The sequence below is a fragment of the Streptomyces sp. NPDC059009 genome (assembly GCF_042740175.1).
GTDB lineage: Bacteria > Actinomycetota > Actinomycetes > Streptomycetales > Streptomycetaceae > Streptomyces.
The window spans coordinates 5,310-46,064 of the sequence record NZ_JBHYJB010000065.1; the positions used below are offsets into that span (position 1 = coordinate 5,310).

Below are 40,755 nucleotides of genomic sequence, written 5' to 3' on the forward strand. Positions count from 1 at the left end.
CAACCTGTAATGCCTTATTTTAGTGGTTTGGTGGGGTGTGTTTTTGTTTATAATTGCCGGCGTCGGGGTGGGCGGTCTCGTTGCGGGTGTTCGCGGCCCTCCCTGGTCGGCGGCGCCGCCTCGGTCGCAGAGGCCGACCCTGACGATCCCGTACACCCGGGTGATGACCTCCACCCCCGCGCGTAGCACTCCAGTCGTACGGCAAAGCCCATACGCGGACGGATTCGGCGCACCCCCGGCCCCTCGTAACTTCTTGATCGGAACCACAAAGTTGATCGAGAGGGCCATGGGTTGATGTACGGCAAGGCATTCGCGCCCGAGTACCAAGGCGAGCTGAGTGCGGAGCTCGGTGTGAACTCCTCCTACGAGGACGTCCTGGCGACGGCGGGCCGGGCCCGCGCCGAGGCGGCCACGCCCTTGGACAGAGCCCGTGCCGCCCTGGCGGTGGCCGAGGCCAACCGGCGCCTCGGCCGGGCTGCGGAGGCTCGGGCCGCCTGGCGCGAGAGCTACCGCAGCGCGCGCACCGCGGGGGACTCGGGCGCGATGGCCTGGGCGCTGTGGAGCGGCGGCACCCTGGCCCGGCAGTGCGGCGCGCTGCCGCTGGCCCGCCGGCTGCTGACGTGGGCGGTCGCGCTGGCCTCGGGCAGCGGTGACCGGCTCGCGCACGGCTACTCGCTGGCGGGGCTCGCCGAGACCGGCCGCATCCAGGGCGACTATGCGGCGGTCGCCGAACTGCACGAGCAACTCCTGGAGCAGGGGCGGGCGCACGGGGAGGCGCGCCACATGGTGTGGGCGATGTCCGGCATCGCCCAGATGCACCGCAACACCGGTGACTACGCGCGGGCCCTCGACCTCTTCGAGGAGTCGGCGCGCATCGCCACCGAGGCGGACGACGCCCGGGGCCGCGCCTGGTCGCTGCGCGGTGTCGCGGACATCCTGTCGCTGCGCGGCGAGCCGGACCGGGCCCTGGCCCTGCTCACGGAGGCCGAAGTGGTGTGCCGCGCCATGGATCTGGCCGGTGCGCTCGCCTACAACCACAAGATGCGCGGCAACATCCTCTACCGGGCCGGGTGGTACGAGGCCGCCCGCGTCACGTACGGGATCGCCCTGGAGGAGTTCGGCGCGATGGGCGAGCCGCGGGGTGCGGCGCTCTCCCGGCTCGGTCTCGCCAAGTCCCGGGCCCGCCTCGGCCGCGACCGGCAGGAGACGCTCGCCGAACTCGCCGACCTGGACGAGACGTTCGCCCGCATCGGCCTGAAGGGGGCACGGGAGACGGTCGCCGCGTTCCGGGCCGAGGTGATGGCCGAGGCGATGCCGGAGCAGCCCGCGTCCGCTGCCAGGGCGGCCGCCTGACCGCGGGCCCGCCTGACCGCCGGTCCGTACGGCTGCCGGTCCGTACGCCTGTCGGTCGGCCCGGCCGTGGACCCGGGATTGTCAGTGGTGGGTGCGACCATCGCTCGCATGATGGAAACGGCTGGCGCGAGCCACGACTGGCGGGGATTCCTCACGCGGTGGAGTGAGGAGTGGGCGGACGGATGCGCTCCGGACGACGTGCGGGGCGAGGGCGACGAGGAGGCGCGACGCGCGCGATGGCTGGGCTTCGCGCCCGCCCCGGACGCGCGCATCGCGGCCCTCGAAGCGCGCGTCGGGCACCGACTGCCGCCGTCCTTCCGGTCGTTCCTGGAGGTCACCGACGGCTGGCGGCACGCGGGCTGGTTCGTGTGGCTGCTCGCGGGCGCGGAGACGACGGACTGGCACGACGACGCCGCGGGCCTCGCCGAGATCTTCCAGGAGGACCTGGAGGAGGACGCGACACAGGAGGAGATCCTGGAGGCCACCGTCTGGACCCGCGCGCTCGAACTGGCGGTGGAGTCCGACGCCGTGAGCGTCATGCTGGACCCGGGGGACGTGGACCAGCACGGCGAGTGGGCGGTGTACACATGGGCGCCCTGGCGGGCCAGTCCGCCCGAACGGCACGCGTCCTTCTGGGAGTTCATGCAGGACGCCTACCGGGAGTTCCACCGCATGCGGGCGGACCGCGACGACCAGCCGGAGTTCGTGAACGCCACGACCGAGGAGCTGGACGAACGGCTGGTGGTAGCGCGGCGGGACGCGCTGCGAGGCGACTTCGAGCGGGCCGAGGCGGTGCTCGCGGAGGTGCAGGAGTTCGGCAGGCCGCATGCGGAGGCCCTGCGGGACCAGATCAGGTGGCTGCTCGGCGACCGCTACATGTGCCGCTTCGACGGACTCGCCGCCGACCCCGTGTACGCGCGCGAGCTGCTGCCCGCGTTGCTCGCCGAGCACACGGGTCGCGGGAGCTGGTCCTGGGACGACGGCGACGGCGACGGCGACGGCGACGGTCCGAGCGTGTCCCAAGTCCCGGGCGGTTCGGACGAAGTGCGCGCTGTGGAGCGTGAGGTGGCGCGGCAGCTGCGCGGGGGCCGTTACGCGTACACCCCGCCGGGGCCGTTCGGGGATGCTGTGGCGACGGCCCGGGAGCAGGCGCGCTGGGGTGAGACGGACGCGGCCTGGCGGACCCTGCTCGCCGCGGTACCCACGTGGCAGCCGGCGGGCCCCGACCACATCGCGCCGGTCGGCCTCGCCGCCGACCCGCTGCTCGGCCCCCTGCTCACGCCGGAGCGGGCGCGGGCGCTGCTCGCCACGCCGCGCGGCGAGGAGGCGACCGGTGCCGTCGCGACAGCCGTCGACATGGACCCCGGGGGTCTCGCGTGGCTCGCGGAGGATCGGGACGAGAGCGGGCGCCGCGCGTACCGCTTCGTCCTCGCCGAGGGGGTGGAACCCGCCGCGCTGCCCGACCTCGTGGGCGGTGAGGAGGGCGAGGAGGCGGCGGTGCTGCACCCGCCCATGCCGTGGTGGGACGCGCGCCGGGCCGGCGGGTGGTCCTCCTCGTACGACGACAAGGCGCCGGCGGCGCTCGGCCGGGCCGGGCGCGACTGGAGCTTCGCGTTCGACGGGGACCCGCAGCCGTTCAACGACCAGCGGTTCGTCTCCCCCGCCGTCGCCGCCTCCCGGCACGGCCGCGCCGTGGTGGTCTGGGCGGCGCCCGACAGCTTCGACTTCGGCGCCCTCTTCCACCTCTCCGTGGCCGAGCACGGCACGGAGACGTACGCGTTCACGGTCCGTGGCGAGCGGTGCGAGCGCTCCGGTGAGATACCGGCCGAGCTGGCGCCGGAGCGGCTCTTCCCCGAGATACGCGAAGGCGGCGCGTACCAGGAGGGGCGGGGCGAGGCGGACGCGCTGGCGGCGATCGCCGCGGCCTTCGGTGTCACGCTGCCCCGCCTCGCCCTCGACCGGGGACGGCTGCACTCGTTCGTCACCCGCTCCTGGACCCGCCCGCCGGGGCCGGGCGAGTCCTACCTGGTCATCACCATGGGCTCGACGACGCCGGAGGGTCCGGGCGCATGACCGTGCCGGGCCGCCCGAGGAGCGGGTCGCAGTCGACGCCGAGGGCTCGTTCCCAGCCGGGCACGATGCCGTGGGCGGCGAAGGCGCGGGCCAGCTTCTTCTGCGCGGCGGCAGGGACGCCGAGGTCCTTCGCCGCGGCCAGCACGGCGGCCCTGCCCTCGGTGAAGCCGTCGAGCGGGGTGAGGTACCGGGTCAGCGCCTGGTAGACGATCGTGTCGGTGAGGTCGGCGCCGAGCTCCTTGCGGGCGTCCCACAACGCCCCGCTGAAGACAGTCGAGTTGAGGTGCATTCCCTCGGCGACGGCGTCGGCACCCGCACCCGCACCCGCAGCGAGCGTGGCCGTGGTCCGCCCGTCGTTCAGGTCGCGGACGGCGCACGCGCGCGGGGTCTTCGTCCGGCACAGCCGCTCACCGACGAGGCCCGCGTCCGGGTCGCTGTCGGGGACCTTGTGCACGCCGTTCTCGATGGAGTTGCCGAAGTAGTCGGCGAACGCCTCGTCCATGGCGCCGGGCTGGCCCGCGTGGACGAGGCGTGCGGAGTGCTCGACCACGGCGTGCGTCATCTCGTGGCCGACGACGTCCAGGCCCGCGGCGGCCGGACGGTGCTCGGCGTCCCCGGTGCCGTACACCACCTTGTCGCCGTCCCAGAAGGCGTTGACCCCTGGCTGCCCGTCGGCCCCCGGCTGCCCGCCCCCGGCCACGCCCACCACGGAGTTGATGGTCATGCCGTGGCCGTCGAGGCTGCTGCGGCCGTGCTTCTTCTTGTAGTAGTCGTGGACCTGAGCCGCCGCCCAGTGCGCGTCCACGGCACCGGCCTCGGTCGCCGCCCTGCCGAACTCGGGGGTGGGCGAGGCGAATTCCTGGATGTCCGCGGGCCACTGCCCGGCCACGTCACCGGGCCGCTTTCCGCGCGCGTCCCAGACGGACAAGGTGTGCTCCAGGCCGTCCTCGCTGGTGGGGATGCGGGTACGGTCGCGCAGCACGTGGACGCCACGGGCCGCGTCACGGTCGACCTCCAGCTTCACGTGCGTGCCGTCGAGCCTCGTGTCCGTGCCGTCTCCCCGGGCGTCCGCACTGTCTCTCCGGACGTCCGTGCCGTCTCTCCGGTCGTCCGCGCCGCCGAGCCGGGCGTGCGTGCCCGTACCGGCGGGGGCGAACGTCCTGATCCCGCTGTACTGCAGGAGGGGGCGGCCCGTATGGACGTCGACGTAGACCTCGCGCAGCACCGGGGTGCCGGTCGCCGCGTCGCTGCCGGTCACAGTGATGTGCCGGGTGAGGACTCCGGACCCGGTGGGCAGCACGACGAGACCGTGCGCGACCCCCTTGAGCGCGGGGTGCAGCGCGCCGAGGTCGCGGCGCACGGCGTCGACCGCACGATCGACGGCGCCCTTCTCGCCGCCCTCACCGACCTCGCCGCTCCCACCAACCTCACCGCCCTCCCCCACCTCGGCCGTCGCGCCCGTGCGCAGTCCCGTGAAGTACCTCCCGGAGACGCCGGTGACGACGCGCGCGCCGTCGTTCTTCTCCATCCGGACGACGTACTCGCCGCCCAGGACCGGGACGCCCCGATGCCGCTGCCGGAGTCGCACGGTCTCCTCGTCCCCCGAGGTGACCGTCCCCGCGGGGATCAAGTCCCGTCGCGCGTCCGCGATCCGATAGCGGCTGCCCCTGCCCTCCAGGTAGGCGCGGGCCGCGTCCACCGCGCTGTCCGCCCCGCGCGTCTCTGTCTCCTGGCCCGGGGCGGGGCGCGCAGGAGCCGCGGAGGCGACGAGAGCGGCGACGCTCAACAGCACCGCCGCACCGGGTAATCCGCTCCCCTGTCGCCGTCTTCCGCCGCGACGGCCTCTCGGTCTGCCGGGGCGACCCGTGGTCTGCATGATCCTCATGGGGTCATAGAAGCGGTGTTGCACCTGTGCAGCAACGGGGCGTCGTCACCGACAGGCGAAATCTGGACGTGCAAAGAACAAGTAAACGGAAGAGCCGTTCGAACTCCACGCCTTCTCCACATCGACTTCATTGAGTCGTTAAATCTTTGGCCAACTCCCCAGTTCAGGGGCGCGAATTACTCATTCTTTGGCAGAAATTGACTCTGCCCCCGATCGGTAATGCGATGGCAAAGTGAGAGAGGCGCACGGCACTGTCGCACTGCGCTGTCACCATCGACCCGACCACACCGCGTCCCCCGGCTTCCGCCGTTCGACGCAGGAGGCAGGCCACCTTGAAATCACTGATCGACAACGCCCGTTCCTTCGCCTCGACCCATGTCGCGGACCCGAGGAACGCACCGGCCTTCGAGGCCCTCATGGCCGGGCAGTCGCCCGAAGCCCTCTTCATCACCTGTTCCGACTCGCGCGTCGTCCCGACCCTCATCACCGGGGCGCGGCCCGGCGAGCTCTTCGAACTGCGCACGGCGGGCAACGTCGTGCCGCCCTACCCCACCGGAGGCCAACTCCGCCCCGAGGAACGGCCGTTCAGCGAGGCGGCCACCATCGAGTACGCGGTGTGCGTGCTCGGCGTCCGCGACATCGTCGTCTGCGGACACTCGCACTGCGGGGCCGTGGGCGCCCTGGTCCGGCGCGAGGACCTCTCCGCCGTGCCCGCCGTACGCGACTGGCTCGAGCACTCCGTCGCCCCCGACGCACCCCTGCGCTCGGCCGCCCCCGCCTCGGTGGACGTGGCCGAGGCCGTGCAGACCCATGTGCTCGCCCAGCTCGACACGCTCCACGCCTACCCCTGCGTGAGAGAGCGGACCGCCACCGGCGAACTCACCCTTCACGCCTGGTACTACGAGGTCCACACGGGGGCCGTCCTCGCCCACCGCCCGTCGCGTGACGGCCGGCCGGCGTTCGATCCGCTGTGACGGCCGGCGCGCCCCACCGCCCGGCCCCCAGCACACACGACAGGATCCCCCACCACCATGCGCACTCTCCCGCCCCACCTCCGCGCGCCCTTCAGCGCGTTGCGTGAACCAGGCGTCGCCCGTCAGGACGTCCTCGCCTCACTCGTCGTCTTCCTGGTCGCCCTGCCGCTGTGCGTCGGCGTGGCCGTCGCCTCCGGCGTACCGGCCGAACTCGGCCTGGTCACCGGCATCGTCGGCGGCATCGTCGTCGGCTTCCTGCCCGGCAGCTCCCTCCAGGTCAGCGGGCCCGCGGCCGGACTGACCGTCCTCGTCTTCGAGGCGGTACGCGAGTACGGGCTCGGCATGCTCGGCGCGATCGTGCTGCTCACCGGCGTGCTCCAGGTCGTGCTCGGACTGCTGCGCTGCGGCCGCTGGTTCCGGGCGATCTCCGTCTCCGTCGTCCAGGGCATGCTCGCCGGCATCGGACTCGTCCTGATCCTCGGCCAGCTCTACACCATGGCCGGGGCGGCCCAGCCGCGCTCGGGGACCGACAAGATAGCCGGGCTGCCGGGGCTGCTCGCCGACACGCTGGGCGACTCCGCCGCGCTCACCGCGGCCGCCGTCGGCCTCGGCACCATCGCCGTGCTCGTGCTGTGGCCGAAGCTGCCCGCCGCCGTGCGCCTGGTGCCCGCGCCGCTCGCGGCCGTCGCCCTCGCCACCGCCGTCTGCGCCGGGCTCGGCCTGGACGTGGCCAATGTGACGGTGCGCGGCCTGTTCGACGCCATCCAGCCGCCGGGCCTCGGCGACCTGGCGGACCTGGGCGGCGTGGCCGTGCTCGGCACCGTCCTGGCGTTCACGCTGATCGCCTCCGCCGAGTCGCTGTTCAGCGCGGCGGCCGTGGACCGCATGCACGACGGTCCGCGCACCCAGTACGACAAGGAGCTCGTCGCCCAGGGCGTCGGCAACACCGTGTGCGGTGTGCTCGGCGCGCTGCCCATGACGGCGGTCATCGTCCGCAGCTCCGCCAACGTGCAGGCGGGCGCCCGCACCCGGCTCTCCCGCATCCTGCACGGCGCCTGGCTGCTGCTGTTCGCCGTGCTGCTCCCGGCGGCGCTCGGCATCATCCCCCTCGCCGCGCTCGCGGGTGTCCTGGTGCACGCGGGCTGCAAGCTGATCCCCGTCAAGGAGATCGTGCCGCTCGCCCGCGCCCACCGCGGCGAGGCGTTCGTCCTCGCCACCACCGCGATCGCCATCGTGGTGACCAACATGTTCGAGGGCGTGGTCCTCGGCCTGGTCCTCGCCGTCGTCAAGTCCGCCTGGGACACCTCCCATGTGCAGGTCGACGTACGGGAGTTGACCGACGGACGGTTCGTGGTGACGCTCACCGGCAACGCCACGTTCCTGCGGCTGCCGCGCATCCTCGAGACGCTCGAGGCCATGCCGAAGGACCGGCCCATCGAGCTGGACCTCACCGCCGTGCGCCATCTGGACCACGCCTGCCGCACGACGCTGGAGAACTGGGCGCTGCGGCACAACGACTCCGGCACGGAAGCGGTGCGTCTCAAGACGCTTCCCGTGGCCGGTACCGGTGCCGAGGAGCCCGCAACGGCGCGGGCCGCGCGGCACTGAGCACATCACCAACCATCAACAACCCATGGAGGGTTCACCGTGGAGAAGCTCATCCAGCGCATGACCGAGGAGTCCGTGTGGCAGAAGTGGGTCGCCGCGAACTCCGCGCAGGGCGCGAAGGACGGGTGCATCAGCTCGACGCCCAAGAGCGGCTGCATCAGCGCCACCGGTAAGACCGGCTGCATCTCCTGACCCTTGTGCGGGGCGGCCACTGTGCGGTGGCCGCCCCGCCCCCAGGACCGCATGGCCGAGCGCCCCCGTCCCTCACCGGAGCCCCCTTGAATCCCCTGCCGAACGCCGACGTCCTGGACCACATACGGGACATCCCCCTGTACCGCGACGCCGTCGAGCGCGGCGACTTCCCCATCCTCGAGAAGCCGGAGATCGCCCGGGGCTTCCCCGACAACTGGATGACCCCCGCGCTGGAGAGCGCCCTGGAGGCGGGCGAGGCCGAGTTCGTCCTGTCGACCGGGACCAACCACGCCCGCATGCAGCTCATCCGGCCCCCGTACTTCCTGCTCCGCTCCTACTACCGGCTGTGGAGCGAGCACCCCGACCTCGGGGCGAGCTGGCACGACGGTGCGCGGCGGGTCTCGCTCACCACCGTCCTCGCCACCGAGCACGTGGCCCGCGTCAACGCCCGCAAGCCGGGCGCGACCCCGGGCGAGCGCTGGCTCGACGACCGCACCCTGTACCTCAACCGCCGTCTGGACCCGGCCGACTGGGACCGCGCCGAGGTCGAGCGGATGCTGGCCGAGATCCGCGAGGTCAGCGCCGCCCACCCCACGGGCGCCTACCTCCTGGACTGTTCCGCCCACCACCTCGCGCACCTGGTCGGCAGGGTCGACGCATGGGGCCTGTGGGACCGCTTCCCGCGCCCCTCGGGCATCATCCACGCCTACGAGTACGCCCCGCTGAACGTCCGCGCGTATCTGCGCGCCCACTTCGACTGCCCCGTGGTCGACCTCTTCGGCAGCACGGAGCTGGGCTACCTCTTCTACAGCGACAGCAAGAGCGACAGCGCGGCGGACGGCGGCTACCGGCCCTATCTGCACGACATGAGCGTGGAGTTGATCCCCGTGGAGCCGGGCAGCGGCATCCACAGCCTCATCGTCACCAGCGTCCGCAACCCGTACATGCCGCTCGTGCGCTACCGCTCGGGCGACTGCGTCCGCACCCGCGACGGCAGCGCCGACCCGGAGCGCATCGTCTCCTTCTGCGGCCGCGAGAAGGAGCTGCTGCCGACGCCCGGCGGGCCCGTCGCGCAGGCCGACCTGGACGCCCGCATCACCGCGGTCTCGTCCCGCGTCTTCCTGCACCAGCTGCAGCTGACCGGCGAGGGCCGCTGCCTGCTGGCGTACACGACCTTCGACGACGAACCGCTCGCCGCCGACGAGGAGCACCAACTGGCCGCGTCGGTAGGTGCGTTGACGGGCCGTGACTGCCACGCAGAGCACCGCGCCCACGTACCGATCGGGCGCTCGGGCAAGTACGCCTGGCTGGCGCCGGGCACGCCCGGCTGACCACGCCCGGCCGACCCCGCCCCACCACCTGCCACCTGCCACCTGCCACCTGCCACCTGCTGCTTCCTCGCGCCACCGCCTCGGAACAGGACCCCCGTATGCCCACCGCACCCACCCCCGCGCCCGTATCCGCCCCCGCCCCCACCGCCGAAGAGCTGCTCGGCCCCGCCCTGCACGACGAGGTGGTGGAGCACTTCGCTGCCCTGCCCGGCGCACCGGCCGGGCCGGTGGTCGCCGCCCAGGTCCGCGAGTGTCTGCGCTATCTGTACCTGGTCTCGCGCCACCCCGAGCGGCTCGGCGGCCTGTTCCTCCCCGTGGAGCAGGACATCGACGAGATCTGGCACTACCTCATCCTGCAGACCCGCGAGTACCGGGAGCTGTGCGAACAGCGGCTCCCCGGCGGGCACTTCATCCACCACCGGAGCATCTCCTACGACGCGTACCAGCGCTCTCCCGGCAGGGCGACGGCCGCCGAGGAGGCGCTGCGCTGGATCCCCCTCTACACCGAGGCGTTCGGGCCCTTCGACGAGGACGCCGTGGCGCACTGGACGGTCGTGCGGTTCCTCCACGACGAACTGGGCCTGTCCCTGGCCGAGATAGCGGACCTGTGACCGAGACGGTCCGGCGCAGCACCGGGGACGAGGCACCGCCCCCGGTGCTGCGCCGGATCCTGACCGTCCTCGTCGTCTCACAGGCGCTCGGCGGCGCGGGGATGGCGGCCGGGATCACGGTCGGCGCGCTGCTCGCCGAGGACCTGCTCGGCTCGACGGGGCTCGCCGGGCTGCCGACCGCGCTGTTCACCGCGGGGGCCGCCCTGGGGGCCGCCGTGATCGGGCGCATCTCACAGCGCAAGGGGCGCCGCCCCGGGCTCGCCCTCGGCCACGGGGCCGCCGCGCTCGGCAGCGCCGGGGTGGTGGCGGGGGCCGCCGGTGAGTGGGCCTGGCTGCTCCTCACCTCGCTCTTCGTCTACGGGGCCGGGACGGCCACGGGGCTGCTCACACGGTACGCGGGCGCCGATCTCGCACCGCCCGAGCGGCGGGGCCGGGCCACGGGGACGGTGCTGCTCGCGACGACCCTCGGCGCGGTCGCGGGCCCCAACCTCGTGGGCCCGACGGGCAGTTGGGCGCACGCCTGGGGCATTCCGCGCCTCGCCGGGCCGTTCCTGCTCGCGACGGTCGCCTATGCGGCGGCGGGCCTCGTCCTGTGGGTGTGGCTGCGCCCCGACCCCCTGTTCCTGGCCCGCTCCACACCGAAGCCGACCACCAGAACGCAGCCGCCCACCACCCCGCCCGCCGCCCTGCCCGCCGGTGTGGTCACGGGCGCCACCGTGATGATCACGGCCCAGCTGGTGATGATCGCCGTGATGACGATGACGCCCGTGCACATGACCGGGCACGGTCACGGCACGCAGGCCGCGGGGTTCGTCATCGCCCTGCACGTGGGCGCGATGTTCCTGCCGTCGCCGCTGAGCGGCCTGTTCGCGGACCGCTCGGGCCGGCTGCCCGTCGCGGCCGCGTCCGGCGCCGTCCTGCTGGCCGCGGGCCTCCTCGCCGCCCTCGCGCCACCGGCCGGCACACCCCTGCTCGCGTGCGCCCTCGTCCTCCTGGGCATCGGCTGGAACCTGGCCCTGGTGAGCGGCACCGCCCTCATCACGGACGCGGTCCCACCGGAACGCCGCGCCTCCGTCCAGGGCCTGGTCGACGTGGGCATGTCCCTGGCGGGCGCGACGGGCGGCATGGTCTCGGGCCTGGTGGTGGCGGGCGCGGGCTACCCCCTCCTGGCGACGGCGGCGGGCGTCCTCGCACTGGCGGTGATCCCGGCGACGGCGCTGCGCGGAGCGGCCCGCTCGTAGCCCGCACGCGGTCCGTCCCCGCCCTACCCGGCCCGTCCCCGGCTCGACCCGGCCCGCTCTCAGCCGCCACCCGCCGCCCGCCGGTCCAACTCCCCATGGTCGACCTTGCCGTTGGGCAGCCGCGGCAGGGCCGGTACGGGGATGACGCGCGCGGGCAGGGCGGTCGTGGGGAGGCTGTGCAGGAGGCGGGTGCGGAGCCCGAGTTCGTCGAGGTCCCCGCCCGTCCCCGCCATGACGACGAAGGCGACCGGGCGCGGCCGGTCCGTCGCGGTGACGCCGACGCCCGCCTCGGCGACGCCCGCGCAGTCGGTGAGGGCCTGCTCGATCTCGGCCCGCTCGACGCGCATCCCGCCGAGCTTCAACTGGTGGTCGGCGCGCCCGTGGAAGAGGAGCGCCCCGTCGTCGCGGACGGAGACAAGGTCTCCCGTACGGAAGCACCGGGTGCCGTCGACGGTGACGAACCGCTCTCCCCCGCCGCCGCCCGGCTCGGCGACGGCGAGGCCGGGGCCCGAGAGGTACAGCTCGCCGGGGCCGCCGTCACTGCCGGGCCCGAGGTACGCGGTGACTCCGGTGACGGGGCGCCCGATGGGCACCGTACGGGCGGACGCGTCGGCGGAGGTGCAGGCGTGGACGGTGGCCCACACGGTGCACTCGGTCGGTCCGTACTCGTTGTGGAGGCGGACGCCCGGAAGGTGGGTGAGGTGCCGGGCCACGAGCGCGGGCGGGCAGCTCTCGCCCGCCACGATGACCGTGGTGAGCCCGCCGAGCCGGGCCCCGAGCCCACCGCGCAGCGCCGCCCCGTACAGCGAGGGGACCATCAACAGGTGGGTGGCCGCGTGCTGTTCGGCGGCGCGGGCCAGCGAGAGAAGGTCGCCGGGCCGTCCGCCGGGCACGACGAGCAGCCCTCCGGTGGCGAGCGTCCACCAGACGCCCGCCATCGAGCTGTCGAAGGAGATCGACGAACAGAGCAGGAACGCGCCGACGGGCTCGCGGTAGTGGCGCAGCCGGGCGGCGGTGGACCAGCCGAGAGCGGTCGCGGGGACGGTGACGGGCGCGGGCAGTCCGGTCGAGCCACTGGTGAAGATGGTGTAGGCGAGCGTGCCGCGGCGGCCGGTGAACCGGGGCGGGGGTGGGGAGCCGAGGTCGGTGGGAACACGCAGCACGCGTACGCGACGTGAACTCGCCGCCTCGCGCGCGCCGTTCACCCCCTGCCTCTGCCCCTGCCCCTCCTCCTGCCCCCGTGGCCCACCCCGCGCAGCGCGTATCCCCTCCACACCGTCCGCAGCCTCCACGCCGCCCGTCGCGAGAACGAACCGCGCCCCGCTCCCCTCCCGCATCCTCCGCTGCCGCTCCGGCGGAAACCCCGCGTCCACCGGCACGTACCGGCACCCCGCACGCACCACCCCGAGCAGCGCCGCGACCGTCCACCGCGACGCCGTGCCGTGCACCACGACGGGCTCGTCGGCGTCGGCGCCCTGCGTGAGCAGCAGGTGGGCGACCGCGCGGGACGCCGCCTCGAGTTCGGCGTAGGTGAAGGTCCCGTCGTGGTCGGCGACCGCGGGCGAGGGGGCGCCGAGGTGGGCCTCGGCGAGGTCCAGGATGTGCGGCGGCCGCCCGGCGAACGGCGGGCCCGACACGCTCCGCACGTCAACGGACCAGTTCCGCAAGGGCGTTCAGGTAGCGGTCGACGGCGCTCCCCATCCATGCCTCGCTGAACAGGTGGGAGTCATAGGTGACGTAGCCGCCGGGCTGGTCGTCGCCCCAGCGCATGGTCCACAGGAACGGGAGCGGGACCGGCAGGGGCGGCTGCGTGTCCATCGGCAGGGGGTCGAGCGCGAGGGCCGGCGGCCGCTGCGGGGCGCGGTCCGGCGGGCGGACGATCATCTGGAAGGCGGGGGCGACGTGGTTCCGGTCGGTCATCCGCTCCAGGAGCTCCGGGTTCTGCCGCAGGACCGGGATCAGGGGGATGTCGTTGGCGTACGCCTCGCGGCAGCGGGTGTCCACGCGGGAGCACAGCTCCGTCAGGCCGGCCGGTCCGGTGTGCGTCACGCGGATCTGCAGGACGTTGAGCAGGAAGCCGACGGTCTGCCACTCCGAGGGGATCCGGCCTGCCGTGATCACCGGCACCATCGCGTCGCCCGGCGGCAGCAGCGCGCCCACGAACGTGGTGAGCAGCAGCGTGAAGGGCGTCGTGCGACCGCGCCGGGCCGCCGTGCGCACCGCGCGGCGCAGCTCCTCGTCGACCCGGAACGGGTGCACCGCGGTCGGTCCCGGCGCGGCGTCCGGCGACTCGGCGGGCAGCCCGAGCCGCTCCGCCCCGGCGAGCCGGGTGCGCCAGTACGGGAGTGCCTCGCCGATGCGGGCCTGCCATGCCTCGCTGTGGTCCTCCGCGGCGATGTCGGCGTACTGCATGACGTCGGCGTCCAGGGGCTTCTCGCCGCGCAGCCGTGCGGTGTACGCGACGGAGAGGTCGCGGGCGAGGACGTCCTGCGACCAGGCGTCCGCCGCGATGTGGTGGGCGACGAGGACGAGGACCGCGTTGTCGCCGCCCTCTACCGGTTGCGCCAAGTAGGCCCAGAGGAGCGGGAGTTCACCGTGCGGGTGCGGGCGTGTCGTCACCTCCGCGATCCAGTCGTCCGCGGACTGCTTCGCGTCGAGGCGGGTGACGGTCAGGTGCGCGGGCAGGGGCGGGTGCACGCCCTGGCGGAGCGTCTCGCCGTCGCGCAGCAGCTCGGTGCGCAGCGCGCCGTGGCGGGCCACCACGTCGTCGAGGGCGCGGCGCAGCGCCTCCTCGTCCACCGGGCCCCGCACCCGGTAGGCCGCGCGGACCAGGAAGCCCGGCTGCAGGACGGTGCCCGGGAGCAGCGTCTCGACCAGGTGCAACAGCTCCTGCGCGTACGTCGCTTCGTGGATCTCCCGCGTCGCGCGGGGCGTGGCCGCCGTCATCGCGCCACCTCCTTCTGCCTCGGCCGCACGCGTACGGGCAGGCGTGTGATGCCGCTGAGGAACGTCGAGCGGGCCCGGCGGGGCGGACCGGTCACCTCGATCTCCGCGTACCGGGCGAAGAGTTCGGCGAAGAACAGGCGGAGCGTGACCCGGGCGATGCCCGCCCCCGCGCAGTAGTGCGGGCCCGCGCCGAACGCGAGGTGCCGGTTGGGGCGGCGGGCCGGGTCGAAGGTGTCGGGCCGGGCGAAGACCGCGCCGTCGCGGTTGGCGGAGCCCAGCCACGCCACGACGGGGTCGCCCGCGGCGACGGGCACGCCCGCGAGGTCGAGGGGGCGGCGGGCGTGGCGCATGAAGTGACGGGCCGGTGAGGCCCAGCGCAGGGCCTCCTCGACGCCGCTGTCGAGGAGTTCGGGCCGGCCGGCCCAGTCGTGGTGGCGGCCGGTGCGGGTCAGTTCGAGCACGGTGGCGGGCGGGACGTGGGCGAGGGTCACGCTCGCGCCGAGCAGCAGGCTGTAGCAGTTGGAGAGGACCTCGCCGGGGGTCAGGCGGGCGCCGTCGACCTCCATCGTCAGGAGGACGTCGACCAGGTCGCCGCCGTCCCCTGCGCGGGGGCGGCGCCGCCGGTCCCGTACCAAGTCGGCGAAGTAGGCGAACAGTTCACGGTGTCCGCGCTCCAGGGTGGCCTCGGGCCCCTCGGGCAGCTGGTGCTCGGGGTCGTCCTCGGCGGCGCACATCAGGGCCAGGCGGACCAGGTGGGGGCGGTCGCGGGCGGGCAGTCCGAGCAGCGGCCCGAGCACCACGAGCGGGAGCTGGGCGCAGACGGCGGAGAGGTCGAACGAACGCTCCGCACCGTCCGTTTCGGGCAGCAGCTCGCGGATCCCCGCCCGGATCTCCTCGCTGTGCGCCTCGGCCGAGCGCAGCCGCAGCGCCCGGTGCAGCGGCGCCCGCATCCGGTCGTGCCGGGGCGGGTCGGTGACCGCCATCTGGCGGCCGCCGGCCGGGTCGTGGCGGCCCAACAGGCCGAGCAGCGTGCCGCGTTCGGAGGTGAAGCTCGCATGGTCCGCCAGGACCCGCTCGACGTCCGCGTACCGGGTCACCGACCAGAAGCCGAGCCCGTCACCGGCCGGCTGCCAGTGCACGGGGGCGTGCTCGCGCAGGGTGTGCCAGGCGGCGTACGGGTCGCCGTCGGCATACAGGTCCGGGTCGGCGAGGTCCGGCCACGAGGACGGGGGCGGGAGTGAGGGCGGGGCGCTCATGGTCACGCCCCGTGCCGCGCGGCGCCGTCCACGCCCTCGGCCGTTCCCCTGCCGTCGCCGTCCCGTGCCGCCGCCTCCACGGCCACGGCGAGCGCCGCGACGGTGGGCGTCAGGAACAGTGCGGCCGCGGGCACTTCCACGCCGAACTCCTGGTCGATGGCGAGCTGGAGCTCGGCGGCGAGCAGGGAGTCCCCGCCGAGTTCGAAGAAGTCGTCGTCGACGCCGATCGGCGCGATCTCCAGGCCCGTCCCCCAGAGGGCGGCGAGTCTGTCCTCGGTGGCGGTGCGGGGCGCCACGTAGTCGGAACTCATGCCGAGCGTGTCGCGCGGGAGCGCTCCGTCGACTGCGAGTCGGTCATCCACCGGCATCAGCCTCCCCCAAGGCAGCGCGACACGGCGTCCGCCGATGCTGACACCGGGGTGTGCGGGCGACAACGACGCTTTTCGGCCAGCCGCCGTCGCCCGCTCCCGCCGTCGCAGGCCAGCACCGATGCGGCGGGTTCCAGGGCCACTTGGGGATGTCCCCGCGCACTTCGGTTTTTTCCAGAGCCGCTCCCCCGGCTGCCTGGGGAGCCCCCCCCCGGACCGTTTCCCGGAGCTACTTCGGGGCGGGGAAGTCCCAGACCGCGCCCGTGCCCGGCCCGACGACCAGCTTCGAGTGGCCGATCTGCTGCACGTGCCGCTCCTTCGCGGGCCGGTTGAGCCCGAACGTGAGCTGTCGCAGGCCCGCCTGGTCGCGCGAGGCGACCGCGTCGAGCCGGATCGTGGTGCCGCCGCCCTGCGCCACGGCGCCGCCGTCCGCGGTGGTCCTGACGGCGAAGCCCCCGGCGCGCAGCAGCGGCACGGTGTTGCGCAGGTCGCGGGCGGTGACGGCGAGCCGGACCGAGGTCACGTCGCGCATCTGGTGGTCGCGGTAGTCGTCCGGCAGGTAGCGCTCGCGGCCCACGTCACCGGGGTAGTTGGGGGGCTCCGTCTTGCTGCGCGGGTCGGCGAAGTACTCCGGCAGGTACTCCATGCCCCAGGCGCCGAAGGCGTCGTACTGGTCGGTGGTGAAGACGGCGTCGAACCACGGCACGGGGACGCCGTCGCCGAAGTCGCGCGTCTGCCGGAACCGTACGGGTTCCGGGACGCCCTCGTCCCCCAGCCGCTCGGCCGCCGTGTTCAGCCCGCCGGCCCGCTCGGCGGAGACGCCGAGGCCGGTGGAGCCGAGGGTGCCGTCCTGTCCGGGCACGTCCCCGACGCCGAAGAGCTCGACGTAGGTCTCGCGGCCCTTGAGGTAGCGGCCGGTCCAGGTCTGGCCGCCGGACCCGGTCGTGGTGCGGACCTCGAAGTTGGCGAACTCCCGGAGGTAGTCGGAGTGTTCGATGGCGTCGGCGGTCTCCCGGTCGAGCACTCCGTAGGCGTGGTTGAAGAAGAGCACCTGTCTCCCGGACGGCGGACCGCCGTCGTCGGCCCGCGCCGTGCCCGCCCCTTCGGCGCCCGCTCCTGTGAAGACGGCGGCGAGGGAGACCGCGAGCACCATGACCATCCGCAACATCGACATCCTGGGCATACTTCGCAGCAACATGAGCGCGATCGTAATCAACTACGGTCACTTCAGGCGGACTTACGCACGATCCTGGCCCTCCTGAACGTCCTGGACTCCGCCCTCTCGCGGAACACGCTGAACACGCGGAACACGCAGGGGCGGCGGTTCGCGGAGCGGTCCGGCCAGCAGGGACAGGGCGGCCACCGCGAGCCCGCAGGCGGCCGCGATCACATGGCCGAGGTCCCAGATGGTGCGGTCGCTGATCATGGGCGTGACGAGGACGGCGAGGACGCACACGGCCGCGACGAGCCGCACCCGGCCGCGCATGACGAGGACGGCCGCGGCGACGGAGGCCACGAGCATGTAGCTCACACCGACGTCCGTCGAGTAGATGAGCTTCTCCGACGCCCGGCCGCTGTTGATCTGGTTCTGCAGCAGCCCCTCCGTGATGAGCGAGCCGAGCACATGACCGGAGAGGGCGATGAGGATGAGCCGCGGCGTCCCGTAGCGCCGCTCGGCCCAGGCGACCGCGGTGGCGAAGGCGACCGCGTACAGGGCGAGGCCGCTGCCCCGGTCGGCCACCCAGAACGCGCTGGTGGCAAGGACGTCGAGGGCGTCCCTGCGGAGTTCGAAGAGGCTGGTGCTGTTGACGCGCGTAAGCACGTCGACGAGGCGCGGCGGTGAGGTCGTCTGCACGAGCGTGAAGCAGGTGAAGACGGCGATGTAGCAGAAGGTGGCGGGGGCCGAGAGCACCCACGCGTGCAGCTTCCCGGTCCAGGGGACCACGCGGTCGACGAGCCGCCCCACCGGGGGGACCCGTCGGCCGACGGCCTTGAGCAGGTACCAGGAGACGACACAGGCCAGCAGGACCGGGATCATGGGCGGCTCGCTCTCACCCGGCCATGATGGTTGATCGCCGCCGCAATGCTGGTAAATGGATGCTTTTATCCGGGCAAACTCACTCGGGCCCATGACTCACTTCACGAGCCGGGCCAGCTCCGTCCCCGCGAGCAGGAACGCCCCGACGCCGAAGTCCGCGGTGCTCTCGTACGTGACGGGCTGGCTGGACTCCGGCCGGTCGCCCACCTTCTGGACGTAGCCGAGGAACCCGTCGGGGTGCACGGCCGTCGCGACGAGGCCGTGCCAGGCCCGGGCGGCGACCGCCTCGTGGGCCGCGCGGTCCACGAGCCCGGCCCGGAGCGCGTACACCGTCCCGTACAGGAAGAAGGAGGTACCGCTGGTCTCGGGGCCCGGAAGGTGGCTCGCGTCGGCGAGGTTCACGTTCCAGAAGCCGTCCGCGCGCTGGACCGCCGCGACCGCCTTGACCAGTCGGGTGAGGGTGGCCCGGTACTCGGCGGTGTGGCGCTCGCCCGCGGGCAGCGCCTTGAGGGTCTTCACGTGGCCGCCGGCCACCCAGCCGTTGCCGCGCGACCAGAGCACCGGCCGGCCGCCGGGCGAGACAATGCCGCCGGGCAGGAACCGCTTGTCCCGGTACCAGAGTCCGCTGGCGTCGTCGTAGAGGCCCGGCCCGCCCTCGGTGTGCCTGGTGTGGCTGTAGAGGCGGTGGAGCTTGTCCCAGTACCGGGGGTCGCGGCGCAGGGCGCCGAGGCGGGCGAAGGGCGGCATCGCCATGTGCAGGGCGTCGTCCCACCACCAGTCGTCGTTCTTGTCGGGCCGGTCGGTGACGGTCATGCCGTGCAGGCACGTCTCGATCGCGGCGAGCCGCTGCTCGTCGTGCGCGGGGTCGAGCTCGTACAGGTCGAGGTACGCCTGGCCCGCGCACTGGTTGTCGGCGTGCCGGGTGGTGACGCCGCCATTGAGCCCGTACGCGTGCTTCTCGGCCCAGCCGCGCGCGTACGTGAGGTACTTGGCGTCGCCGGTGAGGCGGTGCAGGGCGAGCAGTCCGCTGAAGAACGTGGCGTTGGCCCAGCCGTTGTCGCCCGGGTCCGCGTGGGCGCCGGTCCAGTGGTCGGCGACGCGGCGGAGCACCTCGATCACGGCGCCCTTGGGCGGGAGTGCGCCCACGGGTCGCGCGGGGGCGGCCGTCGCGGGGCCGGTGGACCAGGGCTGTGCGGCGACGGCCGCGGTGAGGGCCGCGCCGCCCGCGAGTAAGGTTCGTCTACGCATGTGAACAGCTCCTCCATACGCGAATATGCGAGCGGGCCCATCCTGCGCGACGAGCCCCCAACTGTCCACGGCGCACCCCTTGTTGACTCGATGTATCACAGCCTATGGTGCGTCGAGCCGCGAGAAGTTACTCGCCATTCGGGAGGCCGACCGCCATGACCTACAAGCCGCTGCCGCGCCGCGAGGACTGGGGGTTCTTCGGGCCCGGCTCGCCCACCTGGAAGGTGTGGGGGTACGGGCCGACGGGCCTGCTCGCCTTCCAGCGCTCCATCGTCGTCGAGTCGTTCGACCCGTTCCTGGCCGCGGCGGTCGAGGACCAGAACGGGGTGCGGGAGTACGCGCAGAGCCGCTTCAACCACACGCTCGCCTACTTCCTCACCGTCGCCGTCGCCGACACCAGGACCGCGCTGAGAGCGTCGGACGTCCTGATGCGCATCCATGACCGGGCTCAGGGCACGGAGCCGGTCACCCAGCGCCCCTACAGCGCCAACGACCCGGACTCGCAGCTCTGGATCCACATCACCGGCTGGCACTCCAACCTGCTGATGTACGAGCGCTACGGGCCCGGTCCGCTCTCCGCCGCCGAACAGGACCAGTTCTGGGCCGAGTCGGCCGTCGCCGCCGAGCTGCAGACCTGCGACCCCGCAAAGGTGCCCCGCTCGCGCGCGGACGTGCGGGACTACTACGCGGACGTCCGGCGGCGCCTCTGCATGACCGAGCACGCCCGCGCCCTCATCCACTACTTCCTGCGCTCGGACCGCTCCCTGGCGGGGACGAAGCTGTGGCTCGGCAGCCGCTTCATGGCGCCCGCCGTCATCGCGACCATCCCCCGCTGGATGCGGGTGCTCGGCGGCTTCGACCAGCCGCGCGCCCTGGACCGGGCGATCGCCGCCCCGGCCCGCGCGCTGACCCGCGCGGCCGCCCGCCCCACGGCGCTGCTCGCCGCCGTCGACCGACTTGCCCCGGCCGTCCGCCCGGTCATGGAGCAGAAGCTGTACGGGGAGCCGCCGATCGACCCCGTGACGCTGACGCCCGCCGAGGCGCGGCAGAAGTGGGGCAGCCACGGCGGCCGCGACTGGGACGCGGCGGCGGCCGCGCTGCGCAAGGTGTCCTGAGTCGCCCTGGGTCGCTCTGGGTTGCCCTGGTTCGCCCAAGGTCGCCCTACGTCTCCTGCGGCAAGACGTCCTGGAGCAGGGCGACTTCGGGGGACGCGAGGTCGGGGAGCAGGACGCGCAGGCCGACGCCCGCCAGGCGGTCGACGAGCGCGGCCCGCTCCCCCGGGTCCGCCGGCGGCGGGCGGCGCACCGCGTCGTTCACCAACATGACCACGGCCTGGACCGTCACCCGCGCCTCGTCCTCGTCGAGCCCGGGCCGCGCGGCGCACAGCAGCCGCACCCACCGCAGGATGCCCTCGCGCTGCACCGCCCGGTACGCGGCGGACTCGGCCCGCGGCAGATGGATCACCTCGGTCACCGAGACCGCGATCCCGGCCCGGTGGCCGAGGGCGAACCCGGCGTAGGAGCGCAGCAGGAGCCGGAGCGAGTCCGCGGGCGAACTGCCGTCGCCGAGGGCCGCGTCGGTGTAGCGGCGGATCGCCCGCGCCGAGCGGTCGATGATCTCGGCGAGGAGGTCGGCCTTGCCGCTGAAGTGGTGGTAGACGCTGGGCCCCGCGATCCCGGCGGCCGCGGCCACGTCCTCGATGCCGACGTCGGCGTAGCCCCGGGCGGCGAAGAGCCGCGTAGCCTCCCGGACGAGCTGCTCTCGGCGGTCCGCCGAAGGTTCGGGCGCCTGCGGCGCCGCGAACGGCACACCGACCGCACCACTGACGGCCACGGGCACGGGCGCCGTCGCCGCCCGCCCGGCGAGTTCCCGCAGGAGCGCCTCCAACCGGCCGCCCGGGGGCGTCACTTGGTGGTACGAGACGCTGCCGAGCAGCGACAGCACGCACTCGGCGAGGAAGACGGCGTCCGCCTCCCCGAGGTCCCGCGCGGCACACAGCTCGTCCCGCACGGCGTCGCGCAGCACCAACAGCCGCCGCCCGGTGCCCTGTTGCCCGGCGGCGTCCAGCTGCCGTGCCTCTCGCCGCCAGAGGGCGGGGTGGCCGCGGCGGAGCAGGGCCTGCCGGGTCAGGACGTCCAGGAGGGCGTCGACGCCGTCGCCGCGGGCCTCCTCGGCGGCGGCCGCGACCGAACGGGTCGCCTCGGTGACGACGGCCGCGAGGAGGGCCTGCTTGTTCGGGAAGTGGCGGTAGAGGGCGGTGGAGGTGACGTCCAGGTCGGCGGCTATCGCGGTCATCGCGGTGCCGGTGTACCCGAAGCGCAGGAAGCGGGCTCCGGCGGCGGCGACGATGAGCTGCTTGCGGTTGCGCGGCCGGATCCGCGCGCCTCGCTCCACCTGCCCGCTCACCTCGGTGCCCCCGCCTTCCCCCGTATGCCCCGTGGGCCCCGTGTGCACCCCGTGCGTCCCGGGAGCGAAACCCTACTCGACGCCCGAGGCGCGGGAGTGGGGCACCGGTTGCAACCTCCTCGCAACCTCGCCGGGTGTGGACTGCCTTCCATGGACCCGACGCCGGACACCCCCCGCGTGGAACTCACCCCGGCCGCCGCCGACTTGGTGCGGCGGCTGCGGGCCGACCACGGGCCGCTGATGTTCCACCAGTCCGGCGGCTGCTGCGACGGCAGTGCGCCCATGTGCTATCCGCGGGGCGAGTTCCGCACCGGGGGCTCCGACGTGCTGCTCGCGTCCCTTGCCGTGGACGGCGTCGCCGAGCCCGTCGCGTTCTGGATGTCCAGGAGCCAGTACGAGGTGTGGAGCCACACCCGGCTGATCGTGGACGTCGTGCCGGGGCGCGGCAGCGGCTTCTCCCTGGAGGCGCCGGAGGGCGTGCGTTTCCTGATCCGTTCCCGGCTCGTCGGGGCCTAGCCACTCCGACCGTCTGGTGAACTCCCCTGCCCGCTGGGACAGTTGGTGCTCCCAACAGAACACAGCGGAGACCTGGGGGCACGGTGCGCGGACGTACGAGACGGCTCAGAGCACTGTTCACTACCGTCATCGCCATGGGCGCGCTGGCCGGTGCGGCTCTTTCGGGAGCGGCACCGGCCAGCGGCGCGGAGGGGGCCGGTACGGCGCGGGCGCGCACGGTCGCGCCCGGCGTGGAGTACACCGAGTTCGACATACCGGCGGCGAAGGGCACGGCGCACGCCCATGTGCTGAGCGTGGATCTGCGCGACCCGCGCGTGGGCGTCGGGCTGCTGTATCCGGGGGCCGTGGGCGCCCGTTCCCGGGTCTCCGCGATGGCCGACGCCGGGGGCGCCGTCGCCGGGGTCAACGGCGACTTCTTCAACATCAGCGAGGCCCAGCACCCCGGCGTCGAGCCGACCGGCGCGCCCGTGGGCCCCGCGATCGCGGACGGCCACACCCTCAAGGCCGCCGTCCCGGACGGCCAGCGCTTCGGGCCCGCCCTGCCGCCGTCCACCACGACCCGCGACGTCCTCGGCGTGGGTGTCGACCGCAGGGCCCGCCTGGACAGCCTCGCCCTCGACGGGTCTGTGCGCACCCGGGAGGGCCGCGTCCCGCTCGGCGGGCTCAACCAGTACGCGCTGCCGGTGGGCTCCATAGGTGCGTTCACCGCCGACTGGGGCAGCACGTCGCGGGTCCGCTCGACCTGTGGCACGGACACCGACCGGGCGGCGCCGTGCAGCCAGGACACCCACGAGGTGACGGTGCAGCGCGGCCGGGTGGTGGCGGCCGCCGACGCGCCGGGCTCCGGGCCCATCGCGGCGGACACCACGGTCCTGGTCGGCCGGGAGGCGGGGGCGCAGTGGCTGCGGAAGCTGTCGGAGGGCGACCCGGTGTTCCTACGGCACCGCCTTGTGGCCGCGGACTCGCACATCCCGTTCCGGTTCGCGGTCGGCGGCTATCCGGTGCTGCGGAGCGGGCAGCCGCTGCCGGGCCTGGACAACGCGGTGTCGGCGGTGCGCACGGCGGCCGGGATCACGGACCACGGGCGGCGCCTGCTGCTGCTCGCGCTCGACGGCGCCCCGCAGTACCGCACGGGCCTCACCATCGCCGAAGTCGCCGCCACCATGCGGCAGTTGGGCTCCGACGACGCGTTCAGCCTGGACGGCGGCGGCTCCTCGACGCTCGTCACCCGGGATCCGGGGGCGCCCGGCGTCACCGTACGGAATCATCCGACGGACGCCCCGGAGCGCGCGGTGGCGAACGGGATAGGGGTGTTCTCGGCCGCCTGACCCGGGGGAACGGGCCCGGCCCGAGGCGGTGCCCCCGCCGGCCCGCAGGCACAGAAACAGGGGCACCCAAACCGCATAAATCGGACTCATTTACGATCGTCCGCGTGTGCGCAGACGTCATGGTCGCCGAAGACGACGAGAAGCAGGCCGAGCTGGTCCGCCGCTATCTGGAGCGGGAGGGCCACTCCGTCACGGTCGTGCGCGACGGCCGCGCGGCCCTGGAGCAGGTCCGGCACAAGGAGCCCGACCTGCTGGTCCTCGACGTGATGATGCCGCGCGCGGACGGTCTCGACGTGGTGCGGGTGCTGCGCGGCGAGGCCCGGGAGCTGCCGGTTCTGATGCTGACGGCCCGCTCCACCGAGGACGATCTGCTGCTCGGCCTCGACCTCGGCGCCGACGACTACATGACCAAGCCCTACAGCCCGCGCGAGCTGATGGCCCGGGTGCGCACGCTGCTGCGCCGGTCCCGGCGCACCGCGGCGCCCGCACCGGAGCCGGAGAGCTCCGTCCTCTCGGTGGGCGCGCTGTGCGTCGACCCCGACCGGCACGAGGTGACCGTCGAGGGGACCGCGGTGGAGTGCACGCCCGGCGAGTTCCGGCTGCTGCAGACGCTGGCCGCCGAGCCCGACCGGGTCTTCACCCGGCAGCAGCTGCTCGAGGAGCTGCACGGCTTCGACCGGTTCATCAGCAACCGCACCGTCGACGTGCACGTCATGAACCTCCGCAAGAAGATCGAGCCCGCACCGCGCCGCCCCGTGCGGCTGCTCACCGTCTTCGGCGTCGGCTACAAGCTGACCGACCCCGAGAAGGGCGCGGGTCGTGGCCCGGCGTAAGGGACGGGCCAGGAGGGCCGAACGCCCCTACCGCAGGCTCCCGTTGCGCAAGAGCCTGCTCGGCCGCTTCCTCGCCGTCTCGGCGCTGGTCGCCGCGTGCTCCGTGGCGGCGACGGCCTGGCTCGCGGTGCAGACGACGTCCGGGGCGATCCGGCAGGAGCAGGGCCAGAACCTCGCCGACGACGCCCGCATCTACGACACCCTGCTCGGCTACGCGGCCGAGCACCGCCAGTGGGACGGCGTCGAGAAGACGGTGCGGGACCTGGCGGACCAGTACGGCCGCCGCATCGCCGTGACCACGCAGGCCCCGGACCGCCGGACCATCGCCGACTCCGCCACCGGCGACTCCCCGCCCGCCCTGCCCACGCGCCACTCCGCGGTCGTCGACCCGCTGACGGTGGACACGCTGCTCGGCTCGGGCGGTACGCCCGCGACGGGGAGCACGGCCACGACCGACCGCATCGACCCGCGCGCCGTCGGGCCGTTCAAGCTGCCCGCGGCGGAGCGGGCCGAGCTGCGGGCGGTGGCCGAGCGGAACGCGGAGTGCGTGCGGCAGATGGGGATCCCCGCCGACGTCGAGGTGAACCCGGCCGGACGCCCCCGCGTCACGGAGACCGCGAGCGGCCGGGTGGACACCGACGCCGAGATGGCGAAGTGCGCGGCCTCGGCCCAGGTCCCGTCCCCCGAGCCGAGAGTCCCCGGAACGCGGGCACCCAGCGAGAAGCCGCCCACCGCGAAGGTGCCGAGCTTCCTCGACGAGCCCACCAAGACCGAGACGAAGGCGCTCGAGGCCCTCACCAAGCTCACCGACGCCTGTCTGCGCCGCCAGGACCGGGATCCCGTCAAGCTGGGCCTGGACATGACGAAGCCGGGTCCGGCGCCGACGGCCTACGACGACAACGCCGACGAGACCGTCGCGTCCTGTGTGAACTCGTCCCGCCAGGAGCAGCTGCGCTCCTACGTGGCGGGGCCCGCGCTCCTGTTCATCGGCGACCCGGACCGCGCGAGCGTGCCGGGCTTCGACCTCTCCCCCGCGAACACCGCCAAGATCGCGGGCGTCGCGGCCCTGGTGCTCGCCCTGACCTTCGGGGTGTCCGTGCTCACGGGCAGCCGCCTGGTGCGGCCGCTGCGGGCCCTCACGGGAGCGGCGCAGCGCCTCAAGGACGGGGACCGCTCGGACCCCGTCCCGGTCAGCGCCGACAACGAGATCGGCCAACTGGCCGCCGCCTTCAACGACATGGCGGCGCACCGGACCCGCCTGGAGGAGCTGCGCAAGGCCATGGTCAGCGATGTCGCGCACGAGCTGCGGACGCCGCTGAGCAATATCCGCGGCTGGCTGGAGGCGGCCCAGGACGGACTCGCCGACCCCGACCCGGCGTTCGTCTCCTCGCTCCTGGAGGAGGCCGTGCAGCTCCAGCACATCATCGACGACCTCCAGGACCTCGCCCAGGCGGACGCGGACGCGCTGCGCCTGCACCCCGAGCCGGTCCGGGTGACGGAGCTGCTCGCCCAGGTCGCCGCCGCCCATCAGGTACGGGCGGACGCGGCGGACGTCGCTCTGCAGGTGACCGCGCCCACGGGCCCGCCCGTCGCGCTCACGGCCGACCCGGTGCGGCTGCGGCAGGCCGTCGGCAACCTCGTCTCGAACGCGGTGCGGCACACCCCCGAGGGCGGCACGGTCGAACTCCGGGCGCGTGCGGAGCAGTTGGCCGACGGCTGGGAGTCGGGCCTGGTCGTGGTGGAGGTCGCCGACTCGGGCAGCGGCATCCCCGCGGCCGATCTGCCGCATGTCTTCGACCGCTTCTGGCGCGCGGAGAAGTCCCGCAACCGGCGCACCGGAGGCAGCGGGCTCGGCCTGGCGATCGTCCGCAAGCTCGCGGAGGCGCACGGCGGTTCGGCGAGCGCGGTCAGCACGGAGGGCGAGGGCTCGGTCTTCACGCTGCGGCTTCCGGTGCAGGGGCCGGGCGGCGGCCCTGATGTGAAGCCCACAGCGCCCTGACAGGTTCCTCATAAGTGTCCTGACAGGTTCCTCATAACTTCGCGCGAGGCTGACGATCACGCCCCGGCGGCGCCGCCCAGCGCGGCACGCGGGGCGACGAACCGGCCGATCCGGCCGAGCCGAAGCTGAATTGGAGCCACTTTCATGTCCCGTCACGCGTCCCACCGCCGCCCGTCGGCGAGCCGCCAGTCGCTGCGCACCGCCGTCCTCACGTCCGCTGTGCTCGGCGGGGTGCTCGTGCCGTCGGCCGCGGCCTTCGCCGACGACGCGACACCGAAGCCCAAGGCCCCCGGCACGGCGGCCTCCGAGACGCCGAGGCCCAAGGCGCCCGCCGACTCCAAGGTGCCCTCCGAGTCCAAGCCGCGCGGCGGCGTCGCCGCGGGCGAGCTCCCGGCCACCAAGCCCACCCCGGCGCCCAAGACCGAGGCTCCCTCGGAGGCGCCCAAGCCCGACGCCCCCTCGGACGCGGCGAAGAAGAAGGAGGCCGCTGCCCTGGCGGCCAAGAAGCGCGCCGCCGCCGACCAGCAGGGCATGGAGAAGAAGCCGCGCGGCGGCGTCGCCGCGGGCGAGCGCCCCGCCTCCTCCGGCACCGACACCTCGACGGTGCTCGCCGGTTCGGCCGCCGGTGCGGCTCTCCTCGCGGGCGCCGGCACCTTCGTGCTGCGCCGCCGGGGCTCCGGTCACAACGGCTGACCCTTCTGACCGTGGCGCCGCCCCTGCCCCCGGGCGGCGCCACGCCCGTTGCCGACCCAGCCTCCAGGAGCCGTCAGGAGCCCGCATGTTCCGCAGCCGCAGCCCGCAACCGATCTGGCGCACCCACGTCCTGCCCGCCGTCGCCTGTCTCGCCCTCGCCTCGGCCGTCACCGGCTGTTCGGACGGCACCGACGAGGTGCGGACCATCACGGCCTCCGACGCGCCCGTCGTGTCCGACGCGCCCTCCCCGGACCGGCAGGCGAGCGACCGTTCGACATCCCCCACCCGCGTCTCGATCCCCTCCGTCGGCGTCTCCAGCGGCCTGATGCGGCTCGGCCTCAACGACGACGGCACGGTCGAGGTGCCGCCCGCCGAGAAGGGCATGACCGCGGGCTGGTACACCGGCAACCCGGCGCCCGGGGAGCCCGGCGCGTCCGTGATCATCGGCCACAACGACACCCGGTTCGGCAAAGCCGTCTTCCACGACCTGAAGAAGATCCGCAAGGGCGCGGACATCACCGTACGCAACTCTCGCGGCAAGGCCCTCCGCTTCACCGTCACCGGCACCGAGACGGTCAGCAAGAAGACCTTCCCCACGGACAAGGTCTACGGCGCCACCAACTCCCGCGCGCTGCGGCTGATCACGTGCGACGGCGCGTTCGACGACGCGGGCCACCCGGTGGACAACCTCATCGTGTACGCCGAGCTCAGCTGACGCCGTCGCGCACCGCCACCAGTCCGTTGAAGACCCCGACGTACGCGGTGCCGTCGGGCCCGAGCGTCACGGGCGCCCAGTTGTTGTCGTAGGCGAGGCCGGTGCCGGCGAGCTGCTTCCACTTCTGCTCGCCGGTGCGGAAGTCGACGGCCGTGAGGTACCAGGCGTCGATGCCCAGCTTGTTGGGCTCCTTCGTGTAGAGGTACACGAGGCCGTCGGCGGTGGAGAGTTTGGGCACCGTCGACGGGGAGCGCACGTCGCTCTCCCACACCGTGTCGCAGCCGCTGCCGTCCGCGCGCACGTCGACCCGGCTGACGCCGCCGACGACGCTGCGCCCGAAGGTGAGCGAAGTGAGGTTCTCGTAGCCGTAGTTGTTCTCGACGACGAGGCTGTTGCCGTGGCTGATCATCGAGTTGTCGGTGGTGGAGGCGCCGGAGCCGAAGACCGGCACCTTGCACACGAGGCGCTTGTCGTCCGGGACCCGGGGGTCGCGGCGGTAGACGAGGACGTTCATGCGGTCGTCGGCGTTGTCGGTGATCGCCACGTACTCGTCGTGCTCGCCGAACAGGTCGGGCGTCGTCCCGGAACCCTGGTTGACCGAGCCGGGCTTGGAGCCGGTGCCACGGTCGTACGTCTGGCGCCACTGCACCTCGGGCGTGCCGTCGGCGGCGGCCTTGAAGCTGTACAGGGCGTGGTCGGAGACGATGGAGACGCCGTCCTCGGCGACGGTGAAGGAGTTCTGGATCTCCTCCCCGTCGAGCCGGATCGACCGGATGGCACCGGAGCCGGACTCGGACTTCGGGTCGACGGTGCCGATGCGGCCCTGCCGGGTCACCCACCAGATCCGCCCCTGCCAGTCGGGCATCACGGACGTCACCGGGTCGCACTCGCCGCTGGGGTAGAGGTTGGTCCAGCTCACGCAGTCGTGCGGGACCTGCGCGGTGAGGTCCCAGTCCTTGTCGACGACGAAGCGCCAACTCCCGTCCGCGGCCTGCTCGTGGGCGAGGCGGACGATGTGCTGACGGGAGTCGGCGAGGACGAGGCGGTCCTCGTTGTCGAGATAGGAGTAGGCGCCGCCCGAGGTGTCCTTGAAGATCTTCGAGAAGTCGAGCCGGGTGATGGCCTCGACGGTGGAGGGCCGCTGCGGCAGCTTGTACTCGGCGAGCGTCTGCATCGACGTGGGGTCGAGGAGCTTGACCAGGAAGCCCGTGAAGGTGCCGCAGACCGTGACGATGCGGCCCGCCTTGTCGAAGGTGACCGTCGCGCACTCGCCGCCGAGCGCCGCCATCTTCTCGCTGCTGACCTTCGGCTTCTTCCCCAGCGGCCCGTTCCACGGGTAGGTTCCGCTGCCCGCCGCGTCGGCGTGCATCCCGCTGCGGCCGTTGGCGGCGAGGTAGGGGTGCTGGGGCGGCGTCGGTCCGGGCACCGGGGCGGCGGTGGCGGGCGCGCCCGCGTACTGCTCGACGAGCCGGTGGCCGGGGGCCTTGGGGATGTCGTCGGCGTGGGCCGGGACGGCGAGGGAGGCGGCCGGGACCGTGAGGGTCAGGGCGAGCGCTCGGCGCAGGGCCCGGGGAGACATGCGTGGCATGCGCCGAAGCTAGAGCCGACCCCATGAAGTGTCCATGCAATCACGGGAGTTGTTCACGAGGCCGCAACGATCACGCCATGCGGCGACGGTGCGCACCCGCGGAGGTCAGGGCTGGAGACCGCTCACGATGTCGGCCGTCGCCGTCAGGCCGTTGTGGATCGTGGGCGCCATGCTGCTGCCCGCGAGGAAGAAGCCGAGGAGCGTGCAGACGATCGCGTGCGAGACCTTCAGCGCCCCGTTGCGCAGGAAGACCACCGCAAGGATCAGAAGCAGCAGCACCACAGACACCGAAATGGCCACGTCGAACCTCCTCCGCCACGTCAGCACCGCGGCTTTCGGCCGTCAGTGTGGCGCAGCGGAGGGGCCGTCCGGACGCGCGACGTGCCCGCCGAACGGGTGGTGACGCAGGGCTCGTTGCCCGCGTCCCTACCGCCCGTGCGCGTCGAGGAAAGCCTCCAGGCCCGCGAGGTCGTCGGTGTTGAGATGGTCCACTCCGGCGGCCAGCAACTCGGTCCACACCGCCTCGCGCTCGGGGCCCGCGAGGTCCGGGGTGGCCCAGAAGCGGACGCGCTGGCCGCGCTGGTGGGCGCTGCCCACGATCGAGCGCAGCTTGTCGCGTTCGGCGGCGGGCATCGGTCCCGCGCCCTGCCAGGTGAAGCTGAGGGTCCAGTTGTCGCTGATGAGCGGCATGAAGGAGGCGGGCGCGGGGGTCGGGGCGAGCATGTCGAGGAGGCGCCCGTCGTAGAAGGCGCGGCGCAGCTGCTGCGCCTCCATCGGGCCGCGGGCCGCGCGGTCGCCGGAGATCACGGCGGTGACGGCGGAGCGGTGCACCGTGCCCTTCGCGTACGTCGTGAACATCCGCCGGTAGCGGGCGAGATGGCGGTCGAGCTCGGCGTACGTCGAGGCGCCCTCGGTCTTGATGTCGATGAGGAGCTGCAGCGGGGTGTGCCAACCCCGGTACACGGAGCCGTGGTTGGCGCGAATGCGGGCCGCCAGGGGGTCCAGGTAGAGGGATTCGAGGGTGCGGGTGGGGTCGAGGTCGGCCGGGTCGTGGGCGACCAGGAGCTCTCCGTCGACGAGGTAGATGTCGGCCTCGACGCTGTTGAAGCGGTGGTCGAGGGCGTCGAGGAGGGGGCGGGGGTGCTCGTAGTCGTTGTGGGCGTGGGCGCGGAACAGGGGCCGGGGGTGGCGGCCGCCGCCCGTGCGCTGCTCGGCCGCGGAGGCGTACGCGGGCACGACGAGCGATCCTGCGACGGCGGCGCCGAGGGTGGTGAGGGCTCTGCGACGGGTGGTGCGGGCCATGACGGTGCCTCCCTGGTAGTGCCGTACGGCGTTACGGGCCTTGGGGAGTATGTGCCCCGTACGGCGCCAACAGGGAGGCGCTTGCCATGAGTTGGCGGACTTGCCCTCAGGCGTTCATGTGCTCTCAGACGTTCATGTGCTCTCGGGCGTTCATGCGCTCTCCGGCGTTCACTTGACGCCGAGCTCGTCGCGCCACGTCGGGTAGAGCTTGTCCGCGTCGGCGGTGAACGACTCGAAGGCGCCCTTCAGCTCCGGGTGGTCCTTGGCGTACTCGGTGAGCTTGATGCCCTGCTGCCAGGCGTCCTGGGCCTGGCGCAGGGACTTGGCGCCCGCGGTGCCGCCGTCCTTGTGGCCGAAGGCGCCGCCGCCGGAGGTCTGGATCACGTTCGAGTGGCCCAGGTTGTCGAAGAAGCCGGGCAGACGCAGGGCGTTCATGCCGCCGGAGATGATCGGGGTGGTGGACTTCAGGCCCAGCCACTCCTGGTGGTAGAAGGGGCCGTCGGCGGCGTCCTGCTCCAGCATGAACGCGATGTTCTTGTCGGCGGCGTCGCCCTCCATCTTGCCGTAGCCCATGGTGCCGGTGTGCATGCCGGAGGCGCCCTGGAGGCGGGTCATCTTGCAGTGCACGAAGGACGTGTAGCCGCGCTGCGACTGCGGGCTGGTCACGGCGCCGTGGCCGGCGCGGTGGAAGTGCAGGAACTGGTTCGGGAAGTTCCGGCGGGCGGTGGTGACGGAGGTCGGTCCGGCCACGTAGCCGTCGACGAGGAACGCGACGTGCGAGGCGTTCTCGGCGAAGGTCTCCAGGATGAACTCGCCGCGGGCGATCATCTCGGCCGGGTCGTCGGCGGTGATGTTGGCGGAGAACAGCTTCGCCTCGCCGGTGGCGTCCTGGGCCCGGCGCATCGCGTCGGCCACGGCCTTCATCGTGTCCTTGAGCGGCGCGAAGACCTGGTTGCCCTGCGGCTCGTCGTTCTTGATGAAGTCGCCGCCGAGCCAGAAGTCGTAGCAGGCGTCGGCGAAGGGCTGCGGGCGCAGGCCGAGCTTCGGCTTGATGATGGTGCCGACGACCATGCCGCCGTCGACCACCGGGCGGCCGAGGACGCGCCACATGTCCTGGATGTTCATGGCCGGGCCGTCGAACAGGCGCAGGTAGGCCGGCGGCACGTAGAAGTCGTGCATCTTGGCGTACTCGACGTCGCCCATGCCCTGGTTGTTGCCGATGGTGAGGGTCAGGAACGACGCGAGCATCGCGCGGCCGTCGATGATGTTGCGGTCGAAGAGCTCGATCGGGTACGCGATCTTCATGAGCTCGCGGGGCTCGTCGATCTCGTAGACGAGGGCGTCGACACCCTTGGTGAAGTCGTCGGTGGTGCACACCTCGACGTTGGTGCCGGTCGACGACTCGGCGGCGAAGTGGGCGGCGGTGGAGAGGAAGTCGCCGTAGCCCGCCTTGGGCTTCATGGTGTAGGCGCACAGCACGTGGCGCCCGCCCTCGATGAGCTCGGCCTCGCTGAGGTCGAGGCGCGCGTAGCGGTTCGACTGGTCCATGACGTGGTTCTCCTTGAATTCTCGTGGGGGGTGTGCGGCGCTCGGCCCGGGGCGGCGCTCAGCTCTGGGCGGCGTTCAGCCCTGGGCCGGGGCGGCCTTGAAGACGTCCGGGTTGGCGCAGTGGGCGAGCGGCTCGCCGCGCAGGTAGCGGCCGACCTCACCGGCGACGATGCGGGCCGCCTTGTGCGCGACCTCCTGGCTGCCGCCCGCGATGTGGGGGGTCATCACGACGCCGGGGGCCTTGAGCAGGCGGGAGTCGGCGGGGACGGGCTCCTCGGGGAACACGTCGAAGCCGCAGCCGGCCAGCTGCCCCGACTCCAGGGCGTCGCAGACCGCCTCGTAGTCGAGGAGCGCGCCGCGGGCGCAGTTGACGAGGACGGAGCCGCGCGGCATCTTCGCGAGCTGCTCGGCGCCGATCATGCCCTTGGTCTCGTCGGTCACGCGGGCGTGCAGCGAGACGATGCGGGAGCGGGTCAACAGCTCGTCCAGGCCGACGAGTTCGGCGATGCCCTCGACCAGCTCGGGCTTGACGTACGGGTCGTGGACGAGGACCTCGGCGCCCATGGCCTTGAGGACCTTGGCGACGCGCGAGCCGATCGCTCCGTAGCCGATGAGGCCGACGGTGGCGCCGTCGATCTCGATGCCGCAGTTGTCGTAGTCGTAGTAGTCGCCGCGCCAGACACCGCCCCGCATGTCGTAGTGGGTGTCCCCGACGCCGCGGGCGGCGGCCAGCAGCAGCGTGAGGGTGTGCTCGGCGGTGGCGACGGCGTTGCGGCCGGGGGCGTAGCAGACGGCGACGCCGTGCTGCGTGGCCGCCTCCAGGTTGGCGTTGACGGGGCCGCCGCGGCTGATGCACATCAGCTTCAGGTCGGGGCAGTTGGCGAGAATGCGCTCGGTGAGCGGGGCGAGCTGGGTGACGCAGACCTCGACGCCCTGGAGCGCCTCGATCAGCTCGTCCTCGGTGCCGGACGCCTCGATGACCTCGGCGACGGGGCCGAAGGGGGTGTGCGGCCAGGGCAGCTTGAGCTCGGTGACGTCCACCGCGCCGTCGGTGGCCTTCTCCACTTCCTCGGTGAGGAGGTGCGGGAGGACGAAGTGGTCGCCTGCGGCGAGGACCTTGGTGCTCATGATGGTGCTCTCTCGGTGAGGGGTGGGTGGGTCAGGGGAGCGAGATGGCGGGGACGGCGGGCGTCGGCGCGTTGAAGCGCAGGAGGGACGCGTTGCCGCCACTGAGGCGGACCTCGGTGAGGGTGCCGTTGTCGAGGACCGGGAACACCCGCCGGTAGGCGCCGAGTTCGATGCCGAGCAGGTCGCACAGCAGGACCCGGAAGAGGGCGTTGTGCGCGACGATCAGGATCCGTCCGCCGGGGCGGGCGGCGGCGATCTCCTCCAGGCAGGTGCGGGCCCGCTCGGCGGCCTTGCGGGGGTCCTCGCCGTTCGGGAGGTGGTTCGCGACCGGGTCGCGCAGGAAGGCGGCCTGCTGCTCGGGGAACCGCTGGGCCATCTCGGCGATGGTCAGCCCCTCGCCGTCGCCGAAGTCGATCTCGCAGAGCCGCTCGTCGGCGGTGGGTTCGAGGCCGAGCGCGCGGGCGGCGGGGGCCGCGGTGTAGCGCGCCCGGGACAGCGTCGAGGTGTACACGGCGTCGATCTGCTGGCCGCGCGCCCAGGCGCCGAGCTGCTCGGCCTGATGCAGCCCGCGCTCGGTGAGGGCCACGTCGGCGCGGCCCGCGTACCGGTTCTCGGCGTGCCAGACGGTCTCGCCGTGGCGTACGAGGATGAAGTCGGTCACTGTGCTGCCCTCTGCTTGGCGTGTGCGGCGACGGCGTTGTCGAGCCAGCCGCGTCGGACGAGTTCGTCGAGGAAGGCGAGGTAGACGGGGGTCCAGCGGAGGGTGCGGGCCGGGTCCGGCTGGATCTCCTCGCCGATGCGGACCAGGGCGGCCGCGGCGTCCTGCACGGACACCCCGCTGGAGGTGGCGGCGAGGACGGCCATGCCGATGGCGCCCTCGGCCTGCTCGGGCAGCCGCACCGGGCGGCCCATGACGTCGGCGCGCAGCCGGCTCCAGTAGGGGTTCTTCGCGCCGCCGCCGGTCAGGGTCAGCGGACCGTCGACGGGGGCGCCGAGCAGGTCCAGGTAGTCGAAGCAGAGCCGCTCCACACAGGCCACGCCCAGGAGGTACGCGTGGAAGCGCTCGGCCTCGGACGTCGGCTCACCGAGGACGAAGGGCTCGGCGTCGGGGGCGCGGAAGGGGAAGCGCTCGCCGCCGGTGGACACCAGCGGGTAGGCGACCGTGTCGCGGTCCGACTCGGCGGCCAGGACGGTGAGTTCGGCGAGGTCGGCGCCGGGGAACTCGCGGGAGATGACGCCCGCGCCGCTGCTGGAGGCGCCGCCGGGCAGCCAGCTGTCGCCGGGCCCGCGGTGGCAGTAGACGACCCCGGCCGGGTCGCGCACCAGGTGCGGGCTCATGCCCTTGAAGACGAGGGTGGTGCCGAGCACCGAGTTCCAGGCGCCGGGGGTGAGGGCGCCCGCGCCGATCTGGGCGGCGCAGCCGTCGGTCATGCCCGCGACGATCGCGGTGCCCTCGGGGATGCCGGTGGCCGCGGCGGCCTCGGCGCACACCGTGCCGAGGACGGTGCCGGGGCGCACGACGTCGGGCAACAGGCCCTCGGGGACGCCGAGTTCGGCGAACTCCTGCTCCGGCCAGCGCTCCTCGACCAGGTGGTAGCCGGTCTTGAGGGCGTGGCTGGCGTCGCTCGCCACCTGGCGGCCCGCGAGCCGCCAGGTGACGAGGTCCACCTGGTGCAGCAGCCGCACCCCCGTGGCGGCTGCTGCCGTCTGATAGCTCTCCTGCTCAAGCAGCCAGAGCAGCTTGGGCAGCGCCCAGGAGGGCTGCATGGAGCGGTAGCCGAGCTCCTGCCACACCGGCTCGCCGACGGCGTTGGCGCGCTGTGCCTGCTCGGCGGCGCGCCCGTCGTCGTACATGAGGCCCGGGGTGAGGGGGGTGCCCGCGGCGTCGGCCAGGAGGATGGTGCCGGAGGTGCCGTCGATGGCGAGGCCGCGGACCCGCTCGGGGGCGATGTCCGTGAGGGCCTCGCGGCACGCCTCGGCGAGGGCGGTCCACCACTGCTCGGGGTCCTGCTCGTGGCGCTTGCCGTCGCGGTGGCTGATGAGCGGCCGGGACGCGGCGGCGAGGACCTGGCCGGTGGCGTCGACGGCGACGCAGCGGGCCGACTGGGTGCCGAGGTCGAGGCCGAGCCAGACGGCGTCGGCGGGCAACTGGCCCGGCTGTGCGGTCAGTTGGTCAGTCATGGAAGTCTCCGATGTGCGGGCGGTCGGCTGCTTCGGTCGCGGTACGGGGGCCGGGGACGGCGGCCTCGGCGCTCCAGCCGGAGTCGCGGGCGAGGGTGCGCCACTTCAGGAAGGAGTCGAACTGGCTGGCATAGAAGGCGGAGCGCTTCGGGTCCGGCTCCCAACTGGTGCGCATCCGCACGTACTTGGCGGCGGCGCTGTGCATGCTCGACTCGGCGCCGCTGAGCACCAGGCCGGTGAGGAAGGCGCCCTTGGCGCCCAGTTCGGTGTCGCCGGAGCGGGCCGTGGGCACGCCGGTGGCGTCGGCGATGAGCTGGCACCAGGCGTCGCTGTTGGCGCCGCCGCCGCACAGCCGCAGCTCGGTGACGTCCGTGCGCGAGGCCACGAGGGAGTCGCGCAGGGCGAGGGAGAGTCCGTCGAAGACGCCGCGGGCGATCTCGGCCCGGGTGTGTTCCAGGGACAGTCCCCAGAAGGCGCCGCGGGCGCGCGGGTCGAGGAACGGGGCGCGCTCCCCGGCCGGCGAGAGATACGGCATGAACATCAGGCCGCCCGCTCCGGGCGCCGCCGTGAAGGCCAGCTCGGACAGCTCCGGCGGGCCGCCCTCCAGGCGCAGCAGCTTGGAGGCCCAGCCGAGGACCTCGGCGCCGTTGAGGGTGGGGAAGGCGCGCAGGATGCGCTCGCGGCCGCGGTAGGCGATGTTGATGCCGGACGGCTCGCCGGTGGTGTCGACGTCGTGCCGGACGATCTCCGTGCAGAGCGTGGTGCCGAGGATCGAGCACGCCTGGCCCGGGTTGACGACGCCGACGCCGCGGGCGGTGGAGGCGATGTCGTAGGGGGCCATCACGACCGGGAGCCCCTCGGGCAGGCCCAGCTGGCTCGCCGCCTCCTTGGTGATCTCTGCGATGCGCTCCTCCTCGCCGAGGACCTTCGGCAGCAGCCGGGCGTAGGCGGTGAGACCGAAGAGGTCGATGATCTCCTGGTCGTAGTCGCCGGTCCGGTGGTCGAGGAAGGGCGCCGAGGCGTCCGACTCGTCCATGGCGACGACACCGGTCAGATTGAGGAACAGCCAGCCCGCGGCGGTCAGCGAGGCGCTGGAGCGGGCCAGGCGCTGCGGGTCGCGGGAGCCGAGCCAGCTGAAGATGGCGTTCGGCATGCCGGAGCAGGTGAGGGAGCCGTTGCGGCGGAACGCCTCTTCGAGGACGCCCTCGCGCTCCCAGCGGGTGAGGATGTCGCCGGAGCGCCCGTCGGACCAGAGGATGGCGGGCCCGGTGGGGCGCCCGGCCTTGTCGACCAGCCAGGCGCCGTCGCCCTGCGCGGTGAAGGTCACCAGCCAGACCGGGTCGTCGATCTCGGAGAGGGCGTTGCGGACGGTGTAGACGACGGCGTTCCACACGGTGTCCATGTCCTGCTCGGCCCAGCCCGCGTGGCGCCGGTGCACCTCGGTGGCGAGCCGCGACACGGCGATCTCGGTGCCCTGGTCGTCGAAGACCACGGACTTGATCATGGTGGTGCCGACATCGATGGCGAGGACCGACATGGGGTGGTTCACCGTCCCTTCGGAGTGCTGCTGGTGGCGCCGGTAGGGCTGACAAGGAGGTCATTCCCGGTTTCGGCCTGACGCGGCAGGGACTGCGAGGGTGCGAGCGGCGGCACGGTCGTCTTCAGGACGAGTGTGAGCAGCGCGCTGACCGCGTGGAATCCGGCGAAGATCCAGGTGACTCCGCCGACCCCGAGCGGCCCGAGGAAGAGGCTGACGACGAGCGGCCCCACGAAGGTGGAGGCGCCGGCGCCGAGGTTGAGGGCGGCCATGGCCTGGCCCTTGTGGGTGGGTGCGATGGCCGTCATCAGGGCGGACAGCGGCACGTATCCGGAGAGCGTCGCGCCGTAGAAGACGGCGACCAGCACGCACACCAGGTACTGGGAGCCGACCGCCGTGGGCACGTAGTAGAGGACGAGGGTCGACAGGGTGCAGCCGAGGCCGCCGCACCAGGCGACGGTGGTGCGCCAGCCGACCCGGTCGCCGATGGCTCCGAAGAGGGCGTTGGTGACGATGTTGGTGGCGAACATGATGGCGAGCAGGCGCAGCCACTGTTCGTTGGTGAGCCCGATCTCCTTCACGAACCACACGGGCAGCATGACCAGGAAGCCGAACTGCGAGGCGGTGTTGAACATCCGGACCGCCGCTCCGGCGCCGACGCGCGGGTTGCGGTAGAGGATGGTGAGGCTGCCGACGAGCCCGGCCATGGGGCTCTCCCCGGCGGGCGCGAGGCGCTGCGACCCGGTCCGTTCGCGCATCAGGAGGAGCGCCATGAGACCACCGGCGACGACCACCCCGAGCGCGGCCCAGAGGGTGCCCCGCTCCCCGATATGCGGGATGAGCAGGCTCGCGGCGAGCGAGCCGATGGTCGGCAGCCCGGCGGAGAAGGCGGACCAGAACCAGCCCATGGCGCTGCCCATCTGGCGGGCGGGCGCGACGGCGGCGATCCAGACGAGGAAGGCGTAGGCGAAGAGCGGGAAGGCGAGGCCGCGCAGGCCGTAGCCGAGGAGCAGCAGCGGATAGTCGGCGCTCGGGATGGCCACCGTCAGGAAGAAGACATGGGTGACGACGAAGGTGATGAGCCCGATCCACATCACCTTGCGCGGGCCCCACAGGTCGGAGAGCGCCCCGGCGAACCAGGCGGCGACGGCTCCGGTGATGCCGTAGACGGTGAAGACCATCGCGACATTGGAGGCGGAGATGCCGAGGCTCTCCAGGTACGGCGAGAGGTAGCCGGCCTCGATGCCGACACCGGTCATGAAGACGAGGAGTCCGAGATAGCCCCAGGAGAGGGACTGGGGGATGCCGACGCGTGTGAAGACGGAACGCGGTCGGTCGGTGCTGCCCATGGCGGGCGGCACGGGAGTGTTCGTCATTGAAGCTCCCTGCGGCGGTGGATGAGGTGTCCACGAGGGGGACGGGGTGGACGCAGAACCGAGCTAACAAGTGGGAATAAAGCCAAGTCAATCGAGTGGGAATTCATCCCGTACGGGGGGTCGTTCGCCGTGTGAGGAGGACCTTCGACCCCCGCCCCTCAACTGGCCGCACTCCCCCGTACGGCCCGGCACGGCTGTGAAATCCATGAGAACATCACTCAGTAACTTCACACGGAAAAGACCGGGCGCGAACCCGGGAACCACCGGAGAGGCGGCGGGCGCGATGGCGGGGACGGACCGGGCGGACGTCAGGGAGGAGCGGCGCCGCCGCATCCGGGAGTGGGTGCTCGGGGGCGGCTTCGTGCGGGCCGCGGAGCTCGCCGAGGAGTTCGACGTCAGCCTGATGACGATCCACCGGGATCTGGACTTCCTGCAGTCGCAGGGCTGGCTGCGCAAGGTGCGCGGCGGTGCGACGGGGCTGCCCTCGGCGCAGTTCCACGGCAGTGTCGCCGAGCGCATGTCGACGATGGCGCAGACGAAGCAGCTGCTGGCGCGGGCCGCCGCGACGCTGGTGCGCCCCGGCCAGACGGTGCTGCTCGACGACAGCACGACGTGTCTGCACATGACGCGGCAGTTCCAGTCGCTGACCCCGCTCACGGTGATCACGAACTCGCTGCCCGCGATGGCGGCGCTCGCCAAGGAGCCCGGCGTCTCCCTGATCGCGCTCGGCGGCTCCTATTTCCCGGCGTACGACGCGTTCATGGGCCTGCACACGGCCGACAGTGTGGAGGCGTTCCGCGCGGATGTGCTGTTCATGTCGACGACGGCGGTGACCCGCGGCCGCTGCTATCACACGTCACCGGAGACGGTGCAGGTCAAGCGGGCGATGATGGCTGCGGCGACCCGGCGGGTGCTGGTCGCCGACCACTCGAAGTTCGTCCGCGACGGGCTCTACGCGCTCGCGCCGGTGACCGATTTCGACCTGCTGGTCGTGGACGACGGCCTGCCCGCCGAGCGGGTACGAGCGCTGCGCGCGGACGGCTTGGAGGTACGGGTGGTGGCGCGGGGCCAGGCACAGGCGGCCGAGGACTGAGCTCCCGCCGCGGGCTGGGCCCCGCCGCGGGCTGAGCGCCCATCCCTGCTGCCCTCCCGGGACCTAGAGGTCCCCTCCCGGGACCTAGAGGTCCGCCCAGCGCACCGTCCGGTCGCACCACCGCTCGAGCAGGGCCCGGTCGTGTCCGACGGCGAGCAGCCCGGCACCGCTCCCGCGCCGGTACTCCTCGACGACCGCGACGAGGGCCGCCGTCGTGGAGGCGTCCAGCATCGCGGTCATCTCGTCGCAGATCAGCCACCGCGGCCGCAGCACCAGGGCCCGGGCCAGGCAGGCGCGCTGGAGCTGCCCGTCACTCACCTCGTGCGGGCGGCGCCGCAGCAGATCGCCACCGAGCCCGGTGGTGTCCGCCAACTCCCTTACGCGCTCGCGCACTTCCCCCTTCTCGGGGCGGCCGGTGGCCCGCAGGGGTTCCGCGATCAGGTCGGCCAGGGTGAGCCGGGGGTCGGCGGAGAGCCGGGGCTGCTGGAAGACCACCCCGAAGGCGGTGCGCTGCTCGCGGGGTGCGCGATGGCGCCAGCCGCGGGCGGGCTCACCGTCGATGACGAGGCGTCCGGCGTCGGGGCGGTGCAGCAGCGCGGCGACTCGCGCGAGGGTGGACTTGCCACAGCCGCTCGGCCCGAGGAGCCCGACGGACTCGCCGGTCTCGATGGAGAGGCTGACGTCGCGGAAGACGGGCTCACGGGGGTCGTATCCGGCGGTGACGGCACCGAGTTCAAGCATGGCGGGCCTCCTCGGCGGGGGTGACGACGGCGGTCGCGGACTCAAGCGCGGCTTCCGGATGATGGCAGGCCAAGCCGTCCACGAACGGCGGCTGGTCCTCGCACGCCGCGCTCGCCCGGGGGCAGCGCGCGGCGAAGGCGCAGCCGTCCGGGAGGGCGCCCAGTTCCGGGGGCATGCCCGGGATGGGGGTGAACGCGCGCTCGGGCAGGGCGTTCAGGAGGCCGCGGGCGTACGGGTGCCGGGGACCGGGCCCGCCGAAGAAGGCCGCGGCGTCGGTGAGTTCGACGATGCGGCCCGCGTACATCACGGCGATCCGGTCGGCGATGCGCTCCGCCGCCGCCAGGTCGTGCGTGATCATCAGCAGCGCGCGGTCCTCCCCCGTGTGGCGGCGCAGCTCGTCCACCGTGCGGTCCACCAGGTCGCGGTCGAGCCCGGTGGTGGGCTCGTCCGCGAGGAGCAGCGGGGCGTCCCCGATCAGTGCGAGCGCGGTCGCGGCGCGCTGGGCGAGGCCGCCCGACAGCTCGTGCGGATAGCGGTCCAGGTGGTCGACGGGGAACGAGGTGCGCGCGGGCGCCCCCTCCACGGCCCCGCCCCCCACCCGGGTGCGGACGCCCCTGAACACCCCCAGGGTCAACACCAGTTGGGAT

At 73.1% G+C, this 40,755-nt stretch carries 36 protein-coding genes; 16 read left to right on the forward strand and 20 right to left on the reverse strand.

Annotation, left to right across the window (positions count from 1 at the left end; translation table 11 throughout):
• The first annotated feature begins 294 nt into the window (after window positions 1-294).
• Both ACFWYM_RS41785 and ACFWYM_RS41790 read left to right on the forward strand, forming a co-directional pair.
• A complete protein-coding gene (locus ACFWYM_RS41785; RefSeq protein WP_384849959.1) occupies window positions 295-1,353 on the forward strand; it encodes a tetratricopeptide repeat protein in 1,059 nt (352 codons plus the stop codon).
• A 108-nt stretch (window positions 1,354-1,461) separates the two neighbouring features.
• Entirely contained in the window at window positions 1,462-3,426 is a 1,965-nt protein-coding gene (locus tag ACFWYM_RS41790) for an SMI1/KNR4 family protein (RefSeq protein ID WP_384849961.1), read from the forward strand.
• Here the strand turns inward: ACFWYM_RS41790 and ACFWYM_RS41795 are convergent.
• A complete protein-coding gene (locus ACFWYM_RS41795) occupies window positions 3,386-5,212 on the reverse strand; it encodes a M4 family metallopeptidase (RefSeq protein WP_384849964.1) in 1,827 nt (608 codons plus the stop codon). The genes ACFWYM_RS41790 and ACFWYM_RS41795 overlap by 41 nt on opposite strands.
• A gap of 431 nt (window positions 5,213-5,643) precedes the next feature.
• Between ACFWYM_RS41795 and ACFWYM_RS41800 the strand changes: the two genes are divergently transcribed.
• The 6 genes from ACFWYM_RS41800 to ACFWYM_RS41825 all read left to right on the forward strand — a co-directional run bounded on the left by ACFWYM_RS41800 (window position 5,644) and on the right by ACFWYM_RS41825 (window position 11,268).
• On the forward strand, window positions 5,644-6,285 hold the full coding sequence (locus ACFWYM_RS41800) for a carbonic anhydrase (RefSeq protein WP_384849967.1): 642 nt from the start codon (window positions 5,644-5,646) through the stop codon (window positions 6,283-6,285).
• A 57-nt stretch (window positions 6,286-6,342) separates the two neighbouring features.
• Window positions 6,343-7,893 (forward strand): SulP family inorganic anion transporter, encoded by a 1,551-nt coding sequence (locus ACFWYM_RS41805; protein ID WP_384849970.1) that lies wholly within the window; start codon window positions 6,343-6,345, stop codon window positions 7,891-7,893.
• A gap of 39 nt (window positions 7,894-7,932) precedes the next feature.
• On the forward strand, window positions 7,933-8,085 hold the full coding sequence (locus tag ACFWYM_RS41810; RefSeq protein WP_384849973.1) for a hypothetical protein: 153 nt from the start codon (window positions 7,933-7,935) through the stop codon (window positions 8,083-8,085).
• Between the two features lie 86 nt (window positions 8,086-8,171).
• A complete protein-coding gene (locus tag ACFWYM_RS41815; protein ID WP_384849976.1) occupies window positions 8,172-9,416 on the forward strand; it encodes a hypothetical protein in 1,245 nt (414 codons plus the stop codon).
• A gap of 98 nt (window positions 9,417-9,514) precedes the next feature.
• Window positions 9,515-10,027: a hypothetical protein gene (locus ACFWYM_RS41820; RefSeq protein ID WP_384849979.1), complete on the forward strand. Its 513-nt coding sequence runs from the start codon at window positions 9,515-9,517 to the stop codon at window positions 10,025-10,027.
• A complete protein-coding gene (locus tag ACFWYM_RS41825) occupies window positions 10,024-11,268 on the forward strand; it encodes an MFS transporter (RefSeq protein ID WP_384849982.1) in 1,245 nt (414 codons plus the stop codon). Before ACFWYM_RS41820 ends, ACFWYM_RS41825 begins: the two co-directional genes overlap by 4 nt.
• 59 nt (window positions 11,269-11,327) lie before the next feature.
• On the opposite strand, the gene ACFWYM_RS41830 is transcribed toward ACFWYM_RS41825, so the two are convergent.
• The 7 genes from ACFWYM_RS41830 to ACFWYM_RS41860 all read right to left on the reverse strand — a co-directional run bounded on the left by ACFWYM_RS41830 (window position 11,328) and on the right by ACFWYM_RS41860 (window position 19,124).
• Window positions 11,328-12,905 carry an AMP-binding protein gene (locus ACFWYM_RS41830; protein ID WP_384849985.1) on the reverse strand — a complete coding sequence of 526 codons (1,578 nt, stop codon included), beginning with the start codon at window positions 12,903-12,905 and terminating at the stop codon, window positions 11,328-11,330.
• Window positions 12,906-12,915: 10 nt separating this feature from the next.
• Window positions 12,916-14,214 (reverse strand): condensation domain-containing protein, encoded by a 1,299-nt coding sequence (locus tag ACFWYM_RS41835; RefSeq protein WP_384849988.1) that lies wholly within the window; start codon window positions 14,212-14,214, stop codon window positions 12,916-12,918.
• Window positions 14,211-15,470, reverse strand: coding sequence for a cytochrome P450 (locus ACFWYM_RS41840; RefSeq protein ID WP_384849991.1), 1,260 nt, complete (start codon window positions 15,468-15,470; stop codon window positions 14,211-14,213). The genes ACFWYM_RS41835 and ACFWYM_RS41840 overlap by 4 nt, the downstream gene beginning before the upstream one ends.
• A 2-nt stretch (window positions 15,471-15,472) precedes the next feature.
• Window positions 15,473-15,832: a phosphopantetheine-binding protein gene (locus ACFWYM_RS41845; protein WP_384849994.1), complete on the reverse strand. Its 360-nt coding sequence runs from the start codon at window positions 15,830-15,832 to the stop codon at window positions 15,473-15,475.
• A 235-nt stretch (window positions 15,833-16,067) separates the two neighbouring features.
• Window positions 16,068-16,997 carry a DUF5829 family protein gene (locus tag ACFWYM_RS41850; protein WP_384850060.1) on the reverse strand — a complete coding sequence of 310 codons (930 nt, stop codon included), beginning with the start codon at window positions 16,995-16,997 and terminating at the stop codon, window positions 16,068-16,070.
• Between the two features lie 78 nt (window positions 16,998-17,075).
• The gene (locus ACFWYM_RS41855) at window positions 17,076-17,876 is read right to left on the reverse strand and encodes a rhomboid-like protein (protein ID WP_384849996.1); all 801 of its coding nucleotides are present in this window, start codon (window positions 17,874-17,876) and stop codon (window positions 17,076-17,078) included.
• A gap of 96 nt (window positions 17,877-17,972) precedes the next feature.
• Window positions 17,973-19,124, reverse strand: coding sequence for a glycoside hydrolase family 88 protein (locus ACFWYM_RS41860; protein ID WP_384850000.1), 1,152 nt, complete (start codon window positions 19,122-19,124; stop codon window positions 17,973-17,975).
• 155 nt (window positions 19,125-19,279) lie between these two features.
• Between ACFWYM_RS41860 and ACFWYM_RS41865 the strand changes: the two genes are divergently transcribed.
• Window positions 19,280-20,239, forward strand: a complete 960-nt coding sequence (locus ACFWYM_RS41865) for an oxygenase MpaB family protein (protein ID WP_384850003.1) — start codon at window positions 19,280-19,282, stop codon at window positions 20,237-20,239.
• Window positions 20,240-20,285: 46 nt separating this feature from the next.
• Here ACFWYM_RS41865 and ACFWYM_RS41870 read toward each other — a convergent pair whose 3' ends face one another.
• A complete protein-coding gene (locus tag ACFWYM_RS41870) occupies window positions 20,286-21,530 on the reverse strand; it encodes a TetR/AcrR family transcriptional regulator (RefSeq protein ID WP_384850006.1) in 1,245 nt (414 codons plus the stop codon).
• A gap of 150 nt (window positions 21,531-21,680) precedes the next feature.
• Here ACFWYM_RS41870 and ACFWYM_RS41875 point away from each other — a divergent pair, with 150 nt between their 5' ends.
• The 6 genes from ACFWYM_RS41875 (at window position 21,681) to ACFWYM_RS41900 (ending at window position 27,614) form a co-directional block, all read left to right on the forward strand.
• Complete coding sequence (locus ACFWYM_RS41875; RefSeq protein WP_384850009.1) at window positions 21,681-22,046, forward strand: DUF779 domain-containing protein; 366 nt, start codon at window positions 21,681-21,683, stop codon at window positions 22,044-22,046.
• A gap of 134 nt (window positions 22,047-22,180) precedes the next feature.
• The gene (locus ACFWYM_RS41880) at window positions 22,181-23,374 is read left to right on the forward strand and encodes a phosphodiester glycosidase family protein (protein ID WP_384850012.1); all 1,194 of its coding nucleotides are present in this window, start codon (window positions 22,181-22,183) and stop codon (window positions 23,372-23,374) included.
• Between the two features lie 119 nt (window positions 23,375-23,493).
• Window positions 23,494-24,207, forward strand: coding sequence for a response regulator transcription factor (locus ACFWYM_RS41885; protein WP_384850063.1), 714 nt, complete (start codon window positions 23,494-23,496; stop codon window positions 24,205-24,207).
• The gene (locus tag ACFWYM_RS41890; protein WP_384850015.1) at window positions 24,194-26,206 is read left to right on the forward strand and encodes an ATP-binding protein; all 2,013 of its coding nucleotides are present in this window, start codon (window positions 24,194-24,196) and stop codon (window positions 26,204-26,206) included. Before ACFWYM_RS41885 ends, ACFWYM_RS41890 begins: the two co-directional genes overlap by 14 nt.
• 144 nt (window positions 26,207-26,350) lie before the next feature.
• On the forward strand, window positions 26,351-26,899 hold the full coding sequence (locus ACFWYM_RS41895; protein ID WP_384850018.1) for a hypothetical protein: 549 nt from the start codon (window positions 26,351-26,353) through the stop codon (window positions 26,897-26,899).
• Between the two features lie 85 nt (window positions 26,900-26,984).
• Complete coding sequence (locus ACFWYM_RS41900; protein WP_384850021.1) at window positions 26,985-27,614, forward strand: class F sortase; 630 nt, start codon at window positions 26,985-26,987, stop codon at window positions 27,612-27,614.
• On the opposite strand, the gene ACFWYM_RS41905 is transcribed toward ACFWYM_RS41900, so the two are convergent.
• The 9 genes from ACFWYM_RS41905 to ACFWYM_RS41945 all read right to left on the reverse strand — a co-directional run bounded on the left by ACFWYM_RS41905 (window position 27,607) and on the right by ACFWYM_RS41945 (window position 38,274).
• Window positions 27,607-29,202, reverse strand: a complete 1,596-nt coding sequence (locus tag ACFWYM_RS41905) for a hypothetical protein (RefSeq protein WP_384850024.1) — start codon at window positions 29,200-29,202, stop codon at window positions 27,607-27,609. The genes ACFWYM_RS41900 and ACFWYM_RS41905 overlap by 8 nt on opposite strands.
• Window positions 29,203-29,307: 105 nt before the next feature.
• The gene (locus ACFWYM_RS41910; protein ID WP_384850027.1) at window positions 29,308-29,502 is read right to left on the reverse strand and encodes a hypothetical protein; all 195 of its coding nucleotides are present in this window, start codon (window positions 29,500-29,502) and stop codon (window positions 29,308-29,310) included.
• A gap of 126 nt (window positions 29,503-29,628) precedes the next feature.
• Window positions 29,629-30,504 (reverse strand): phosphatidylinositol-specific phospholipase C/glycerophosphodiester phosphodiesterase family protein, encoded by an 876-nt coding sequence (locus ACFWYM_RS41915; RefSeq protein WP_384850029.1) that lies wholly within the window; start codon window positions 30,502-30,504, stop codon window positions 29,629-29,631.
• A gap of 168 nt (window positions 30,505-30,672) precedes the next feature.
• A complete protein-coding gene (locus tag ACFWYM_RS41920; protein WP_384850032.1) occupies window positions 30,673-32,052 on the reverse strand; it encodes a ribulose-bisphosphate carboxylase in 1,380 nt (459 codons plus the stop codon).
• Between the two features lie 75 nt (window positions 32,053-32,127).
• Entirely contained in the window at window positions 32,128-33,180 is a 1,053-nt protein-coding gene (locus tag ACFWYM_RS41925) for a 2-hydroxyacid dehydrogenase (protein ID WP_384850035.1), read from the reverse strand.
• A gap of 31 nt (window positions 33,181-33,211) precedes the next feature.
• Window positions 33,212-33,841 carry a histidine phosphatase family protein gene (locus ACFWYM_RS41930; protein ID WP_384850038.1) on the reverse strand — a complete coding sequence of 210 codons (630 nt, stop codon included), beginning with the start codon at window positions 33,839-33,841 and terminating at the stop codon, window positions 33,212-33,214.
• Complete coding sequence (locus ACFWYM_RS41935) at window positions 33,838-35,361, reverse strand: FGGY-family carbohydrate kinase (RefSeq protein WP_384850041.1); 1,524 nt, start codon at window positions 35,359-35,361, stop codon at window positions 33,838-33,840. Before ACFWYM_RS41935 ends, ACFWYM_RS41930 begins: the two co-directional genes overlap by 4 nt.
• Window positions 35,354-36,898 (reverse strand): FGGY family carbohydrate kinase, encoded by a 1,545-nt coding sequence (locus ACFWYM_RS41940; RefSeq protein ID WP_384850043.1) that lies wholly within the window; start codon window positions 36,896-36,898, stop codon window positions 35,354-35,356. Before ACFWYM_RS41940 ends, ACFWYM_RS41935 begins: the two co-directional genes overlap by 8 nt.
• 8 nt (window positions 36,899-36,906) lie before the next feature.
• Window positions 36,907-38,274 (reverse strand): MFS transporter, encoded by a 1,368-nt coding sequence (locus ACFWYM_RS41945; protein ID WP_384850046.1) that lies wholly within the window; start codon window positions 38,272-38,274, stop codon window positions 36,907-36,909.
• Between the two features lie 283 nt (window positions 38,275-38,557).
• Here ACFWYM_RS41945 and ACFWYM_RS41950 point away from each other — a divergent pair, with 283 nt between their 5' ends.
• The gene (locus ACFWYM_RS41950) at window positions 38,558-39,367 is read left to right on the forward strand and encodes a DeoR/GlpR family DNA-binding transcription regulator (RefSeq protein ID WP_384850049.1); all 810 of its coding nucleotides are present in this window, start codon (window positions 38,558-38,560) and stop codon (window positions 39,365-39,367) included.
• Between the two features lie 84 nt (window positions 39,368-39,451).
• Here ACFWYM_RS41950 and ACFWYM_RS41955 read toward each other — a convergent pair whose 3' ends face one another.
• Together ACFWYM_RS41955 and ACFWYM_RS41960 are read right to left on the reverse strand one after the other, a co-directional pair.
• Window positions 39,452-40,108 carry an ABC transporter ATP-binding protein gene (locus tag ACFWYM_RS41955; protein WP_384850052.1) on the reverse strand — a complete coding sequence of 219 codons (657 nt, stop codon included), beginning with the start codon at window positions 40,106-40,108 and terminating at the stop codon, window positions 39,452-39,454.
• The coding region (locus ACFWYM_RS41960) for an oligopeptide/dipeptide ABC transporter ATP-binding protein (protein WP_384850055.1) at window positions 40,101-40,755 on the reverse strand (655 nt) is incomplete at its 5' end. The genes ACFWYM_RS41960 and ACFWYM_RS41955, both read right to left, overlap by 8 nt.

What these genes read in the sequence shown, in the direction of transcription:
- ACFWYM_RS41950 (WP_384850049.1), top strand. Translation starts at nt 38,558, where the DNA reads ATGGCGGGGACGGACCGGGCGGACGTCAGGGAGGAGCGGCGCCGCCGC.
- ACFWYM_RS41935 (WP_384850041.1), bottom strand. Translation starts at nt 35,361, where the DNA reads ATGACTGACCAACTGACCGCACAGCCGGGCCAGTTGCCCGCCGACGCC.
- ACFWYM_RS41885 (WP_384850063.1), top strand. Translation starts at nt 23,494, where the DNA reads ATGGTCGCCGAAGACGACGAGAAGCAGGCCGAGCTGGTCCGCCGCTAT.
- ACFWYM_RS41785 (WP_384849959.1), top strand. Translation starts at nt 295, where the DNA reads ATGTACGGCAAGGCATTCGCGCCCGAGTACCAAGGCGAGCTGAGTGCG.
- ACFWYM_RS41925 (WP_384850035.1), bottom strand. Translation starts at nt 33,180, where the DNA reads ATGAGCACCAAGGTCCTCGCCGCAGGCGACCACTTCGTCCTCCCGCAC.
- ACFWYM_RS41820 (WP_384849979.1), top strand. Translation starts at nt 9,515, where the DNA reads ATGCCCACCGCACCCACCCCCGCGCCCGTATCCGCCCCCGCCCCCACC.
- ACFWYM_RS41880 (WP_384850012.1), top strand. Translation starts at nt 22,181, where the DNA reads ATGGGCGCGCTGGCCGGTGCGGCTCTTTCGGGAGCGGCACCGGCCAGC.
- ACFWYM_RS41895 (WP_384850018.1), top strand. Translation starts at nt 26,351, where the DNA reads ATGTCCCGTCACGCGTCCCACCGCCGCCCGTCGGCGAGCCGCCAGTCG.
- ACFWYM_RS41945 (WP_384850046.1), bottom strand. Translation starts at nt 38,274, where the DNA reads ATGACGAACACTCCCGTGCCGCCCGCCATGGGCAGCACCGACCGACCG.
- ACFWYM_RS41905 (WP_384850024.1), bottom strand. Translation starts at nt 29,202, where the DNA reads ATGCCACGCATGTCTCCCCGGGCCCTGCGCCGAGCGCTCGCCCTGACC.
- ACFWYM_RS41865 (WP_384850003.1), top strand. Translation starts at nt 19,280, where the DNA reads ATGACCTACAAGCCGCTGCCGCGCCGCGAGGACTGGGGGTTCTTCGGG.
- ACFWYM_RS41860 (WP_384850000.1), bottom strand. Translation starts at nt 19,124, where the DNA reads ATGCGTAGACGAACCTTACTCGCGGGCGGCGCGGCCCTCACCGCGGCC.
- ACFWYM_RS41840 (WP_384849991.1), bottom strand. Translation starts at nt 15,470, where the DNA reads ATGAGCGCCCCGCCCTCACTCCCGCCCCCGTCCTCGTGGCCGGACCTC.
- ACFWYM_RS41850 (WP_384850060.1), bottom strand. Translation starts at nt 16,997, where the DNA reads ATGGTCATGGTGCTCGCGGTCTCCCTCGCCGCCGTCTTCACAGGAGCG.
- ACFWYM_RS41900 (WP_384850021.1), top strand. Translation starts at nt 26,985, where the DNA reads ATGTTCCGCAGCCGCAGCCCGCAACCGATCTGGCGCACCCACGTCCTG.
- ACFWYM_RS41855 (WP_384849996.1), bottom strand. Translation starts at nt 17,876, where the DNA reads ATGATCCCGGTCCTGCTGGCCTGTGTCGTCTCCTGGTACCTGCTCAAG.
- ACFWYM_RS41790 (WP_384849961.1), top strand. Translation starts at nt 1,462, where the DNA reads ATGATGGAAACGGCTGGCGCGAGCCACGACTGGCGGGGATTCCTCACG.
- ACFWYM_RS41915 (WP_384850029.1), bottom strand. Translation starts at nt 30,504, where the DNA reads ATGGCCCGCACCACCCGTCGCAGAGCCCTCACCACCCTCGGCGCCGCC.
- ACFWYM_RS41955 (WP_384850052.1), bottom strand. Translation starts at nt 40,108, where the DNA reads ATGCTTGAACTCGGTGCCGTCACCGCCGGATACGACCCCCGTGAGCCC.
- ACFWYM_RS41805 (WP_384849970.1), top strand. Translation starts at nt 6,343, where the DNA reads ATGCGCACTCTCCCGCCCCACCTCCGCGCGCCCTTCAGCGCGTTGCGT.
- ACFWYM_RS41875 (WP_384850009.1), top strand. Translation starts at nt 21,681, where the DNA reads ATGGACCCGACGCCGGACACCCCCCGCGTGGAACTCACCCCGGCCGCC.
- ACFWYM_RS41920 (WP_384850032.1), bottom strand. Translation starts at nt 32,052, where the DNA reads ATGGACCAGTCGAACCGCTACGCGCGCCTCGACCTCAGCGAGGCCGAG.
- ACFWYM_RS41940 (WP_384850043.1), bottom strand. Translation starts at nt 36,898, where the DNA reads ATGTCGGTCCTCGCCATCGATGTCGGCACCACCATGATCAAGTCCGTG.
- ACFWYM_RS41835 (WP_384849988.1), bottom strand. Translation starts at nt 14,214, where the DNA reads ATGACGGCGGCCACGCCCCGCGCGACGCGGGAGATCCACGAAGCGACG.